Origin of the sequence: Hymenobacter wooponensis (genome assembly GCF_004745865.1) — a bacterium.
GTDB classification, from domain to species: Bacteria; Bacteroidota; Bacteroidia; order Cytophagales; family Hymenobacteraceae; genus Hymenobacter; species Hymenobacter wooponensis.
The window spans coordinates 288,358-346,028 of record NZ_SRKZ01000004.1; the positions used below are offsets into that span (position 1 = coordinate 288,358).

A 57,671-nucleotide genomic window follows, 5' to 3' on the forward strand; every position below is an offset into this window, starting at 1 on the left:
CTACAACAACACGGCTTATACCAAGAGCAACATTTACGAAAACGGCAGCCGCCTGCGCTACAACCCCGCGCACACGGCCAACCTAAGCCTGTTCTATAACTTCGGCAGCGCCTTTGGTGAGAACGGCTTCCTGCGCGGCTTGTCGGCCGGCGTGACGGGCTACTACGTGGGCGACAAGCTGGCAGGCCGCAACCCTCGCCTGTACGACCCCAACAAAGGCCCGGGCCAGCCTTTCACGGATACGTTCAAGCTCATCAGCATCCCGAACTACACGTTGTTTGATGCCTCCTTGGGCTATAGCTACGAGCGCCTATCGGTGCGCGTGAAGATGTCGAACATCCTTAACGAGCTGAGCTACAACCTCCACGACGACAATAGCGTGAACCCCATTGCGCCGCGCACGTTCTCCGCTACGCTTGGCTACAAGCTGTAAACACCTCCTGCCTGAAGGGGTAACTCCTTGAGTAAAACCCGGAAAGTACCAGCTACAACTGGCGCTTTCCGGGTTTCTGGTGAACTTGTCCTTCGCTTTCGATATTTGTTCTTTCTACAGCCATGAAGATCTTCTTTCGCAACATTCACCTTTACCTAAGCCTGGTTTCGGGGCTTATCATTGCCGTAGTCTGCCTCACGGGCGGCGTGCTGGTATTTGAAAAAGAGCTAGAGCAAGCTTGGCACCCTGAGCGCTACTTTGTAGCGCCCGCCACCTCGCCGCGCATGCCCCTGAAGCTGTTGGCCGGCTCGGTAGTGGCCTACAAGCCCACCGCCAAAATCACGGGCGTAAAGGTGTATGCTGACCCAGCGCGCACGGTAGAGTTTAGTCTGGCAGGAGCTCCTGGCGGCGAGAAAGGCGATAAGAAAGAAGGTGGCCGCGCTGGCAAGGGTGCGGAGGCCAATGTAGCGCCCGCCGCGGAAGCTGGCGCACCACGCGAAGGTGCCGGCCGCCGGGAAGGCGGAGCCGAGGGCAAAGGCGAGAAAGGTGGCAAGGGAGGAAAAGGCGGTGAAGGCGGCCCCGGAGGCCCTAAAGTATTTGTGAACCCCTACACCGGCGCCGTAACCGGCGAGCTGAACTACCGCGAAACCTTCTTCTTTACCATGATGGCCCTGCACCGCGGAATGGTGGGCGGCCCCATTGGCAAGCTCATCGTGGGCGTCAGCACGGTGATGTTCCTGTTCATTATTGCTACGGGCATTGTGCTATGGTGGCCTGCTACACGCAAGGCCCTGCAGCAGCGCCTCAAAGTGAAGTGGAGCGGTGGCTGGAAGCGCGTAAACCACGACCTGCATATTGTACTGGGCTTTTATTCTGCCTTGTTCCTGTTTGTGTTTGCCTTTACTGGCCTAGCGTGGTCGTTTGAATGGTTCAACAAGGGTATTTATGCCGTTACCAACTCGCCCATGCAGCGCCCTGAGCCCCCCGTTTCAACGGTGCCTACTGCTACTGACGTGGCAGCACCTCAGCAACCTGTTCAGGGCCCGCTGGTGGCTGGCAGCGCTCCGCTTACGCCTGATGCGGCGCTGCAACTGGTAGTACGCCAGGTGCCCGAGGCGGAATCTTATGCTCTGCAGCTGCCCAAAGACCCAACGGGTAGCATCCGGGTGGCCACCTTGCGCCGCGGAGCTGCCTATGAAAATGCCACCGATGAGCTATACCTCGATCAGTACTCGGGTAAGGTGTTAAGCCAGCAGACCTACGAGCAGCGGAGCCTCGGCCAGCGCGTGCGAGGCATGTTTAAGCCAGTGCACACTGGCGCCGTGTTTGGCTGGCCATCTAAAATCATTGCCCTGGTGGTTTGTCTGCTAGGATTTACCTTCCCCATTACGGGCACCATCTTGTGGCTGAACCGCCTGCGCAAAGCCAATAAAAAGCAGCGCAAGCAGGAGGCCGCCGTTGCTGCATTGTAAACCTCCTCAAGAGTGGCCTAGGCCACTCTAGGGGCACGTACCAATAACTCCTTTCGGCCATGAGCAAGCGTCAGCACGAATATCGTCTTACCCTGGAGCACCAAGCAGCCAGCAGCCCGGAGCAACCGCTGCACGAGCCGCTAGTGCTGGACTTCACTAACCACGATGACCTGTTTGCCATCGTGCAGCGAGTGCAAAATGCCAACTTCCTCTCGCCTAGTCAGGCCGCGGAAATGGCGCTGGGCGTAAAGCTGCTGGGCAACGTGCTGCTGACCAACCGGGAGCATCCGCTGTTCACGGAGCTTAGCCAAGCATTTGGTGAATTCGTGCGCAAGCTAAAAGCTCACGCTCAGCCCAAGGCTGAATAAGTCTTATGTTCTGTAGCTTCAAAAAGCGTTCTTCTTCGGAGGAGCGCTTTTTTTGTGTCCGCATTTCTGGCTGTAGTTCCGTGGCTCGGGGCCCTTGGCAGCAGCTACCTACTACGAAAAGTCGATGGCCATTCTTCCTCGAAAGAGACTTATCGCTCCTCACCAAGGAGGTAGAGAACACGCTACAAATGAAAAACGCAGAAGCTCGAGCGCCCTATAATAAGCTCCGGCATTTCCACTTGCAGCCCCCGCAGGGCACTTTGAAGCGGGTAAACTGGCCTTGCTGCGCAGTGAATTTCCACTGGCTATACAAAACTTATTCGCCGCTCATGGGCTATATGTAGAACAGAAACCACCCAATCTCCCCGATAGCAACCACATGCTAGGCCTGTTATATGGGGAGATGCAGAAAATGAATCAGCTCGTTTTGTTTCGTAGTACAGCCAAAGCATACACCCTGCCAATAGCTGAATAATCCGTACTTATGCCCCTGCCTACCCAGCCGTCAGTAGCTTCCTCTCCTCCACCATCTACTCCGTCGGGCAACCGGTTCGTGAACCTGCTCCGCCGTGCGGGGCTGCTCGACTGGTTTCTGCTTGGCCTGGCTGGGGTTGTGCTCCTGGCTTACCTGATTCCGGAGGTAGGCAGTAAGGCTAGCCCCATTCCCTGGAAGGTGATAACTACGGCGGGCGTAGCGCTCATATTTTTTTTCTATGGGCTACGCCTGAGTATGGAGAAACTTACGGCGGGCCTCCGGAACTGGCGCCTGCATGTAGTGGTGCAGCTTACTACGTTCGTGGTGTTTCCGGTGCTGGCGCTGGCCTTACGGCCGCTGTTTGTAGGCAAAGCGGCCGAGATGTGGCCTAGCATCTTCTTTCTGTGCACACTGCCCAGTACGGTTTCAACATCGGTGGTAATGGTGAGTATTGCACGCGGCAACTTACCGGCGGCTATCTTCAATGCCAGCATTTCCAGCCTGTTAGGCATCGTGCTTACTCCCCTCTGGACCAGCCTTTTCCTTGATACCTCCGCCGAGGGGGGCAACCTCTGGCATTTAGGTATCGACTTGCTGTGGCAAGTTGTGCTACCAGTGGTGGCGGGGGTGTTGCTCAATCGTCGTTTCGGGGCCTTCGCGGAGCAGCACAAAGGCAGCCTGCGCATCTCCGACCAAGTTGTGATTCTCCTGATTGTCTTTACGGCCTTCTGCGAGTCGTTTGCTGAGGGCATCTTCCGCAGTTACCAGCCCCTTGATATTGCGTTGCTCAGTCTGGGTATGGTGACCCTGTACTTCCTGATCTTTGGGGTAGTATGGGTGCTGGGTCGAGTGCTCGGGTTTTCCCGCCCCGACCGGACTGTGGCGCTGTTTTGTGGCTCCAAGAAGTCGCTGGTGCATGGCAGCGTGATGGCCAGCTTACTGTTTCCGGGCATGGCCGCCACGGGTTTGCTGCTGCTGCCCCTTATGCTCTACCATGCCTTGCAAATCATTCTGGCCAGCATGATGGCCCAGCACATGGGCCGGCTAGCAGAGGCTGAAGAAGCTGCCGGATAGCGCAATGCGCTGTAGGGTTATATAAATACTCTGCGCCGCAACAGTAGCTACTGCATTAGCCCCAACACCAATGCCCCGCTATACGGCGAGGCATTGGTGTTGAAATGGGGATACAATTAATACTGCTAGGCCAGTTGTGCCTGTTTCTTCTGCTTTTTGGGCTTGTTGCGGCGCCCCCACCAGATTACCGTTCCTGTGATGGGCAAACTTGCGGAGATGAGGCTACCTAAAAACGCCACTATTTTGCCGCCTAGGCCTAGTATCTGGCCGGTATGCAGGTCGTAGTTCATGTCGGAGAACTTGGTGCCATTGCTTTTCTTGGCGTGAAAACGTATTTCTAGTAGCTGGCCTGAAACCGGGTGAAAGGCGTATTCGTCGCGGTGGTAATAGTGGAGTGCCTTCCGGTAAGTCCAGCAATACGCGGGGTCTTTGCCCGCGCCCGCAGGCCCAATCAGAATCATCTCGTGCGTGGGCGAAAGACGACGTGCATTCAGGTACACAATGTCGGCTAAGGGCTGAGTAGCCGTCGGCACAGTTTGAAGGGTATCAAGCTTGGTGGTCATTATCTCCGCGGGAGCCGCCTTACCACCGTCAACCACGTACCTGATTGATTCGAGCATCCAGGGGTAAATCATGAACAGGCCTGAAAGGGCCAGCACCAACCCAATGCTGGCTGCGTAAAAGCCAAGCACGTTGTGCAAGTCGTAATTGACGCGGCGCCAACGAGCACCCCACTTAATCGTGAAACGCTGTTTACGCTCCTGCTTCCGCTTTGGCCACCACAGTACCAAGCCCGTGAGCAGCATCACCACGAAAATAGAAATGCTGATGCCTACCACCCATTTCGCTATTGCCTCGGGCAGCAACAGGTGCATGTGGATTTCCTGAATGATAGAAAAGAAGTGTGTCCGGAGGTTTTGCTTCCCCAACACCTGCCCGGTGTAAGGGTTCAGGTACACCTGAATGGGGTTGCCAGCTCTATCAGTGAAAAACACCGTAGCCGAGCGCTCAGGCCCAAAGTACGTCACCCAGGTGTCTTTGGCAGATATTCCCGGGTCTTGAGCTAGGGCCGCAGCTTGCAGGTGCGAGGGCAGCACGGGCGCCGCAGCCTGCGCCTCTACTTTGCGCCAGGGCTCAATGATATCCCGAATGTCATCTTGGAAAGTGAAAATAGCTCCGGTGATGCTCACAATGAACACCACCAGTCCCGAGGCTAGCCCGAGCCAGAGGTGCACTTTGCCAACGGCTTGCTTGACATTCATACCTATAAGTTAATCAACAATTGCTGGAGTACCGACGCTGCCCACTGGCTCCCCCTGAATTCAATAACGCGAGATCCCCTCTCTAACATTCACCTTTGTAGAGAGCTAGACCAAGAAACTACACAAGCGTCAGCAACTGCCCGTAGGCCTCTGCTGACGCTTGAATATGAAAAGCTGCCGTTAGAATTTGTAGGCCACACTGCCCACGATGCTGCGCAGCTTCTGGGCGTTAATGGTGGTGTAGCCAATCCAGTAGTGCTCGTTGGTCAGGTTGTCTACCTTCAGAGCCAGGCGGTACTTGGGCTGATCGTAGAAGGCGCTGGCGTTGAGCACGGTGTAGCTAGGCAGGATAAACACGCCCTGCGACTTGCTGTTGAGGATCTTGTTGTCGCTGGCATAATTGCCCCCGAAGCCCAGGCCTAGGCCTTTGAGCATGCCTTCGGGCTGGCGGTAGCTTACCCATAGGTTGGCCAGGTAAGGTGAGGAAGCTGTGTTGGGCCGGCGGCCGTTTACATTTTCGTTGGTGTTCACAAACTTCGAGAAGTTGTAGGCAAAACCACCCACCATATTTAGGCCTGGCAGCGGGTTGGCCGTCAAGCTCAGCTCAGCGCCGCGGCTCCACTGGGTACCATCTTGGGCGCTAATGGTCCGGAAAGAACCATCGGGGTTAGTCTGCGTGAACAGTGTGCGCAGGATGTTTTGCACCCGGATATCGTAGTAGCTAACCGTAGCGCTAACCCGGCCCTGTGCCGCGTCGAGCTTTACGCCGCCCTCAATCTGGTTGGCCCGTTCAGGCTTGGTCACGAACGACTGCCCCTCGGCGTTTAAATAGCTACTGTTTTGGTTATTGAAGCTATTCTGATAGTTCGCAAACAGGGCCACCCGGTCTTTTACGGGCTGGAACACCACACCAAACTTCGGCGACACGGCCGTTTGCTGGTAGGCCTCTACTGGCGAGTACAGAATGCCGCCTTTGTTATCGTAGCGGTCTACTCGCACGGCAGCCAGCACGCTTAGCTTGTCGGTTAGGTTCAGCACATCTGAGGCAAACGCGCTGTAGGTATTGATTTTGGTAGTAACGGGGTAACGACCTGGCGCATTAGCGGCATAGGCGGCATCAACGGCTGTTTTGTTGAAGGTGCGGTAATTAAAACCTGGTACGTTGAGCGGCACCGCATCAATCTGCCCTCCGAAGAATTCAATATTGGAATCTAAGCGCAGGAAGTCTAGGCCCACCACCACGCGGTTGCGCAGGTTACCAATGCGGAAGTCGCCGTTGAAGAGCTGCTGCACCTGGTAAGTCTGGCGGCGGCTATCCTGGGTCGACTGGTCGGCCCGCAGCAGAGTGCTAACACCGGGCGTGGTGATAACCGTATTGTTTCGCGCGGCGAGGGCTATATCCGAAATCAGGTAGAAATACGGCCCTTTGCCTTCTGAGAAGCTGCGGCTTGAGGACAGGTAGGTGGTGGAAGTAAAGCTGGGCGAAATGCGGTAGCGCACCTGCCCGAACAGGTTGGTGCTGCGCGAGTCCTGAATCAGGCCTGCCCCCTGGTACGACTGCCGGTAATCCAGCGGCGCCTGATCGGCCCGCGAAAAGCCGAAGTTCGCCACTTTGTCGTCGAAGGCCAGATAGATGAGCTGCTTCCCTACGTTGGAGCCACGGTATACTTCCGCGTCTAGGTTAATGGTCAGGCGGTCGTTGGGCTGGAACTGCAGGCTAGGCGCAATGGCCACGTTTTTCGTGAAGCCCGTATAGCCTACGTTCTGGAAGTTGTCCTCGTAATTATAAGCACCGTTTAAGCGGAAAGCCAGAGTTTTAGAGGCGTTAAGCGGCGTGTTCACATCCACGCTGGCCCGGTGGAACCCGTAACTACCCGCGGCCAGGGATACTTCCCCTCCGAACTGCTCGTAAGGCTTTTTGGTCACGCGGTTGAGCAGGCCTCCATAGGAGCTCAGGGCCGAGCCGTAGAGCGTAGCCGAGGGGCCTTTGATTACTTCTAGCTTTTCTAGGTTAATGGCATCAATGGCGCTGGTAACACCGCCGGCCACGCCGTTGCGCAATTGGCTCGATACTACAAAGCCCCGTGATGCATAGAAGGAACCTCCGTCGCCGCTACGGCCCGTCGGCTCCCACATTTGCTGAACCCCCGGCGCGTTGCGCGTGGCATCATCCACGGAAAAGACTAGTTGCTCGGTCAAGAGCTCTTTACCTACAGTGGCATACACTTGTGGGTTTTCGAGGTTGCTGAGCGGCATTTTGCTTACATCTACTGACTGCTTGCGGGCAAAACGGTTTACGCGGGCACCGTTCACAATCACCTCTTTCAACTCCTCGGCATTTTCGCTCAGCGTAAAGTCGAGCGTTACTCCCTGGCCGCTCACTGTTACCGACTTCTCTTCCGACTTCAGGCCTACGGCCGTCACCACTACCGTATACTCACCGTCGCGTACTCGCTCAATAGCATACTGACCTTGGCTGTTGGTGATAGCGCCTTGGCCGCGGCCTTTCAAACCGATAGTTACTGATTCAGCAGGCCGACCATCAGCAGTGGTAACTGTGCCGCGGATGGCGGCCGTTTGCTGCGCCATTGCGGAAAGTGAACATGCCGTCAGAGTAGAAATCAGGCCGAGGTGTTGCAGAGGTTTCATGTATGCTGTTCTATTTAGAATCATTCTAAAACGATGCAAATAAACGGCAGGAAATCTCCCCAATGAAATTTATTTATACATGATCTAAATAAACAAGACTAAGTAACTGCCATTGAATAGGAAAAAGTTGGCTCTGGTAGTAAGCTTACTCGCCAACTGAAGTGCTGCGCTAATCTTAAAAAACAGGTTGACATAGCAGCTCAGCAATAGTGATATTCCAGTACCACCGTATTATATTTGGAGTTGATGTCCCCTCTCAATTGTATTCTCCGAATGAAACAACTTCTTCTCGCTTTTGCCTTATTTCTGACTACCACAGTTGCCTTTGCTCAAACACCCACGCAGAAGGTGTACGCGGCAGTGGTAAAAAATAAGCCAGCCGATGTGGACGCCCTCCTAGCGGCTGGGGCCGATGCCAACGCCCCGGTAGAGATGATGCCTGGCTTCCCAACAACGTTTCTAATCATCGCGGCCGGCAATGGCAACTTAGATGTGGTGAAGGCGCTCGTGAAGAACAAGGCTCAGATTGACAAAACCGACAGCTTCAACGCTACTGCCCTTATGGCCGCTGCGGCCAATGGCAGCCTTGATGTAGTGGAGTTTCTGCTAGCCAGCGGCGCTAACCCTAAAGCCAAGGACAAGGACGGCAAGGACGTACTAGCTAATGCCAAGGAAGGCGGTAACGCTGAAGTAGTAAAACTCATACAGGCGAAAGCCAAGTAGTTTGTAAAACACTTATACATACAAAAGGGGCGGCCAATAGTGTCCGCCCCTTTTGTATGCTACTCGTCTAAGCCTACTCCCTCTGCAGCCCGCTACATAACGTGGGCCAGCAGTAGCGGAGCCTCAAAGAATTTGTACCAGGCGTAGCTTATAGGCCACCTCTTGCGCTGAACTCGCTGGCTTTATGACAGGCCTAGCGTAGCTTATCCTGGAAGAAAGCCAGTGTTAGGGCCCAGGCTTCGGCGGCAGCATCGGGGTGGTAGCTAGGACGCTCGTCGCAGTGGAAACCGTGGTCGGCGTAGGAAATGACGGTGTTGATGTAGGGCTTGCCGGCTGCTTCTACCGCTTCCGTTACCTGGGCAATATGGTCTTTGCTGATGTGCTGGTCTAGGCCACCCCAGAAGAACAAGTGAGGCGCGTGTAGGTCTTTGGCGCGGTCTTTCAGCAGGTGCGTTCCTCCACCATAATACGATACGCCCGCTGCTAACGGTAGTACGGCATTTGTCAGGAACGACACGCGGCCGCCCAGGCAGAAACCAATGCTACCAATCTTGTCGGTCACGTTTTGCTGGCTTCGAAGCCAGTCGTAGCAGGCTTGCACGTCGGCGGTTAGGCCTTCGGGCGTAATGGCGTTATAATGCGGCATGGCGCTGGGAAAATCCGAGTACGGAATCTCTAGGCCAGGCTCGGCGGTGCGGTGAAAAATTTCGGGAGCAATTACCACATAGCCCGCCTGCGCCAGCCGGTCGGCCACGTTCCGGATATGGCCATTTACGCCGAATGCCTCCTGCAGCAGAATTATGCCGGGGTGCGGGCCAGCTGCGGCCGGGAAAGCCGTGTAGGCATTAAGTTGGGTGTTGTCGGAGGCAGTGAGGGAAACTGCGTTGGGGTAGCTCATGGGTAGATGTACAGTATAGTGACTCGGCTATCATAAGCCGGAACAGCGAAGTTTGTTTTCCTGCTCTTCCCGCCTAGCTCAGTGGCCTAGCGTCGGATGTGCTCCTGGGCTTCAGCGGCAAGAGTGAAGCCAATGCGGCACACGGTTATTTCTTTTGCTCCCGCAGCTGCAGCAGCCGCACAATGAGGCCCGTCCAGCCGGTTTGGTGGTTGGCCCCGAGGCCTTGGCCGTTGTCGCCGTGGAAGTACTCGTGGAAGAGCAGATTCTCCCGAAAGTGCGGATCGGTCTGTAGCATCTCATTATCGCCGAGGGCTGGCCGATGGCCGTGCTCGTCCTTCAGCAGCAGCTTGGTGAGCCTGCTGGCCAATGCCTGAGCCACCTGGTGGAGGTTCAGCAGCACGCCCGAGCCCGTGGGGTATTCTACCTTAAACTTGTCGTCGTAGTAGAAGTGAAAGCGCTGCAACGACTCCACAATGAGGTAGTTGATGGGAAACCAGATAGGCCCGCGCCAGTTGCTGTTGCCACCAAACATGCTGCTTTCGGCCTCACCGGGCACATATTGCACCACAAAGTCGTCGTCCTCGGTGCTAAACACGTAGGGGTGCTCTAGGTGGTAGCGCGACATTGCCCGAATGCCAAACTCGGAGAGAAACTCTGTTTCATCGAGCATGCGCGTGAGTAGCTTCTTCAGGCGGGAACGGCGCAGCAGGCTCAGCAAGTGGCGGGCTCCCTTACCCGGCTCTTCCCAGCGCGAAACGAGCTGGGCCAAGTGGGGCCGATTTTCAATCAGCCAGCGGGCGCGCTCGGTAAACTCGGGCATAGCGTCCAGCATCTCTTGATCAATCACCTCCACCGCAAACAGCGGAATCAGGCCCACGATAGACCGAACCTTGAGCTTGATGCGCTCCTCGTCGGGGGTGTGTAGCACGTCGTAGTAGAAGCCGTCCTCCTCGTCCCAGAGGTTGAAGAGGCCGTCGCCGCCGCGGGTCATGGCATCGGCAATGTAGAGGAAGTGCTCAAAGAACTTGCCGGCCAGCTCCTGATATACAGGGTTGGTTTTGGCCAGCTCCAGCGCCATGCGCATCATGTTCAGGGCAAACATGGCCATCCAGCTCGTGCCATCCGACTGCTCAATAAAGCCCCCGGTTGGCAGCGGCGAGCTTCTATCAAATACGCCAATGTTGTCGAGTCCCAGGAAGCCCCCTTCAAAGATATTTCGCTCGCTCTTGTCCTTGCGGTTTACCCACCAGGCGAAGTTGAGCGCCAGCTTATGAAACACAGGCTCCAGGAAGCTAGTGTCGCCTTGGCCGTCGCGGAGCTTCTTATCCATCTGATACACGCGCCAGGTAGCCCAAGCGTGCACCGGCGGGTTCACGTCGGAGAAGTTCCACTCATAGGCCGGCAGCTGCCCATTGGGGTGCATGTACCAGTCGCGGGTGAGCAGGCGCAGTTGGTTTTTGGCAAACTCCGCGTCTACCATGGCCAGCGGAATGGCGTGGAAGGCCAGGTCCCAGGCGGCGTACCACGGGTACTCCCACTTATCGGGCATCGAGATGATGTCCTCGTTATGCAGATGGCCCCAGTGCCGGTTACGGCCCTTCCGACGCTCTACGGGAGGCGTGAGCACGGCCGGGTCGCCTTCCAACCACTGAGTTACATCATAATAGTAGAACTGCTTGCTCCAGAGCATCCCCGCAAAGGCCTGCCGCTGCACGTTGCGCGCATCGGGGTCAGTGAGGTTCTCATGGATGCAGTTGTAAAACTCGTCGGCGTCGTGGCGGCGGGCCGCAAAGATGTGGTCGAAATCCAGGAAAGGCTCCTCGCAGCCCGGCTGGCGCAAGCGCAGGCGCACCGCATGCGACTGGCCGGGCTGCAAGGTCAGGAAATACTGGGCGGCTACTTTGGTGCCTTGCTGGTCGGCGTTGATAGCCTCCGCATCGCCCTCCACCACGTAATCATTGATGCCGTCTTTAAAGTGGCGGCCTTCGGCGGGCAGGTTGTAGAGGCGGGCCCCGTTCGTATCGTTTTCGCAGAACAGCAGCGTCGGCTTCTCATCGCAGTACAGATGATACTGGCCTAGCTCAGGGTGTTCAGCTACCACCGTTCCGGTAGCCGATTCGCGCAGGACTGGGCGCGTAGAGCTGTATCCCCAGGCCCAGGTGTTCCGAAACCAGAGCTGGGGCAACACCTGCACTTTGGCCACTTTGGGCCCGCGGTTGTGCACCGTTATCTGGATCAGGATATCCTCCGGGTCGGCCTTGGCATACTCAATGTACACATCAAAGTAGCGGCTTTTGTCGAAAATGCCGGTATCCAGGAGTTCATACTCGGGCTCCTGGCGAGTGCGCTTCTTGTTCTCCTTCACGAGCTTCCGATACGGGAAGGATCGCTGCGGATACTTGTAGAGCATGCGCATGTAGGAGTGCGTGGGCGTGCTGTCGAGATAGTAGTACAGCTCCTTGACATCCTCGCCGTGGTTGCCCTGCCCGTTGGTGAGGCCAAACAGACGTTCCTTCAGAATCTCGTCTTTGCCATTCCAGAGGCCTACCCCAAAGCACAGTAGCTGCCGGTCGTCGCAGAGGCCGCCCAGGCCTTCTTCGCCCCAGCGGTAGGCCTTGCTGCGGGCCATGTCGTGGGTAATATATTCCCAAGCGTTTCCTTCCGGGCTGTAGTCTTCTCGCACGGTGCCCCACTGGCGCTCCGTGAGGTAAGGACCAAACTTCTTCCAGGGTGAAATATGTGCGTTACTTTCTGTCAGGCGTAGCTGTTCCTGCGTCATACTAAATATTGTGGCCCATGAATGTACACTTGGCTTCCCAAAGGCGCTGCCAAAGCGCGGGGCTTACCCGAGTGGCCTAGCCGGAGGCGGCTGCTCACTCGGTCCGGACGTGCCAATTGCTGACTGCCGTACTGCTTTTTAGGGCAAACGGTTGCTACAGTTCAGGTAAAAGGGCCTGTTGTTGCTGGGCTATTTAGCTAAAGCTTAGCGTAAGCCACGCTGGCACGTATAGCTTTGCATACCAGCAAACCCTCCGGCTGGTACCTCATTGCGCATGAAACTATTACTTGTTGAAGACGAGCCCAAGGTAGCCTCTTTTGTTAAAAAGGGGTTTGAAAACGAAGGATACGAAATTGAGGTGGCCTACGACGGCCGCGTAGGCCTGTCGCTGGCGCAAAAACAGCCCTATGACCTGGTTATTCTCGATGTTAACCTGCCCTACGTCAATGGCTTTGAGCTGTGCAAGATCATCAAGGAGCAGGCACCTCAGCAGCCGGTGCTTATGCTCACGGCCATGGACAGCCTCGACGATAAAGTAACTGGCTTTGAATCCGGCGCCGACGACTACCTCGTGAAACCATTTGAGTTCAAGGAGCTGCTGCTGCGGGCGCGCGTGCTCACCCGCCGCCACGCAGATGGTGCCGCCGTGAAGCAGGTGCTCCGCATTGCCGACCTAGAACTCAACCTCGACTCTAAAGCTGTGACCCGCGCCGGCCAGCGCGTTGAACTTACCACCAAGGAGTATGCCCTGCTAGAGTACCTGCTGCTCAACCGAGGCAAGATCATTTCGCGCGTTGACATTGCCGAAAAGGTATGGGAGCTAAATTTCGACACCAATACCAACGTCATCGACGTGTACGTGAGCTACCTGCGTAAGAAGCTCGACAAGGGCTATGCCGTTAAGCTGATTCATACGGTGGTGGGCATGGGCTACGTGCTGCGCGAGGGCTAGGCCACTCTCCTACTCTCCTACCTCCTTCACGTTTCATTCCCCACTTCCTTCCCACCTCATTAGTACCCTACATGCTTATCCGCAACAAGCTGATTCTGCGCTTCACGCTGCTGGTAGTAGGGATTCAGCTGTGCTTCTCCATCTTTATCTATTCCTTCCAGGCCAGCACCCGGGAGCAGCGGTTCGTGAACCGGCTAGCGGGCAAAGCCGTGATGACGGCCCGCGTGCTGGTGCGCCACGACAGCCTGAATACGCAGCTGCTGCGCACGCTACACCGCCGCGACCTATTTACCGTGCCCGGTGAGCAAATTAGTATTTATGGTTCTGGCCAACACCTGCTCTATACCAGCGCCGATGGCCTGAGCCAGAAGCTTAACTCCCGCTATCTGAACCGCATTAAGCCGGGGCGGCCAGTACAGTTCCACGATGGGCCGCTGGAGACTATTGGGATATATTATGCGCATCATGGGCAGCCCTACTGGATTTTTGCGGCGGGCCATGATGATTTCGGCCACCGCCAACAACAAAAGCTGAGGCTCATTTTGCTGGCAGCTAACCTAGGAGCACTGGTGCTGATTATTCTGGCAGGATGGTATTTCGCCGATGAGTCGCTGAAGCCTATTTCGCGCATTGTAACCCAGGTAGAGCGCATTACCGCCACCCGGCTCAACACCCGCGTAGATGAAGGCAACGGCACCGACGAAATTGCCCAGTTGGCCCGTACCTTCAACCACATGCTTACGGGGGTAGAACAAGCGTTTGAGTCGCAAAAGAGCTTTCTGAGCAACGCCTCCCATGAGCTCCGGACTCCGCTGGCATCGGTGCTGGGCACGCTAGAAACCTCTTATTCCTACGACACTGATCTGGCCGAAGCCAAGCACAGCATCGGCTCGGCCATGGAGGAAATCAAGAAGCTCATTGAGCTGACGAATGGACTGCTGAGCTTGGCCAAGGTTACGGATGCCTCGTTTCGCCGCGACTTGGTACGGCTGGATGAATGCCTGACCCAGGCCATAGCTTCTTGCGAACTGCGCCATCCGGCCCGGCCCGTGAAGCTGCAATTTGGTGAGCTCCCGCCCGAGGTGGAGGATATGTTTATGGTGCGGGGCAATGCGCAGCTCCTGACTACTGCCCTGCTGAACTTGCTAGACAATGCCTGCAAATACTCTCAAGATGGCGTGCAGGCCACGTTAAGCTACCCTTCCCCTGACACCGTGCAGGTGCAAGTAACGGATACCGGCATTGGGATGGAACCCCACGAGCTGGCCCGGATATACGAGCCCTTGTACCGTGCCGGTACTGACACCACGGCATCCGGGTACGGAATTGGCCTGCCCATGACGCGCAAAATTGTGCTGCTGCACGGCGGGCAAATCGAGTTGACGTCGGTAATTGGGCAAGGCACCACTGCTACCGTGCGGTTGCCCGCCGCAAGTACTGAGTAAAGAAGAGGCCTTAACATCTTCTAATTTCCCTCTCATACGGTTTTAATGCCGCGGGGCGTGTTTTGCGCCATGGCTGGCCTATCCACCTCTTCTTCCGCCTCTCGCAACAAGCTGTTAGTGTGGCTCTTGCTGGGCACCCTCCTTCTTTCTACGGGGCTCAACTTGTACTTGCTCTCCCAGGGGTCTGATTACCCGGAGGACTACGCGCCCATGCTCGAAACCATGGCCCAGGTAGAGCTACTACAAACCCGCCAGGCCCTTGCCGAGTGCCAGGCCGGACACACCTTTAGCCCGGACAGTTTGTCTCACGCGTCGGCCGTCAATGGGCCCTAGGCCACGCTAAGCGCATTTTAATATGTTTTAATGTGCTTCTAATGCCCTCCTAATGTGTGGGCCTCACTTTTGGTGCCTTTCATCAGCCGCCAAACCCAGGGCCCTCTCACATAGCCGGTTCTGTCCTTTCCGCTTTGCTCGGCGTGCTCATTGCCTCACCTGTTCTCTGGTTTCCTTATGCTCCCCCGCCAACAACACGTTTTAGATGCTCTTCATGCCTGCATCATTGCCTGCGAACAACTAGCTATTGCTGGTCTTGACTCCCCGGAGCTGCAACGGGGCGTGCGCCTCAGCCGCGACTGCGCAGACCTGTGCCGCCTGACGGCCAGCTTTGTGGTGCGCCAAGCCGAGCACACGGTACACATTCTGCGGGAGTGCGCCGAGCTGTGCCGCTCCTGCGCCGATGAGTGCACGCAGTTCTCAACTGAGGCCGCCCGCCACTGCACCGAAACCTGCCGACGCGCTGAAGATGCCTGCCGAACGGCCTTCGTGCTACCCACCTTTGCGCCCTAGTGCCAGGTCTGCATTTTAGAGCCGTATTTCGCGTGTATTTCGTGGTCAGAATTGTTGCTTCCTTCCTGACTTTCACGCAGAAACCCACGCCAGCTAGGCCACCCCGCTGCTACTCCGGCGCCGACCTGGGTGCAGATCGGCCAGCTTGCGCTGGCTGAGCCAATGCCTCTCGCAGAAAGCCCGTCTTCAGGTGCTCATAGAAGGAGTGCGGATCGATGAGTGAAGCCACGGCCTGGGCCATCATACCACTAAGCAGAAGCTGGAAGATGGCCGAGTGGCGGTCCGTCATTTCGAGCACTAGGATGGCAGCCGTGAAGGGGGAGCGTACCACCCCCGTCAGGAAACTCACCATGCTCACCAATATCAGCAGGTTGCGGTCTTCCAGTGGCACGCTTCCCAGCCGGCAGAGGCCATCGCCGAGCACGGCGCCCGCGCTGAGTGAGGTGGCGAAGATGCCGCCCGCGCCACCACCACTGTAGCTCAGGGCCATGCCGGCAAAGCGCACCGGAAACAGGTACCAGGGCGTCTGCCCATCGTTCTGAAACAGAAGGCGGTTGATAATGGGTTTGCCCGTACCTACCCCTTCCTGGCCTACTGCGTAGGCCAGTGCCGCCAGCAGCAGCCCACAGCCTACTACCCAGCCCGCCTGCTGCGCCAGGCTAGTGAAACGCCGCCGATACGCATTCAGCCACAATAAGCTTTTGGCAAATACTGCTCCCGCTAGGCCACACACAATAGCCACCAGAGCCACCGTGGCCAGAAACCAGCCCGCATGCGCCGTCACCTTCGGGAATCCTAGATACAGGTACGACCCCAGCAGCGACTGTGCCGTGAGCCCGGCCACAATAACGGCCGAAAACACTGCCATCCGGAAGCGAGCCATGTGCATCTGGGTCAGCTCTTCTACCACGAATACGATACCACCCAGCGGCGTATTGAAGGCGGCCGCCAACCCCGCTGCGCCTCCCGTAACAAGGGCAATTTGGCGGGAGAGCTGAGGCCACCCTGCGGGCTGCAGCCGATTGATGGCCCGAAAAATGGCCGCTGATATTTGAATAGTTGGTCCTTCGCGGCCTATCACCCCTCCTCCCAGCAGCAGCGCTACACTGCTCAGCACCTTAATGAAGGCTACGCGCAAACTCAGTAAGTAGCCCGTGCGGTGGTGCTGCCCCGGATTGGAAAGCTCAATGCCCGCCATGAGTTGCGGAATGCCACTGCCGCGGGCAGCCGGCGCCCAGCGCTGCACCAGCCCCCACGAAATTAGAAAGGCTAGTGGAGTGAGCCCAAATGCGAGCAGCGGCTGCCGCTGTAACCACCCAAAGCTTACGGCCTCCGCCCACACAAACAACTTCTCGTACCCAACTGCCACAATGCCGGTAACAATGGAGGCAAACCAGAACGGGAAACTCTGCAGAATAAGTCGGCGGACACGGTCGGTGTACAGGCGCTGAATGAGGTGTTGATCAAGCCATGATAGGGCTCTGGCATAGCGCGAACTAGCTCCGGACATGCAAGCAAGGATAAAAGTGAGGCGACTGGATGGCGAGTAAACTGCCGGTCGGTAGAATGAGTGTACGCAGCCGGAGCTATGGTATCTAGGTTAAGCTCGATAATACCACAAGAGCAGCGCTGGGCCTGCTGCTTTCTCCCGTGTTAGCTTTCCCATTAGCTTCTTATCCGAAGCTGCGCAAACGCACAATTTGTCGTTGGTTTGCTTGGGCCAGTTGTTCGGGGAGTGGCCTAGCACTGGTAGCAGATGCATTGGGGGCGCCCCCAATCAGCCTACTTCGGCCGAGATGCGTGAGTTAACAGGCCTACCACAGAACCTCTGCAACGCGCCCCTCCGGAAGAACGGGAGTAGTATGCCGGCCAGTTGTTTTCGCCTAAGAATGCCCCAACAAGTAGAAGAACAGCCTTTTTAATATCTTTTAATGTCGTTCTAATTTTACGCTAATGTCCGGGGAGGAGCTTTGGAACATGCTGCACGATTTCCGTGCGGGTTGTTCCTCCTCCTTATGCTACCTCTCGGTTCCTTCCGCTACAGTCTTCTTACTTGGTTTTTTCCGCCGCTGCTAGGCCTAGGCCTCTGTGGCTGCGGCACCAATTCTCAGGCCGACGTTGCGACGTCTAGCGCAGAAGCACCGCCCACCTTACCCGTAACTCAGCTCACAGCCCGCGACACGGTGCTGAGCCACGACTACGTAGCCGATATTCAGGCGGTGCGCAACGTAGAAATTCGGGCGCGTCTGGAAGGCTTCCTGGAGCAGATTTATGTGGATGAAGGCCAGCCGGTGCGCAAGGGCCAGCCCCTGTTCCGCATCAACGACACCGAGTACAAGAGCCGCCTGACCCAGGCACAGGCCGAGCTTAGCAGCGCCCAGTCGGCGGCCCGCGTGGCTAAGCTGGAAGTAGAGCGCGTGAAGCTGCTCACGGAGAAGAACATCATTTCCAAGACCGAGCTAGAGGTGGCTCAGGCCAAGTACCAAGCGGCGCTGTCGCAGATTCAACAGGCGCGCACTGCCGTGTCAAACGCCTCACTGTACGTTTCCTACACGCTGGTGCGGGCCCCGTTCGACGGGGTCATTAACCGCATTCCGCTCAAAATGGGTAGCGTAATTGAAGACGGCACCCTGCTCACTACGGTGTCGGATATCCGGGCTATGTATGCTTACTTCAACGTGTCGGAGGCGGAGTACCTGGACTATGTAAAGAAGAGCAGCAAAGACTCGGCCCGCAGCACCAACGTAGCCCACCTGCTACTCGCCGACGGCTCGACTTACCCCGTGAAAGGCAAAGTAGAAACCGTGGAAAGCCAGTTCCAGGCCACTACGGGCTCCATTGCCTTCCGGGCCCGGTTTGATAACCCCAATAAGCTGCTGCGCCACGGCGCTACGGGCCGCGTGCGCCTGAGCAGCACCGTAGAAGATGCCGTACTGGTGCCGCAGAAATCGGTGTTTGAGGTGCAGGATAAGAACTACGTGTATATGGTGGATGCCGCTGGCAAAGTAAAGCAGCACCCCTTCCAGCCCCAAACGCGCCTCTCTGACTTTTACGTGGTAAAAACCGGCCTCAAAAGCGGTGATAAAGTGGTGTACGAGGGCGTGCAGGACTTACGCGATGGGGCCACCATCACGCCCAAACCCGTGGAGATGGACGATCTAATTGACCAGGCACGGTAAGAATAGGCGCCCCCGACACCCTAAGACTAGCCCCCTCCTCAGTTGATTCCGCCTAGTAAAGCGGCGAGGGAGTGGATGTGGTTGAAGCCTGAGACTAGACGCGAGAGCTAGATATCGCCCTAGGCCAGTTCAATCATCCCACACCCTCCTCAGCTGAGGAGAGGGGCTAGCACTAGCCCCTCACAAGCCCCCCTTCCTGCCCTAGCATACCCCGCATTCCATGCTTGCACTCTTCATACGCCGGCCGGTTCTCTCGCTGGTCATTTCGCTGTTTATCACGTTTCTGGGTGGCCTAGCGCTGTTTTCGCTGCCCATCACCCAGTTCCCCGACATCGTACCGCCCTCGGTAACGGTTACGGCCCGCTACACGGGTGCTAACGCCGAGGTGTGCGCCAAGGCCGTGGCAACACCGCTAGAGCGCGCCATCAACGGGGTGCCGGGCATGACCTACATCTCGTCGGTGAGCAGCAACAGCGGTATCACGCTCATCACGGTATTCTTTCAGGTAGGCACCGACCCCGACCTGGCAGCCGTGAATGTGCAGAACCGCGTGCAGACCGTAATTGACGAGCTGCCGGAGGAAGTAATTAAGGCGGGGGTAAGCACCGAGAAAGAGGTAAACAGCATGCTGCTCTACCTCAACGTGATGAGCGAAGACCCCAAGGTGAATGAGAAGTTCATCTACAACTTCGCCGACATCAACGTGCTGCAGGAGCTTAAGCGCATTGATGGCGTAGGCTTCGCCGAAATCATGGGACAGCGCGAATACTCCATGCGCGTGTGGCTGCAGCCCGACCGCATGGTGGCCTACAACGTGTCGGCTGATGAGGTGGTAGAAGCCATCCGGGCCCAGAACGTGGAAGCCGCGCCGGGTAAGTCGGGGGAAAGCTCCGGCCAGGATGCCCAGATGCTACAGTACGTGCTGCGCTACACCGGCAAGATGTTCGAGCCCAAGCAGTACGAGAACATTGTGCTGCGCGCTAACCCCGATGGCTCAGTGCTGCGCCTCAAAGACGTGGCCCAAGTAAAGTTCGACGTGCTCAGCTACGGCATGGTCTCCAAGATTGATGGCAAGCCCTCGGCGGCCATCATGCTCAAGCAGCGCCCTGGCTCCAACGCCTCCGACGTAATTGAGAACGTGAAAAAGCGCATGGCTGAGCTGAAGGGCACGTCTTTCCCCCCTGGCATGACCTACAACGTGGCCTACGACGTGTCGCGCTTCCTGGATGCCTCCATTCACGAAGTACTCCGCACGCTGGTAGAGGCCTTTCTGCTGGTATTTGTGGTAGTGTACCTGTTTCTGCAAGACTGGCGCTCTACGCTCATTCCGGCCCTGGCCGTGCCGGTGGCGCTGGTGGGCACGCTGTTTTTCATGCAGCTACTGGGCTTCTCCATCAATTTGCTCACGCTGTTTGCGCTGGTGCTGGCCATTGGTATTGTCGTCGATAATGCCATTGTGGTGGTAGAAGCCGTGCACGCTAAAATGCACGAAAAGCGCCTTTCCGCTATGGATGCCACCCTGGAAGCCATGGGCGAAATTGGCGGCGCCATTGTGGCCATCACCTTGGTAATGTCGGCGGTATTCGTGCCGGTATCGTTCATGGATGGCCCGGTGGGCGTGTTCTACCGGCAGTTCTCCCTCACGCTGGCTATTGCCATTGTCATTTCCGGGGTGAATGCCCTCACCCTGACGCCCGCCCTGTGCGCTCTGATGCTGAAGCCAGCCCCACACGGGGAAGCGGCCAAGCACGGATTCATCAATAAGTTCTTTGCCGGCTTCAACCGCCGCTACGAGTCATTGGCTACAGGTTACCAACGCCTGGTGCGCACGGTGGCCAGCCGCCGGATGATTACGGTGGCCGTGCTGGTAGGCTTTTGCCTGGCCACCTGGGGCGTAAACTCCATTCTGCCTTCTGGCTTTATCCCAACGGAGGACCAGGGCATGATTTACGTGAACGTGACCACGCCGCCCGGCGCCACGGTGGAGCGCACCGAGAAAGTACTTGACCAGATACAGAAGGCTGCGGCCAAATTGCGGCCAGTAGAATCCGTATCGACGCTGGCGGGCTACAGCCTCATGAACGAGGTAGCCGGCGCTTCCTACGGCATGGGCATGATTAACCTCAAAGCCTGGGATGACCGCAAGGAATCAGTGAACGAGCTGATTGCGGTGCTTAATGAGCAAACCAAGCATATCACCGACGCCGACATTCAGTTCTTTGCCCCTCCCACGGTACCTGGCTTTGGTAACTCCGGTGGCTTCGAGCTACGTCTGCTTGACCGCACCGGCCGCGGCGACTTGCAGCAGACGGCCAAAGTGTCAAACCAGTTCATTACGGCCCTTACTAAAACGCCCGCCGTGGGCTCTGCCTTTACCGGCTTCGACGCCAGCTTCCCGCAATATCTGATTCATGTAGATCAGGACCAGGCGGCCAAAAAGGGCGTGACCGTAGATCAGGCCATGAGCACCCTGCAAACCCTGATGGGCTCGTACTACGCCTCCAACTTCATCCGCTTCGGGCAGATGTATAAGGTGATGGTGCAGGCGGCCCCCGGCTACCGCACCCAGCCCGAGGACGTGCTGAAAATGTACGTCAAGAACAACCGCGACGAGATGGTGCCTTACTCCTCGTTTGTGCGACTAGAGCGCGTGTATGGGCCTGAGCAGCTCACGCGCTACAACATGTACACCTCAGCCATGCTCAACGGCGACGCCGCCCCCGGCTTCTCCTCCGGCGACGTAATTAAGACCATTGAAGAAGTGGCCGCCAAAGAGCTGCCCCGCGGCTACACGTATGAGTGGAGCGGCATGACCCGGGAGCAAATCCTGAGCGGTAACCAGGCCATTTACGTGTTTGCGGTGGTGCTGCTGTTCGTGTACTTGCTACTAGCCGCCCAATACGAGAGTTTCCTGCTGCCGCTGCCGGTTCTGCTGAGCTTGCCCACCGGTATTTTCGGGGCCTTCCTATTCCTGAAGCTGCTAGGCCTAGAGAACAATATCTACGCTCAGGTTTCTTTGGTGATGTTGATTGGTTTGCTCGGCAAGAATGCCATTCTCATTATCGAGTTTGCCGTGCTTAAGCGCAAGGAAGGCCTTTCGGCCCTGGAAGCGGCCGTGCAAGGGGGCTACTCCCGCCTACGCCCCATCCTGATGACTTCCTTCGCCTTCATTGCTGGCCTGATTCCGCTCACCATTGCCAGCGGTGCTGGTGCCCTGGGTAACCGCTCCATCGGTACGGCGGCGGCAGGCGGCATGTTCATCGGCACTCTGTTCGGCGTCATCCTCATTCCAGGCCTGTATGTGCTCGTTTCGGGCCGTGGCAAAACCAAGAAGAAAAAGCAGCTGGCCGCACCCGCAAGCGCCCTCGAACCCGCCCACGCTACGGCGTAGGGCATTACCCCGCCCCTGCGGGAAACCATCTGAAGCTTTTACAGCTCTAGCCTCGCTAGTCCCATGACCTCACCCCTCTCAATACGCTCCTTCACCTCCCGCTTTCTGCCGGCCCTCACTGGCCTAGCGTTGGCCACCAGCTGCCGGGTAGCGGAACCCACGCTGCAGCCAGCGGCTGCTTCGATGCCGGCCCGCTTTCCTACGGCCGCTACTGCTGATTCGGCTTCCGTGGCTACCCAATCGTGGCGGGAGTTCTTCGGAGACAAAAACTTGGTAGGCCTCATTGACACGGCGTTGCAGGCCAACCCCGACCTACGGACGGCAATTCAGCGCATTGAAATTGCGCGGGCCAGCTTGCAAATCCAGCGCGGGGCGCTGCTACCCACCATCAATGGCGTGGCCAGTGCTGGCGTGGAGAAGTTCGGCGACTACACCCTGAACGGCATCGGTAACTACGACACCAATCTGTCGCCTAATATTGAGGGCCGGCAGCGCATCCCAAACCCCACCCCTGACTTCTTTCTGGGGCTGCGCAGTTCCTGGGAACTTGACCTCTGGGGCAAGTTACGGCAGCGGCGTCAGGCGGCGTATTTGCGGCTGCTGGCCACGGAAAAGGGCCGCCATTTGGTAGAAACCTCGCTGGTGGCCGAAGTGGCTCGTCTCTACTTCAACTTGCTGGGGCTAGATAACGAACTGGCGGTGCTGACTAAAAACCAGCTGCTGCAGGAACGGGCATTAGAAATTGTGAAGGTGCAAAAGCGGGCCGGCCGCGCCAATGAGCTGGCGGTGCAGCAGTTCACGGCTCAGTTGCTCCGCACCCGCAGTCTGGAAGCGGAAACTAAGCAGCGCATTGTAGCCTCCGAAAACGAGCTAAACCGATTGCTAGGCCGCTACCCTCAGCGCATTGCCCGAGGCTTACCCATCCTTCAGCAACCACTTCCGGCGCAAGTGCAGGCTGGGGTACCGGCAACCATGCTCCTGCGTCGCCCCGATGTACAGCAGGCGGAACTGGAAATGGTAGCGGCTCGCGCCGATGTGGCTGCGGCCCGCGCTGCTTTCCTGCCCTCACTCACACTTACGCCCTTTGTGGGAGTTAATGCTTACCGGGCTTCGGTGCTGTTTAACTCGCCGGGGTCCCTGGCCTACGGGCTGCTGGCGGGCCTGAGTGGCCCCATCATCAACCGCAATGGGCTCAAGGCCGATTACCGCCGCTCGGCAGCCGAGCAGCAGATTGCCTACAACGATTACCAGAAAGCGGTGCAAACTGGGTTTGAGGAAGTGACTACCAATCTCCGTGGCCTAGGCAACTACCAACGTGTATTTGACCTGCAGCAACAGGAAGTAGAAGCCCTCAACCAAGCAGTGAGTATCTCCGACGACCTGTACAAAGCCAACTACGCCACGTATTTGGAGGTGGTAACGGCTCAACGCAACGTGCTAGAAGCCGAATTGAACCTGACGAATACTCGCCGCCAGCAGTTCCTGCTCTTAATTGATCTGTACCGCGCCTTAGGCGGGGGCTGGACGGCTAATCCAGAGCCACTTCGTAAATAACCTCATCGCAGTAGCCCCTTTAAAGTACCTGTAGCCCATTAGCCTCTAGGCCTATCTACCAGTAATGGCAGCCGGTTTCCCTCTCTAGCAGAAGCGGAAACCGGCTGTCTGACTTTATAGGCCATCGGCACTTCGCTCTTCATACCCGTGCCTAAGCAACACGGTTTCCCGCTGACCAAAGGTCAACTCCCTATAGCTACAGTTTAGGTGCATGTAAGAGCAAGAGGCCCACCTAATACTATTCACAGAACTATAGTTCAGGTATCCAGCGGCTTACCTCAACAAAGAATATTAATATAGTGTGATTGAAGGAACGCACGTGATGACAAGCCGCTGATAATTAGATTCTATCAGCCCATTCACCACTTAATGAAGCACCCACCCAAAACATGTTTGTACTATACTAACTAGGCTAAGATAAAGCCAAGCTCAACAGTACACGTACGCAAGATCTTATCATACTATTTTCATTTAGCCCCCTCCCACGGCTAGTACCTTGACCCTTTGAAAACAAGCCTACCGCTCTCCCTCCCGCTCATTTGCTATGAGATATATAAAGCAGTTGGACGCTATGCGGGCCATAGCTATCCTTTTTGTGTTTTGTAATCATGCCAGCACCAAGGGCTCATTAGCCTACAAGGCATCTCTGCTGGTTTCCGCTCCCGATATATTTTTTACTATTAGCGGATTCTTAATAACCACCATTTTATTCAAAGATAAAATTGCGTATGACAACCAAAAAACTACAAAGTCAGTAGTTTTTAAAGCCTTCTTCATAAAAAGGATTTTGCGGATTTTTCCGGCATACTATTTAACTATACTCATCACTTACCTTATCAATAAAAATGGAGTCAGCCGCCTTACCCCATTTTTAAATTTCACTGCCAATTACGAAATATCCACAAACCAGGAATGGGGCCGGCTTGCGCATTTATGGTCAATGTCGGTAGAGCAACAGTTTTATCTGATTTGGCCATTTGCCATAATTTTTACTCCCCGGAAGTACCTGCCGTATACCATCGGTACCTTCGTAGCCATCGGCCTTGCAAGCCATATAATGCTGCCTGACAATCAGTTTACTGATATTTTACCACAAAATTGCTTCGATGCCCTAGGCTTAGGGGCCCTGCTTGCTTGGATCACCACTTATCGGCCTGATTTATTTCCTAGGGCTCACCGGGTATTAAGCTACCTGGCAGTAGCAAGCGTAGGTATTATCGCAGTCAAAGCTGTAATAGCCATACCTTTTCTGCCATTTGTTTTTCACCGTACTTTTATTTCTCTAATTACAGTATGGCTCATAAGCTATTTCATCTATAACAAAGAAATAGAAGGCGGCAGAATCGGATTTATCTTCAACAACAAGCAGTTGATATTATTTGGCAAATTCAGCTATGGCTTTTATCTCTTTCATATTCCGTGTTTGTATTACAGCTACAAACTACTTTACGCTGCCAACCAACTACTACCTTTCTACGGGTATATTGCCGAAAGCCATAAGCTTTATATAGCGGAAAACTTCATCATAATTACTGGCCTAGCGTGGCTTTCGTGGAGGTACTTCGAGCTCCCCATGTATGCCTTTCAAAAACAGTTCATATCAATGGCAAGAAAGGAGCGGCCGAACATTCCCGAGCTACTTGCCCAACGTGACAGTGCGGTAGCAGAAGTGCCACAGCTGACTACAGCAAAGTAGAAAGGTCCCACTTCAAACAGCTCCTATATCCGGCTTTGTTGGTATAGGAGCTGCTTTTTTGTGGATCAGTACTAGCAACTTGGGCCTGCTTATTTAGCTGCCTCAATCTCGACTACAGATTTCTCGATGAGGGCGGTAACTGGTGCCGCGTTGGGGCTGCTTGCCTCCTGTTGCTGCAGCTCACGGAGCAATCTTATCAGCCCCACATGAATACCTAAAGACTTGTAACGAATGGCTAACGCCTTGATTCGGTCAATTCCTTGGGACCAAGCCGTGGGCTGATCAATGCGTTTCAGCAGATCTGCTAGGCCAGAGAGCATGCTAAACTGGTCGTTGGGCTCGGCGGCATCAAACTTGGCCAGTACCAGCGGCCACTGCGCTGGCCCACCTGCTTTGCCATACACCTGTACCAGGGCCACGGTAAGCCCGCCTTTATTGTCGGCTTCAAAGGAAGTAGCGCGGCTTAAGGCGCTCTTGGTATCGAGGGGCAACAAGCCTAGTAATGCCGCACCTTGCACTTTGTAGGATTTGCTGGCCAGGGCTTTTGTAAATAATTTCTCGTACTGCTTGCTCTTGAGCGTACTGAGTGCGGTGAGAGCCGATGCCTGTACCTGCACTGAGGCATCGGAGGTGGCTAGCTTTACGAGCATGGGAGCGGCCGCTTTGCGTAAGGTCGGCTGCTGCAAATCCAGCCGTTCAATTGCCATTTGGCGGAGCGTCGCCGATTTATCATGTAGGCCTGCCACTAACGTTTTCTGAGCCAGCGGATCGGGAAGCTTGGCTTTCGCGGCGGCCAGCGCTTCGCGACGGTCAAGGTAGTGTGGGGCATGGTGGTACTGGTAGGCGAATTCCGACAGTGGCTTGTTATCGGTCTTTTGCCACACGAGCACTTTCTCGGCGTCTACGTTCACCAGGTCGGGCTTAACTGGGGCCGGAAAGTAAAGGGTGTCCACGGTATGGCGTAGAGTGGCCTGGTGGCACTGGGCCCGGCCATTGGTGTACACATCTACCGCCAAGGGCAGCACATAGGGAGCCCCCGCCTGGGTCTGGCGCACCACTACGGCCTGCTGCTTGCGGGCAGCGTCCCACTGATAGTCAATTGTAACAACGGGGTGGCCTGCGCGGTAGTACCACTGGTTGAAAAACCAGTTTAGATCTTGCCCAGAAACCTCTTCCAAGGCTAAGCGCAGCTGCTGTGCCTCACCGTTCCCGAACGCGTTCTGCTGCAAGTAGCGCTGTATCCCCTTAAAGAAGACGTCCTCGCCCAGGTAGCTCCGCAGCATGTTCAGGATGCTGCCGCCCTTTTGGTAGCTCACGTTGTCAAACAGCTCTTCCTTATCAGCATACTGAAAGCGTACCAGGGGCTTATCGTAACTACCAGTACTGCGGAGGTAGTTGTACAGGCTACGGTCGGCCTGTTCTTGGCCGGCGTCGCGCCCGTATTCGTGCTCGGCCCACAGTACCTCGCTAAAGTTGGCGAATGACTCGTTCACCGTGAGGTTGCTCCAGCTTTCGGCCGTCACCAGGTCGCCGAACCAATGATGAAACAGCTCGTGGGCAATTTCACGCTCCACCCCGGCATATTCCCAGTCCAGCAAATCTCGCGAAGTACCCTGGGCCTGCTCCCCAAACAAAGAAGCCGTGGTATTTTCCATAGCCCCCGCCGGGAACTCACGGACTACCACCTGGGCGTATTTGTTCCAAGGGTATTCCACTCCGAGGCGCTGGGTGAAAAACTCCAACATCCGGGGCGTTTTACCGAAAATCTGCTGAGCTTGGGCGGCGTACTTCGGCTCCAGATAGTAGCTTACTTCCTTGCCTCGCCACGTCTCCTTGGTCACTTTAAAGTCGCCGACGGCCAGCATGAACAGGTAGGGCGCGTGGGGCTGCTCCATTTTCCAGGTGTCGCGGCGTAGGCCAGGGCCAGCGGCTACTTGCTCGGTTAGGCGGCCATTGCTCAGCGTAACGTACTTGCTGGGTACCGTCAGGCTTATTTCGGAGGTAGTTTTCTGGTTGGTTTGGTCTATGGTCGGGAACCAGACGGAATTGGCATCGGTCTCGCCCTGGGTCCAGATCTGCACTGGCTTTCCGGCTACGGCGCTATCCGGATTGATGAAGTGCAACCCTCGGCCGTCGGAAATCATCGTGCTCCTACCCTTTTTTAATTCCTCGGGCTTGGCCGTGTACTCAATATACACCGTGTAGGCCTCTCCTACTGGCACCGTTTTCCCCAGGTGCACCAGCAATTGCTGCTGGTTATACTCATGCTTCAGGGGCTGCATCTGCTCACCCGCAACCAAGCTCACGGCCTTGATTTCCATGCCCTGAGCATCAAGCCGCAACGAATCGGTGGCGTAGCCGTGGGGCTTTAGCGTTACCCACTCCTTGCCGTAGAGGTAGCGCTTGGCATAGTCGAAGCGTACATCCAGCTTGGTGTGCACCAAGGCATTCACCTTACGCTCAGTGGCTCGATATACGGCAGCAACAGGGGGTTGAACAGGTGTGGGCTGGGCCAAGGCTGCCGGAGCAGCGCTTAGCCCAAGAAGTAACAAGGATAGGTTTCGCATTAGGCACAAGGTATAGTTCTTGGGCCGGTAGATGTGAGATTGATTGGAAAGGTTGCTTACGCTACGCCATCAAGCGCGATTAAGGCGTAGCAGGCACGCCATCTATTTCTTGGTAGCTGGTACTTTCCCCGTGAAGATCTTCTTGGAAATCATGCTATGCACACCCTTGGTACCGTCTACTAGCTGGGTGATTTCCATGTTGGCGGCCACACTCGCGAGCATGTAGGCATCATCATGGCTGAGGCCTTTTTCCTTCATCAGGAAGTCCAGCATTTCACGCAGAGCAATTTTGGTGGCCTGGGTCAGGTCCTCGTTGGTGCCCATGGTGATATAGTCGGTGGGTGTTTCGGCCCTAGGCCAGGCCAGGTGCATGTCTTTGCGCACAATGAACTCCAATGTACCCGTCAGGGAAGTTTCCAGGGCCGTAATGTCTACCTCGCCGTTGCCTTGCCCCGCGTGCCCATCTCCGACTTCGAACAGGGCCCCGGCCACGTGCACCGGGATAAATAAGGTGGTACCAGCCACTAGCTCCTTGTTATCGAGGTTGCCGGCGTGAATGCCGGGCGGCGCACTATTAACCCTGCCCGCGGCAGGCGGTGGCGCAACCCCCATACTCCCGAAAAACGGCCGCAGCGGCACCTCAATACCCGGCGCAAATTGCGCCACCATCCGCTTCTTATCCAGGGGAATAATGCGCATTTTGGCGTACCCAAAGTCTTCGGGCAGAAAGCCACTGGTGGGCCCAAAGGCGTTGTAGGCGTAGGGAATGGCCAGGTCAATCTTCCGAATGCGTACTTCCAGCACATCACCGGGCTCGGCGCCTTCCACATAAATGGGGCCCGTGAGAATATGACCGCCGGGACCTTTGTTGGTCACATCCTTATAGATGTCGCGCAACGACTGCTCTACTTGCGCGGGTGCCACGCCAGCCCCCTCCAAGCGGGTAGGGCTAGAGGTAATGAGCGTTTGCACTTCTACTTTGTCGCCGGACTTGATGCGCAGCACGGGCTTAGCAGCCGCATCATAGAAGCCCCAGGCCACTGTGGTAGGCGAAGGTTTTAGCTGGTGCGTGGTTGGCTTACCCGTTTTGCCCGTAGCCGCCACAGATTGGGCCTGCGTATGAGTAGCCAGCAACAGGCAAGCGCTGACGGTTACATACGCCGCGCGGTTGATTAGGTAGTGGAAAGGCATAAAGCGAGAGGAACAGCTGATAAGCCCCAAGCTACGCAACCAGCGCACAAAAGCCACATCCGCTGGTAGAGGGCCAGAGCAAAGAACCTTTAGCAACTCAAAAATCTACTTGAGGCTTTTTCAGTGTGCTAGTCGCAGATCAAGCAGGATTACCCACCTCCAGCCACGGTCTAAACCACCAGGTTGGCGGGGTAACCCTGCTTACGCGTAGTGGCCTACAGCTGCTTGGTAACTAGCAGCCCGCCATATGAATAGCCGTTGGCATTGAGTCCTTGAATGGGGGCAAATGAATAGCCATTGCGGCCCGCTGTTTTGTGAAGTTGCGGCACTACAATACCGGCCGTAGCGCCGACCACATAGCCGACTATATTGTCAGAAAGAAAGTGTTTGCCAGCTTCAATACGCGTGTACGCCACTGCCGCGGGCATAAGTGCAGCCGCGCCCCACACAAAGGGCTCTGCCCGAGAACCAGGATTAAAATCATGAAAGACTTTGGCCGCAAAGAAGGTGGCCGTAGCCGTGTGCGCCGTATGTCCGGCAAAAAAGGAGTTGGTAGAAATCTTACTGTTGCGGGAGCCCCCTCCTTCTGTGCCGTACAGGAAGGGCCGGTAGCGGGTTACGCTCCCTACAGTGGTAGTGAAAATAGCATCGGTGGCCAGCATGGTTTGCAGGTACAGCCCCAGCACCTGCCCGTAGTGGCCGCGCACATCCTCATTCAGTGCCAACAAACCGGGTGCCACTACCAATGAACCGTAGCAGAGAAAGTCGCCGGCAGTTTGAGCCGACTTGCTGTAGTTGCCGGCAGCAAACCGGTCAAACTTCGGCACATCGTTTTTACTCAAGCGGGCCAGTTCAGCATCACTCAAGCCATTTTTCTGCTGAACCAGATAAAGGCCTAGGCCACTCATTGCTCCTAGTCCTAGCGTGATGGGTGCATCAACGGCAAACCGAGTGTGATACGGAGAGGCGGCTGCTTGCTGGGCAGTGGCGGCCGGTACAGAAGTTAGCAACAGGGCTCCGGAGAGCAGCAGAGTAAGAGAGTGCTTCATGAAAATAAACCTTCGAATGGGAGGCTCCTGAAACGACAAACTCAACCGTAAGGTTGATGAGGTATTCTCCATCTCTGTAGGCCACTATGGCGCGGAAAACTGCTGCTTGAGTAAGCCTAGAACACACAAGCAACTCCCTGCTAACCAGAGCCCGTAGCTTTTGAAGCAAAGCTGAAAGCCGCCCCAACTACTCACGGTTACTTTCGTTACTGTGCTACGCTCCCTATTTTCGGACGCTAGGCCACCCACTGCCCTGTTACAGGGGCCGCTCATGGGTACCGGGTTGTACGTGCAGCCCAGTAGGCCAGTATTTCGTCCATAGGCGCTTGTTGTCGCCAGAATAAACTGCCTTACCCCTCATTTTATGAAGAATGCTTTACCTCGCTTCCTGTTATTACCTGCGGCCGTAGTAGGAAGCCTCTCCTTATTTGCCCTCAAAACGGAAACGGCCGTCGTTCCCGATGCCGACAACGCCGGCCTGAAGCTGCCCGCTGGCTTTGGGGCCCTCAAAGTAGCCGAAACCGGTGGCCGGGCCCGGCATATTACCGTTACGCCTCAGGGTACCATCTACGTGAAGCTAAACCGCCCTAACACGGCGGGAAAAGGCATTTTGGTCCTTCGCGAAACCAGCGCTGGCAAAGCCGAAGTAGTGAGTGGCTTCGGCAACTACGGCGGCACGGGCATCTTCAGCACCCACGAGTATCTGTACGCCTCCTCCGATCAGGAGGTGTTCCGCTACAAGCTTAACGGCAAGGGCGAAGTGGTTAGCCCAGAGCAGCCCGAGAAAATCATCACGGGCCTCGTCAATCGGAAGCAGCACGAAAGCAAATCCATTACGCTGGATAAGGCCGGTAACATTTACGTGAACGTAGGAGCCTACTCAAACTCCTGCCAAGTAAAAGACCGCCAGAAGGGCTCCTTGGGTATTCAGAACTGCCCGGTGCTAGACTCAGCGGGCGGCATTTGGCAGTTCAAGGCCGATAAGCTCAATCAAACCTATGGTAACGGTATTCGCTATGCCACTGGCCTACGCAACGTGGTAGGGCTTGATTGGAATGCCCAAACCAACCAGTTGTTTGTGATGCAGCACGGCCGCGACCAACTCTACGACAACTTCCCGAACCTGTACACCAGCAAGCAGTCGGCGGAGCTGCCCGCGGAGTGCATGTACGCCCTGAAGCAAGGCGACAACGCTGGCTGGCCCTACATCTATTACGACAACCAGCAGCACAAGAAAATGATGGCCCCGGAGTACGGCGGCGACGGTAAGAAGGAAGCCACGGGCAACTATCTGGAGCCGGCGGCGGCCTACCCTGCCCACACCGCCCCCGACGCGCTGCTCTTTTATACCGGCACTATGTTCCCGGAGAAATACCGCAATGGCGCTTTCATTGCCTTCCACGGCTCCTGGAACCGCGCCCCCGAGCCGCAGAAAGGCTACTATGTGGTGTTTCAACCCTTCAAAAACGGGAAGCCCTCCGGCGACTGGGAGGTGTTTGCGGATAACTTCGCGGGCTCAGAAGCCAATGCCGCCGCTGGCCGCCCTGAACACAAGCCCTGTGGCCTAGCCCAAGGCCCCGATGGCTCCCTCTACGTTACCGATGATCGGAAAGGAACCATCTACCGCATCGTTTACGCCAAGAAATAACCCATTGATGAAAGCACTTTTGATAGTAGTAGGCTTCCTGGCCTGGGGTAGCAGCCAGGCCGTAGCTCAAAAAAAACCGGCACCTAAACCTGCCGCGAAGCCCTCCGCTACGGCGGCTGTTTCGGGTGCTATGCTCACTGCGGGCAAGGCAGTGTACGTGCAGAACTGCCTTACCTGCCACCAAGCCGATGGTGGTGGGGTAGATGGCCTCAACCCGCCCCTTACCAAAACCAATTACGTGCTTGGCGACAAGGCGCGCTTGATAAAAGTGGTGCTCAACGGCTTGCAAGGCGAGGACATTGAAGGCGAGCCATACAACAACGTGATGCCCTCCTTCGACATTCTTACCGACCAACAAATAGCCGACGTTCTGACGTATGTGCGCAACAGCTTTGGCAACAAAGCCAGCGCTATCAAAGCGCCGGAGGTAAAGGCCACCCGGGCCACTAACAAGAAGTAGCACGCCCTTCATTCAGCTTGAAGCCGCCTCTACAGCCTGTAGGGGCGGCTTTTTGTTTAGGAACCCGTGTTGCCTGCACACTGCCTGCCGCTCCAAAACGGACAGTTTGAGTGAGAACTATATGAGCAAACACAGTTGATTTTACTATACTTTATTAATATTTTATATAACTAATTTGACAATAAAATCAGGTGTTATTATCTTCAACTATCCCGCAAGGCTAGTGATTAGCTAGCTCGCCTACTGAGCTAGGCGGGCCGTTGAGTGCGCGCTGCACATGTGCTAGAAGAATAATTCCTGAGCTTATTGGAGATTAGTAGTATGAGCCAGCACTATCTACTGCTGCTTGCATCTGGTGTTTTCCTGAGCCTACAGCCGGCGGCTCTTCGCCTGCAACGGCCGCTATCAGCAGCGCCTCCCCGCCATTCTGTAGCGCTTCCCATTGCCCAGCCCGCCAGAGAAACTATTAGTAGGCCAGGAGTAGTGGAACCCATTTGTACGCTACCACTGCTCACTACCACGCATGGTTGGGTGAGGCAGGTTTTCTTCGAGGAAGGCGACTTTGTACGGCGCCGCCAGATCCTGCTGAAGTTCATGTACAACACGGAGTACTCTAGCCAGTTTAACCGCAACTATGTACTTGCGCCCCGAGCTGGGTTTGTAGAGCACAAAAACGTGGCCGTTGGGGGGCACCTGAAGGCGGGTGCCCGCGTAGCCACCTTGCTGGATGTTTCGCAGGTAAAGGTGGTAGTAGCAGTACCCACCCAGACCGGGCGGGCCTTGAAGCTATGCGACCAGGTACCGGTGCGTATTGCAGAGTTGCCCACGCGCCGCTTTATGGGGGTGGTCGATTATATCCAGCACCCAACTTCGACCTTTCCGGCCTACCTCATAACCGTGACGGTGCGCAACCATCTCGCCCCGCTCATCCGCCCTCGCATGCACGCCCACGTGCAACTGCCCACCCGCCGGCTCCCGGCCCTGGTGGCTCAGCAGTAAGCCAGCTGCCTTACTGGCCTAGCTCCTCCTCAGCAGGAGATTAACTGCGTCTTATCCATACATCACTCTACCGCTTATACCCGATGCAGAGACTAGTACTTGCCATTATTTTTTCTGGTTTGACTTGCCAAGTGTTACAGGCGCAAACCTCCACGCCCCAAACGGCCACAGTAGCCAAACTACAGGAAACGGCTAGGCCTACTGCTCCACCCTTTTCAGAACAGGCCAATGTAGTGGTAAAAGCGAGCCGGCAATACAGCGCGGGTCCGTTGAAAACGTGGCTACTAGGGCAAAATTACCGCCGCGAGTGGGAGCAGCCAGTGAAGGTGCCGGTGCTAAACCTGAGCACGGCGCAGGGTGGCCTACGCCCTCTCAAACAAGGCGGCGGCAAGCAAACCAAATCCCTACGACTTCGGGCCGCCAATGGGCGCGAGTATGTGCTTCGCTCTATTGAGAAAAACACCGAGCAAGTACTCAGCGCCGAACTTCGTAACACACTGGCCGCCAAAGTGGTGCAAGACCAGGTATCGGCTGCCCATCCTTACGCGGCGCTAACCATTCCGCCACTGGCTGAGGCAGCAGGCGTGGGCCACACCAACCCCGAACTGGTGTACGTGCCCGATGATGAACGGCTGGGGGAATTCAAAGCGGAGTTTGCCAATACCCTCGCCATATTGGAGGAGCGCGACCCGCAGGTGCCCACCTCCTTCACGGGCAAGGTGCTGGAGAAGAACTACAGCACCGACCAAGCCCTGGCCCTACTGCGCGCCGACGCTCACAACCGCGTAGATGAGCGGGAACTGGTGCGGGCACGGCTGTTTGATGTGTTGATTGCTGACTTCGACCGCCATGAAGACCAGTGGCGCTGGATGGCCTACACGCAGCCTGAAGGTGGCCTACTGCTACGCGCCGTGCCCCGCGACCGAGACCAGGCGTTCTTTGTGAACCAGGGCGTGCTGCCTAACATTGCCAGCCGCAACTGGGCAGTGCCGGCGGTGCAAGGGTTTGATGGTACTATGCGTAACGTGAATACCTTCATGTTCAGTGCCCGCTACTTCGACCGGTCTTTCCTGACGAAAGCCACCCGCGAAGACTGGCTGACGGTAGCGCAAGAGATGCAGGCCCGCTTAACGGATGAGGTGCTGGCCTCGGCCATTCATCGTCTCCCCGACTCGGTGTACCAGCTATCGGGCCCCCTAATTATTGCCAAACTGCAATCTAACCGTGCGGCGCTGCCAGCTTATGCCGAGCAATACTACCGCTTTCTGGCCCGGCAAGTAGATATAACCGGTAGCGACCAAGCCGAATACTTTCAGGTTGAGCGCCTCGACGATGAGCACACCCGAGTACGGATGTATGCCCTGACCGCCAACGGCGCACCGGGTGGCGGCGCCCTTTATGACCGCACTTTTTTAACTGCTGAAACCAACGAGGTACGGCTCTACGGCTACGGCAGCAACGACCGTATGGAGGTAACGGGAGCCGTAAACCACGGCTTGACTGTGCGCCTGATTGGGGGCGAGGGCAACGATGTGCTGGTAGACCAGTCGAGCGTGGCGGGACCCCGTCGCTATACCATAGTGTACGATACGCCCACCGGCAATGAACTGACGCTTGGCCGGGAAAGCCGCAACCGCACCTCCCCCGATTCGCTGGTTAACGAGCACAACCGGCAGGCCTACCGGTACCCGTACGTGGGCCCGCTGCTGCCCCTGGCTTTTAACCCCGACGATGGCCTGTTCCTAGGCCTGGGCGTAGAAATCCGGACTCCTGGCTTCCGGCGGGTGCCGTGGGCTTCGGTGCATAGGCTGCAGGCCAACGTAGCGCTGGGCACCGCAGCGTATAGCTTCCGCTACACGGGTGAGCTAAACCACGTAATTGGCAACCTCGACCTGCTCCTGCGCGCCGATCTGCAGGCACCCAACTACGTGCGCAACTTCTTCGGGTACGGCAACGACACAGACTACGACAAAAGCCGGGGTATTGGCTACTACCGGGTCCGCTACAATAACGTGGTGCTTCAGACGCTGGTGCGCAGGCGCCTAGGCCTGCACCATCAGCTCTACGCCGGCCCTACTTACCAGCGAGTGCGCGTGAAACATTCTCCAGGCCGCTTTATTGATCAGGTAGACGAAGAACAGGAAGGAATGGCTCCTCTGTTTGAGCCCCGCCACTTTGCCGGCCTGCGCCTAGGCCACACCTTCGACTCGCGCAACAACGACTGGCGCCCCACCAAGGGCGTACTCTGGCGTACCGAGTACACCAACTTGCGTGCTGTAAATGAGCGCGCGCGCACCGTTTCTCAACTTACCACCGAAGCCTCGGGGTACTGGACGCCCTCCGCCACGCCCGGCCTGACGCTGGCGGGCCGAGTTGGCGGCACCTTTAACTTCAGCAACTATGAGTTTTATCAAGCCGCTACACTGGGCGGGCTTTCCAACCTGCGCGGTTACCGGCGCACGCGCTTCGCCGGCGAAAACAGCTTGTACAACAACCTGGAGTTTCGACTCTACCTAGGCACCCTCAATACGTTGCTAGTAAGCACCAAAGTAGGAGTTGTTGGGTTTCATGACATCGGCCGGGTGTGGCTTGACGAGGAACACTCCACCACCTGGCACACGGGCTACGGTGGCGGCTTGTGGCTAGAGCCGTTCCGCCGGGTAGTGCTCATGGCTACCTACAATCTGTCGCGCGAAGACAGGCTCCCGGTAGCGCGCTTAGGCTTTCTGTTTTAACGTCGCCGACCCGTTATCCGTCTCGAGGCTGCTATACCCGCCTGCCCTCCTGACCGCATGGAAAGGACCTTGTTGCGCTCGTACGGCTTGCTCTAGGCCAGTCGTTGTAACGTGACAAGATCCTTCCCCAAGCTCAGGAGGACAGGCGGGTATATGCCTCTATATAACTGGCTCATTTACCAGTACTCAGCTTTTACCCTACCACAAACGTGCGCATACTCATGCCACCAAAGCTTACTTCCTCGAAGGCATGACGAATGTTGTCGTCAGCTTCGGCTAGGGCCAGGCTATAGAGCATGGGGATGTAATGGTCGGGCGTTGGTACGGAGAGCGAACCACTGGCACCAGCTTGTTGGTAGTGAGCCAAGGCAAGCAAGTCGCGCTGGTTGATTTTGGCTTTGGCCCACTCATCGAATTCCACGGCCCAGGCGTGCGGGCGTGGATCATCGTGCATGAAATTGGGCATGCTCTGGCGCAGGTTGTGCACAATGTTGCCGCTGCCCAAAATCAATACCCCACGGCGGCGCAGAAACTGTAGCTGCCTGGCGAGTTCCGCGTGGTAGGTCATGGGCTTGTAGTAGTCGATGCTGAGCTGGAACACCGGAATATCGGCCTCCGGAAAGATATGGTGCAGTACCGTCCAGGTGCCGTGGTCGAGGCCCCATTCGTCGCTGGGATGAGCATCGGGCAGAGCAGCTAGTACTTCCTGCGCTACATCGGGGGCGCCGGGCGCAGGGTACTGCATGTCAAACAGCTCCTGCGGAAAGCCCCCAAAGTCGTGAATGGTTTCGGGCCGCTCATTCACGGCCACAAAAGTGCCACGCGTCAGCCAGTGCGCCGACACTACCAGAATTGCCCGTGGGGGTTGTAAATTCCGGATATCACGGCCCAACTGGTGCAAGGTTTGGGTGAAAGGGTTATCGGCCAGCGCATTCATCGGCGAGCCGTGGCCTACGAAGAGCACAGGCATCTTGGCGGTTTGCTGGAAGCCGCTGGCGGTTTTATGGAGGTCTTGCAGGGAGTTCATAATGGTAGCAAAAGGCAGCACCGCCAGGGCTTTCAGGAAGGCTTTGCGGTGCATCTCGTTATCTAATTTTTACAGAACAAAAATACCTTACCTAGAGTGGCGGGGCCTTGATGTAGGATAAGAAATGGAGAGCTACAGCTAGTGGCTATATTGCCTCCACAACGTGAATACACTTGCCTAATGATCCCATTTATAACCGCAGAATTATCGTCAGAAGAAGCCTTCTGGGCTATGTTTTACTTTGTGCAAGAGAACTATGAGCTTTCAAATGGCACCTTCGACGTAAGTGACATCCTAAGCGCCTCTCAACCCATGGAGTTTGCTACCAATGGGCATATTGATGGCCTAGCCTCAGGCAGCAGAACAATAGCCCCCGCAGACAATGGCATGGTCAGTTTCTAGAATGAGGCGATAGAAAAAGTAAGAAAACAAGGCCCTCCTCTTGCCATATCGCTGAAGTAGTAAGGCCACTTCAGAGCCATTCTCACTATGGCTAGTCTTTACACAAACTCCGCATGATGCTTTAGTCCTTCGTATCCTTTTACAACTACTTCAATTGACTTAAAACATCTGGTTATGCAACTTCAACTAGCCGACTTAGCTGACATTGACGGCGTCTTAAATCTTCACCAGAAGTACCAAATCGATACGATTCTAGAGGAAGATAAAAAGGACGGCTTCGTTACCACCTCCTTCACCAGAGAGCAGCTAACCAGGCTGATTCAGGAAGAGCAAGGGCTGTTCATTGCAAAACACGAGGACACAGTAGTGGCCTACGTGATGTCGGCGTCGTGGCAGTTTTGGGCGGCGTGGCCCATTTTCGCCCGCATGATTGAGGATCTGCCTACCCTGGAATTTGCAGGCCAGCGGTTAAGCGTGGAAAACTCCTACCAGTACGGCCCGGTGTGCGTGGACAAGGCCTACCGAGGCAGCGGCCTACTGGAAGCCATCTTTGACTTCGCCAGGGAGCAGATGGCGGCCCGATACCCAGTACTGGTCACCTTTATCAACCAGATTAATACCCGTTCCTACGCTGCTCATACCCAAAAGCTAGGGTTAGTGGTTATTGCAGAATTCGATTTCAACAACAACCACTACCTCGAACTGGCCTACGATACGTCGCAGCCTCTTAAACTACCCCAGCGCCCGGGCAAGCTGCGCTAAGTATTGCCAAGACTGGCCTAGCAGTACTTAGCGCCTCCTACTCTAACCTACCCAACAATAGGGCGTTGCGACGACTGCCGCACCTTAATAGTAGCATCCAACACTAAGTGGTGGTGCTCCAGGGGCTGCTCATCACGCAGTTGCTGAATCTCGCGCAGCAGTAGCTCACTGGCCCGGCGGCCGATATCGTAGCCGGGTTGGGCTACGGAGCTGATGCTGGGCTCTACCAGCTGACACACGGCCCAGTCGCTGAAGCCAATTACGGCCATATCCTGGGGTACCCGCCGGCCTTCTTCGCGCAGGGCCGTCATAGCCCCGATAGCCACGGAATCAGTCACGGCAAACAGGGCATCGGGTGGCTCTGGCAGGGCCATAAACTGCCGGGCAAAGGCGGCTCCTTCAGCATGCGAAACGGCGTGGCACTCGGCTACATACTCTGGCCGGAACGGCAGATCGTAGGCGGCCAAGGCGGCCCGATAGCCAGCAAACCGCTGGCGAGTATTCTCGGGGTGCGGTGGCCCTTTGATGTGGGCTACGCGGGTGTAGCCTTGGTCGAGCAGATGCGTCACGGCATCATAGGCGCCCTGGAAGTCATTGGTTACAACTGTACTGGCATCTAGTCCGGAGTTTATTTTATCGAATAGCACCACTGGCAGATCGTACTCCTGGAGGGCGCGCAGGTGGCCTACGTCTACGGTTTCATTAGACAAACAAACAAGCAGCCCATCGACGCCAGTTGCCAGGAGCATTTGCGTTACTCTGATTTCCTTTTCGTAGCTCTCATTGCTCTGGCTCAGCAGCACATGATAGCCCAAGGCCTCCACCACGTCAATAATTCCACTGATAACATCAGAGAAAAAGGGGTGCACGATGTCGGGCACCACTACTCCTACCACTTTGTACGCCTTCTGGCGCAGCTTTACGGCCAGCGGGTGTGGCGCGTAGTGCATGCGCTCGGCAGTGGCTAGTACCGTTTGCTTGGTCGTGGCACTGATATCGGGGTAGTTTTTCAGGGCGCGCGATACGGTAGCCACGGTTACGCCCAGGGTCTGGGCAATGTCGCGTAGGGTAGCTCTTTTCATGTGACGATTGTGGGAAGGGAAGTACTAGTTCGGAACGGATCAGTTAAGGACAACGACGCAGGCCTACACAGGCCTAGAAGGTCGCTTTAGGAGGGAGTCGGACAAAATTTCTACTGCATATAAAAAAAATTACACTGTTCCGAAATCGGTTACGGTACCGATTTCGGTTTAAAGTACAAACTTTTCCAAAGCTTACGCCCTGGTTTTGTTGATGTTAAAGCTGCACCTTTAATCAGACAGGCAGTTTTATTCCCACCAAACCCCACTCTATTATGTCATCATCTCTACAGATTAGGTCTGGCCTCCTAGTCGTGTTTCTGGCTTTAGCCGGTAACGCCTTGGGGCAAGGCATCATCCGAGGCACAGTAGCAGAGGCAAATGGCTCACCCGTTGTGGGCGCCACCGTCCTGATTAAGGGTACTACCACGGCATCTCCTACTGATGCAACCGGCCAGTTCCAATTGAGCATAGCTCCTGGCACCCACGAAGTGGTTGTTTCCTCGGTCGGTTACAAAGCCCAGACACGATCCGTCACCGTTGGCGCCACTCCGGTGACGTTGAACATTACGCTGGCCGAAGACTCCCAAGCCCTGAGTGAGGTAGTGGTAACCGGCTACGGCACAGCCCGCAAGCAGGATGTAACTGGTGCGGTGGCAGTAGTTGGCGAGAAAGAATTTAACCGGGGCACCTTCACCTCGCCCGACCAGCTTATTCAGGGTCGCGTATCGGGGGTGCAGGTTAGCAACAACAGCGGTCAGCCGGGCGGGCCAGCCACTATCCGGATTCGGGGCAACTCCGCCGTGACGGGCACCGGCCAGCCGCTTTACGTGGTGGATGGCGTGCCGCTCGACGGGCGCACCGCCCGACCTGGCCTAGTGGCCTCTGCTGATGTGGGCACCGGAGCCGACAGCAATCCGCTCAACTTTCTAAACCCCGACGATATTGAGTCTCTGACGGTACTGAAGGATGCTTCTGCTACGGCCATCTACGGCTCTCGGGCAGCCTATGGTGTGGTACTCATTACCACCAAAAAGGGCAAATCAGGGGCTCCAACCCTGAGTGTGGGTGTGTCGGGCGGTTTCTCCACCTTATTGCGCCGGCCCGAATTTCTTGATGCAGGCCAGTATCGGGAGGCCATCACCTACTACGGAGCGCCGGCCACCAACGACAAGGGGGGCGATGTGGATGCGCTCAAGGAAATTCTGCGGACCGGCTATTTGCAAAATTACAACGTGGCCATGAGCGGCGGCGGCGAAACCGGCCGCTACCGCCTCTCGCTGGGCTACCTCGACCAAGATGGTATAGTGCGTAAAACTGGTTTTAAGAAGTACAGCGCTAACCTCTCCACAAACCTGCAATTTCTGGAAAGCAGGAAGCTGGGTATGGACATCAATATTGCCACGAGCCAGTTCCGCGAAGAGTTAGCCAACATTACCACTGACGCCGGGTACCGCGGCAGCCTCATTGGGCAGGCTCTGCAATGGAACCCTACCCAGCCTCTGCGCAACCCCGATGGGTCGCTCTTCATCCAGTCGGGCGACGTGGTGAACCCACTGGCGGCCCAGGAGCTCTACAACGACAACTCCCGGGTGAATACAGTGCTAGCCAGTATTGCGCCTTCGTTTAAGTTTACTGACTGGCTCCAGTACCGGATGCAGTTGAGCGTAAACTATAACAGCGGCGAGCGGCGCACTTCCATCGACCAGCGCCTGATCAACTACCCCGGCATCGAAAACCAGGGCTTCGCCAGCATCAGCAACAATGAGCTGACAACCCAGCAAATTGCCCACACGCTCAGCCTCAATAAGAGCCTGACTACCAGTATAAACCTGAATGCAGTAGTTGGCTACGAGTATACCAAATTCTCGAACCTGGGCTCCAACGTGAATGCGTACGGCAACCCCGCTACGGGAGGCTTCGGAAACTTTGGCCTCGACTACACCGACTACATTCAGACGTCGGCTACCGGGTCCCGCAATGTCTCGTCGTTCAATGATCCAACGTCGGAGCTGCAATCGTTATTTGGGCGGGCCATTTTCAATATCAAGGACCGTTACATACTGACTGGCACCATACGACGTGATGCGAGCAGCAAGTTTGGCCGTAATAACCGGGCAGGCTATTTCCCCTCGTTTGCAGTGGCCTGGGATCTGAGCCAGGAGGCCTTTTTTCCGGCTGAGCAGCTCTCCCAACTCAAACTGCGGGCGGGCTACGGCCTCACCGGAAACCAGGAGTTTCCGGCAGGTGCAGCCCAGGACCGCTTTGAGGTGCGCGACAACGGAGCACAAATCCCGCTTAATAGCCGCAATGAGAATTTGAAGTGGCAGTCGGACCGCCAGTTTAACGTCGGCATCGACATTGGGGCCTTCAACAACCGCTTCACCTTTACGGCCGATTACTTCAATAAAACTACCACCGACATTCTGTTCCCTACCGTGCCAGGGCAGCCGGCGCCACAGGTACAAGCCATCTTCTGGGATAACCTCGACGGCAAAATTGTGAACAAAGGTGTAGAACTGGCGCTAGGCACTACCCTGGTGAGAAGTGATAAAGCGGAGGTAGGCTTCAATGCCAATGCCACCTTTATTCGCAACGAAGTAAAAGACTTAGTAGGGGCCGATATTATTACGGGAGCTATTAACGGGCAGGGCCTGTCGGGCTCCACTTCGCAGCTCATCCGTAACGGATACCCCATTAATGCTTTTTTCCTGCCTCAGTACAACGGCCTCAATGAGCAGGGATTATCCAATCCCTTGGACCTCGCAAACCCGGTGTATGCGGGCAGCCCAAACCCTCGCACGCTGCTGGGTTTAAGCGCCAATGCCCGCTATGGCAAACTATCACTGGTAGCCAACATGACCGGCGTTTTTGGCCAATACATCTACAACAACACGCTTAACGCGGTGGGCAACGTGGGACAAATCGGGGCAGGGAAAAATATCGCGCTGTCCACGTTTGAAAACTCGATCAAAGAATCAATCGGCAACCCAGCAGCGGCCACCACGCGCTACCTGGAAAAGGGAAACTACCTGAAGATGTCTAACCTCACCCTGGCCTACAGCTTTGGCGACGTGGGCAGTTTCGTGAAGGGGGCCCGGATTTATGCCACTGGGCAGAATCTGTTCGTGATTACCAAGTATGATGGGTTTGATCCAGAAATCAATACCGTAAAGCGAGGAGCCAATCAAGTGCCTTCCGTTGGAATTGACTATCTGCCTTATCCCAGTGCCCGCACCTTCACGTTCGGCGTCAACTTCTCTCTGTAGCCTCTAATTTATTCCCACCATGAACTACACTAAGATTGTTTGTGCGGCCGCCGTCCTGGCGTTGCTCCAGGTGGCTAGCAGCTGCGAGCTCAATGAAACTTTGCAAGGCCAGTTGTCGCTTAATCAGATTCCTAAAGGCGACCCAGCAGCGCTGCTGCAAGGTGTATATAATGCCCAACGCGACCCAATTCAAGGCCACGTAAGCGTGTTTGCTTTGCAGGAGGTGTCTACGGACTCCCGCATTATGCCCACCCGTGGGCCAGACTGGGATGATAATGGCAAGTGGCGCGCCCTCTACAACCACACCTGGGACCCCAACAACGAGCGGGTGCGTGATACCTTTAACCAGTTGGAAGGCATCATTTTCGCCTCCACCGACCTGCTGCGCTTCGACCCAACGGTGCAGCAGCAAGCTGAATCTCGGTTTTTGCGGGCTTGGGCTACCTTTCTGCTCCTAGACCTCTACGACCAAGTACTGTACCGTGAACCAGGCGGAGCTTTGAACGAATTGGCCAAGGTGCGCAAGGGAACTGAGGCCCTCGACTTTATTGTGAGTGAGCTTAATGCCATTCAGAAAGACCTGCCCGACGGACCGGCCGGCAAGGCTAACAAGGACGCCGCCCGGGTGCTGCTGATGAAGTGCTACCTCAACAAAGGGGTGTACGCCAACCGCCAGGCGCCCACCTTCGCCGCAGCCGACATGAACCAGGTGATTACGCTGGCCGACCAGATAATCACCAGCAACAAGTACTCCCTCACAAATAACTACTTCGATAATTTCGCGCCCAACAACACGGCTATAGGCCTAGAGAACATCTTCACGCAGCCGAACACTTTCGGCAATGCTGGGCCTACCCGCGACTTGTGGAAGTTTGTATCGCACTACAACATGCGGCCCGTGGATGGCTACAACGGCCCGGCCGTTCCGGCCTCCCTCTATGACTTGTTTGAGGCCACCGACAAGCGCCGCGGACAGGTCTACGATATCCCCGGTGGCCCCGCTAACCCCGGTCGGCGCATCAACGTGGGCTTCCTGATAGGGCAGCAATACAACCTCATCACTGATGCGCCTCTCACCACGCGGGGAGGAGCTCCGTTGGCGTTTACCAAGGACATTAACCTTTCTGAAACCGGCGCTGACTTGGAGGCCAAAGGCATTCGGCCTATCAAGTATCCCGTTGATTATGTAAGCGAAGCCAAGGGCGGCAACGGCTGCGAAAACGACCACGTAACCTTCCGCCTAGCCGACGTGCTGCTGATGAAGGCGGAGGCCATCCTGCGGGGTGGCACGGCAACCAGCGCTGGCAGCTACGGCTCCACTGCGCTGGCCATTGTTAACTCGTTACGTACTCACCCTTCGCGTGGGGCCAGCGCCCTGCCTTCGCTCACCCTCGACATCTTGCTGGATGAGCGGGGCCGGGAGCTCTACAGCGAGTCGTGGCGGCGGAATGATATGATCCGGTTTGGCAAGTTCTTGGCTGCCCGTAAAGACAAGCCCCAGAGCGACCCGAAATACCTGATTTATCCGATTCCTAAGGCCCAGGCCGACGTGAATTCTAATATCACGCAGAACCCCGGCTACTAGGTCACCTTGCTTCGGCAGCGCTTTAGCAGGCCGTTGGTTTCTGCCAACCGGCAGCAGCCAACGGCCTGTTTAGTGCAGCCCGCAGCCCCACAGCCTTCCTGATGAAGAGAACTGCTACGAACCTGCTCAAAACAGCGGCGCTGGTATTGGTGGGCCTGTCTGCGGCGTGCAACCAAACCGCCAAAACAGACCAGTCCGCTGCCACCTCGCCCACTGCCAGCGCAGCCGCCAATACCGCGGCGCTAGGCAAAAAACCGGGCTGGTGGAAGGAAACCGTGGTGTACCAGATTTACCCGCGCAGCTTTCAGGACAGCAATGGCGACGGTGAAGGAGACCTGAAGGGCATCATCTCCAGGCTTGATTACCTGAAAAGCTTGGGCGTGGGCACTGTGTGGCTCAACCCCATTTACGCCTCCCCCAACGACGACAGCGGCTACGACATCTCCGACTACCGCCGCATCCAGCCCGCTTTCGGCACGATGCAAGATTTTGATGACCTGCTGAAAGGCCTACACCAGCGGGGAATCAAGCTGGTGATGGATTTGGTGGTGAACCACAGCAGTGACGAGCACGAGTGGTTTAAGCAGGCACGCAGCTCCCGCACCAACCCCTACCGCAACTACTACCACTGGTGGCCCGCCGAGAAAGGTAAGCCCACGCCCCGCTGGAGCTTTTTCGATGTAAACAGCGACGCCTGGCGCTATGACTCACTCACCAACTCTTACTACCTGCATTACTTCTCGCGCAAGCAGCCTGACCTGAACTGGGAAAACCCCAAGCTGCGCCAGGAGGTGTACGCCCTGATGCGCTTTTGGCTGGATAAAGGCATTGATGGGTTTCGGTTGGACGCGTTTCAGTTTGCGTCCAAAGACACGCGCTTTCCACCCCTGCCAGCCGGCTACGAGAAGAACATCATAAAGTATTACGGCGGCGGGCCACACCTGCACGACTACCTGCAGGAAATGAACCGTGAAGTGCTCAGCAAGTACGATGTGATGACCGTGGCCGAAGGCGCCGGTACCGGACCCACCGACGCCATGCTATTCGTGGACCCATCCCGCAAGGAGCTAAACATGGCCTACCACTTTGAAGGCGTAGACCTCAGCACCGGCCCGGAGGGGTACAAGCTTACCGACTTCAAACGCGTATATACTCGCTGGGACAGCGCTTTTGCCCAAAAAGGCTGGCTATCCATCTTCCTGGCCAACCACGACCAGCCCCGGATGGTGAGCAAGTTCGGCGACGACCGGCCCGCGTTCCGGGCGGCCTCGGCCAAACTGCTCAATACCTTTCTCCTGACCATGCGCGGCACGCCCTACTGCTACAACGGCGACGAGCTGGGCATGAGCAACATTGGCTTCACTGATATTGCTGACTACCGGGATGTGGCCACCCGCAACGGGTACCAGCAGGTGAAAAACCAGGGCGGCGACCTGGCCGCTTTCCTGGCTACGGCTCGGCGCACCGCCCGCGACAATGGCCGCACGCCTTTTCAGTGGGATGCCACCGCCAATGCAGGCTTTACCACGAGCACGCCCTGGCTGAAAGTAAACCCCAACTACCGCGAGATTAACGCGGCGGCCGAGGATAAAGACCCGAACTCAGTGCTCAACTACTTCCGCAAAGCCATGGCCCTGCGCAAGGCGCACCAGGTGCTGCTGACTGGCAACTACCAGCTTCTGGACGAGCCCAATCCGCACATTTACGCTTACACTCGCTCCCTAGGCCAGGAGCAGGTGCTGGTCGTGCTCAATTTCACTTCGGTAAAACGCCGCTGGCCACTGCCCATTGGCACCGAAATTTCGGGGCAGCCCTGGCTAAATAATTACCCTACGTTTGCCGCGGCCACCACCCTCGCCCTGGAGCCCTGGCAGGCTCTGGTGCTGCCGTTGCGCTAGGCCACCCGCTACTTCCCACTTCCTACTTCCCCACCCTTTGAAATATCTGTTTCTAGCCACTGCGCTCTTCCTGACAGTTGCCCGATCTGCCGCTGCCCAAACGGCGCCCGACCCGTGGCGCCTGTCGGCCGGCCAGATTGACCCCAAGAACTACTACGGCGTGACGGTGGCCAATGGAATGCTAGGCATTGTGTCGTCGGCGGAGCCGTTTCAGGTAAAGAGTGTGGTGCTGGCCGGGGCCTACGACCAGTATGGGCGGGGCCGGGTGAGTAACTTTCTCAATAGCTTCAATCTGCTGAACATGTATCTGGAGGTAGATGGCCGCCGCCTTTCGGGCAAGGATGCCAGCAACTTCCGCCAGCAGCTAGACATGCAACGGGCCAGCTTCACCACCACGTTTGACTACCAGGACAAGGCAACCATCAGTTATACCTATTATACCCTGCGCCACCTGCCCTTTACGGCCCTGCTGGACGTTGCCATCACGGCAAAAAAGGACCTGAACCTGACGGCCGCCAGCGTGCTGGAAACGCCCGATGCCCTCCGCGACGCGCAGAACTATTACAACGAGATTGATCGGCCCCACGTCACGCTCAGCCTGCTTACGTCCTCGGCCCGGAGCCCCACGGGCAAGATGCAGCTGTGCGCTTCCAATACATTCTTGTTTGGGGAAGCGCACGGGCAGGAGCCCAACGTGATTCATGAAATGTGGGACAACAACATGCACTTGATGAAGTTTGGCAAGCAGCTGAAAGCGGGCCAAACCTACTCCTACGCCGTGGCCGGCTCGTCCATCACATCCAGCCACCACCCCGATCCGCTCAACGAGGCCGAGCGGCTCACCATTTTTGCCCGCCTCGAAGGTAAGGACCGGTTACTGGCCTACCACACCAAAGCGTGGCAGGAACTCTGGAAAAGCGACATTCAGATTGAGGGCGATGCCCAGGCCCAGCAAGACGTGCACAGCATGCTGTATCACCTCTACAGCTTCTCCAGGGCGGACACCGAGTTTTCTCCTTCGCCCATGGGCCTCTCGGGGTTGGGCTACAACGGGCACGTGTTCTGGGACACCGATGTGTGGATGTTTCCGGCCCTGCTGGTGCTGCACCCAGATATTGCCAAATCGTTGCTAGAGTACCGCTTCCAGCGGTTGGAGCCCGCCCGCCGCAACGCCTTCGCCCACGGCTACCAGGGTGCCCAGTACCCCTGGGAGAGTGCCGATACGGGCGTGGAGGAAACACCAGTGTGGGCCCTGAGCGGGCCCTTCGAGCACCATATTTCAGCTTGCGTGGCGCTGGCAGCCTGGCAGTACTACTGCGTGACCCAGGACAAGGAGTGGCTGCGCGAGAAGGGCTACCCCATTTTATCAGCCACCGCCGATTTTTGGGCTAGCCGGGTAGAGCGCAACGGCCTAGGCCACTACGATATCAAGAATGTGGTGGCGGCCGATGAGTGGGCCGAAAACGTAGATAACGATGCTTTCACCAATGCCGCGGCTCAAGTAAACCTGCGCAATGCGGCGGCCGCCGCCAAGCTGCTGGGCCTGAAAGCCAACCCCGACTGGCTGCACGTGGCCCAGAACATCCCAATTCTGAAGCTGCCCGACGGCACCACTCAGGAGCACGCCAGCTACAAGGGTGAGGGAATAAAGCAAGGCGACGTAAACCTCCTGGCCTACCCGCTGGGCGTCATCACCGACCCGGCCCAGATTCGGAAAGACCTGGCCTACTACGAAACCCGGGTACCTACCGAAGGCACGCCCGCCATGACTCAGGCCATTTTCGCGCTGCTCTACTCCCGCCTCGGCAACGCCGACAAGGCCCAGCACTTCTTCCAGGATGCTTACCTCCCCAATCTGCTGCCACCCTTCCGCGTCATTGCTGAAACCAAGGGTGGCACCAACCCCTACTTTGCTACTGGGGCGGGCGGGGTATTGCAAGCCGTCATGATGGGCTTTGGTGGCCTGGAAATAACACCTAGTGGCCTAGCCCAACGCAAAACCACCCTGCCCACCGGCTGGAAATCAGTGCGCATCACGGGGGCCGGGCCGCAACGCAAAACCTACTCTGTGACGCGGTAAGTAAGCCTGAACAAAATGCATCAGCGCCAGCCCATGCCGGCAGCTGATGGTGGGGTGGCAGAACGCCTCGTGGGAAGGGCTGCCTGCCCGTCGCTCGCTGCAAGGCGGGCGGCGCTTCCTTCCATTCTCCTGCTCCTCCCACGCTACCTGTCCCCACCCAATTTGTATGGCCCTTACTTCTACTACCGCTTCCTCCGGGTTGATAACGGGGCTGGCTTCGCTGCCTAAGCCCCGGCTGGCGTTCTGGCAAGTTCTGAACATGAACCTGGGCTTCTTCGGCATCCAATACAGCTTTGGACTGCAGCAGACCAACATGAGCCCCATCTACTCCTACCTGGGTGCTAACCCCGACATGCTGCCCTTTCTGTGGCTGGCGGGCCCCATGACGGGACTTTTGGTGCAGCCGGTGGTGGGCGCACTCAGCGACAAAACCCTGAGCCGCTGGGGCCGCCGCACGCCCTATTTCTTGGTGGGCGCGGTGTTGTGCAGCATCTGTCTGCTGGCTATGCCGTTCAGCCGAGCGCTCTGGATGGCGGCTGGCTTACTCTGGATTCTGGATGCCGCTAACAACATCACCATGGAGCCTTACCGCGCTTTTGTGAGCGATAAACTGCCGGCACCTCAGCATAGTATCGGCTTCCTGACGCAGAGTTTTTTCACGGGTTTGGGCATCACGCTGGCCAACTTCACGCCCTCGGTGCTGGTGTACTTGGGGCTGGTCAGTGGTACGGACCGCAGCGCGAACAACATTCCGCACACTACCTACGCGGCCTTTCTCATTGGAGCCGGTGTGAGCATCGGGGCCATTCTGTATTCGGTTTTCACCACCAAAGAGCACCCGCTGAGTGAGCAGGAAGTAGCCGCCATTCGGGCGCAACCCCAGGGCCTAGGCCACACCCTACGTGAAATTGGCAGCGCTATTCAGCAAATGCCCCTTACCATGCGCCGCATGGCCCCCATGATGCTGTGCACCTGGTACGCTATGTTTTGCTATTGGCAATACATCACCCTGAGCCTGGCCAGTACCGTGTACCACACCCAGGACCAACAATCAGGCGGCTTTAGCGCGGCGCAGCTGCTCACCGGGCGCATCAATGGCACCTACAACGTGGTCACGTTTTGCGCGGCATTTGGGCTGGCGTGGCTGGCCCGGCGGTGGGGGACTCGGGCCGTGCACATGCTCAGCCTGAGTCTGGCCGGACTAGGCCTACTGGCACTGCCCCTTCTAGACGAGCCTTCTCTGCTGCTGGCCCCCATGATTGGGCTGGGCATTGGCTGGGCCAGTATGATGGGCACCACCTACGTAATGCTGGCCGGTGCCATCCCGAAGGAGCGCACCGGCGTGTATATGGGCATTTTCAACATGTTCATTGTGCTGCCGATGCTCCTGCAAACGGTTACATTTTCCTGGATTTATAGCCACCTGCTTGGGGCACATCCCGAAAACGTAATTCACCTGGCCGGGGCCCTGCTGCTAGCCGGGGCAGTGTGCGTGCTGTTTATTCCGCGAACCAGTTCTGAGCTTCAAACAGTAGAGCTTACCACGTCATAAGTAGGCCGTTTGTACTGATGGTTCTCTTATTGGGCCGCTAACGCCCCAGAAAGCTTGGCTTGCATTTCCTCCCGCCCCGTCTATGTCAGCACTTGAACCCAGCATCCACCTCCTGCGCCGCGCAGCCACGCCGCATGGCTTTGTGGCCAGCGTGCAGAACGTGAGCAACTACCAGCGGATATGGACGCGAGATGGAGTAATAACTGGCCTAGCCGCCTTACTTACCGATGACTCTGGCCTAGCGGACACCCTGGATGCCACCCTGCAAACCGTATTTGAGGCCCAGCATACGGCAGGCTTTTTCCCTTCAAACGTTGACCCCCAAACCAGGCAGGCCAGCTACGGCGGCAACTGCGGGCGCGTGGACAATGTGAGCTGGGCCATTATTGGGTTGCTCCAGCATGCGCATATTACGGGCAGTACAACCCTGGCGCAGGCCTGCTGGCCTCAGGTGCAACGAGGTTTGGCTGTGCTGGAAGCCTGGGAGTTCAATGGTAAGCACTTGGTATACGTGCCTCAAAGCGGCGACTGGGCCGATGAGTACGTGCAGCACGGCTACGTTCTTTACGACCAGTTGCTGCGAGTGTGGGCCCTGGAATTGGCCGGCCACTACTACCAACGCCCTCAGTGGCTCCAGAAAGCCGCTACCATTCGGCAAGTGCTGGTACGCAACTACTGGAACGATGATTCTGCTGATGCAGCTCCGCTGTACGCGCCCAACCTGGAGCACCAGCGGCGGCAGGCCCCACGCACCTTCTGGCTGATGGGCTTCAACCCGGCCCGCGTGTACCAGCAGTTCGATTTGGCTGCTAATGCGTTGGCACTGTTGCTAGACCTGGGTACGGCCGCTCAGCAGGCTACTCTGGTGGCCTACCTGCGGGAACAACTGCACCACCAACCGTTTCTGCTGCCCGCCTTTGCCCCTGCCCTTTCCCCCACCGATGGCCTGATGGCTGAGCTGACTGATAACTACGCCTACGAGTTTCGTAACCGGCCTCATGAGTTTCACAATGGCGGGCTTTGGCCCGTCTGGAACGGCTGGCTGGCGGCCGCTCTGCATCAAGTCGGTGAACCTGGCCTAGCCAACCAACTGACGGGCCATTTGCACGCCGCCAACCAGCAGAACCCCACCGGTACTGACTGGGGCTTCTACGAAAACTTCCATGGCCTTACCCATGCCCCCATTGGGGTGGCCTACTGTACCTGGAGCGCCGCCGGCCAGCTCCTGGCCGAGGCCTACGCCCAAGGCCGGCGGCTGTGGGTCCCGGCTGTTTAATACCCACTTGCTGCCCAGATCTTCCTCTTTTTCTCGTTAGCCGATGCGTCCGCCTCTCCCTTCCGCCGCTGCCTCGCCCCTGAGCCCTGCCCCTACTATGGTCGGGCTGCTGGCCATTGGGGAAGCCCTGATTGATATTTTAACCACCGATTTCGTGGGCGACCTTTCGCAAGTGACAACCCTGCAAGCCGTGGCCGGGGGGAGCCCAGCCAACCTGTGCCGCTTTGTGCAGCAATGCGGCGGCACCGCACGGCTGGTAGCGGCTGTGGGGCAAGATGGCCTCGGCGAGATTCTGGTGCGCAGCTTGGCCGCCGCGGGGCTCAGCACGGAGTATGTGCATCAGCTGCCCGACCGGGCCACCAGCATCATTGTGGTGGGGCGCAGCCGTGCCACGCCTACTTTCATTCCGTATCGCAGCGCCGACCGGTATTTGCCGCCTATTGATCCGGACCTTATCTCGCAAGCTGCCTTGGTGCATACCACCGCTTTCGCACTTAGCCGGCAGCCTGCTCAAGATCATATTCTCGAAGCTCTGGCCACTGCTTACGACCAGGGCCGCCCCGTATCCATCGACTGGAACTACGCGGCACCCATCTGGCGGCGCTCCGATAACGCCCCGGATGTATGGCAGCGCGTCTTGGCCTACGAGCCCCTGCTCAAAGTTAGCCTCGACGACGTGGCTCGCTTCGGACGGGTACCTGCTACCGCTGAAGCGGCCAAAGAGTTCCTGCTCAACGTGCGGACCCGCGTACTTTGCCTTACCTGCGGTGCAGAGGGGGTTTGGTACCGTACGTATGCCGATGCATGGCAGCACCAACCCGCGCCCCCCGTGGAAGTACTTGATGCCACAGGAGCCGGCGACGCTTTCTGGGCGGGCTTTCTTACTAATTGGATGCTGCAGGCATCCATTGACGACTGCGTGCAGAGGGGTATCAGCACGGCCGCCCGCCGTTTGCAGGGCCAACTGGCCTAGGGCCCTAAGGTTGCAATTATGCGGCAGCAGCTACGGCCCCGGCAGATTTAGGTACTTTGCCGGCCCCATCGCTCTAGCCTATCCCACCCTCTTTCATGCGTCGAATTTTACCCACCATTGTGCTGGCGCAGTTCTTCTGCACTTCACTCTGGTTTGCCGGCAATGCTATTGCGCCAGATATAGCGCAGCAGTTTCACCTGGCATCCAGCTTTGTAGCCTACCTGACCAGCGCCGTGCAACTGGGCTTTATCACTGGCACCCTCACATTTGCCTTGCTCGCCATTGCCGACCGATTTTCGCCTTCGCGGGTGTTCTTCGTGAGTGCATTGCTGGCGGCGCTGTGTAACCTGGGCGTCAACCTCGGCGGCATCGGGCCCGGTCAGCTGCTGGCGCTGCGGTTCCTGACAGGCTTTTTCCTGGCGGGCATCTACCCGGTAGGCATGAAGATAGCCTCCGACTACTACCAGACTGGCCTAGGCAAGTCGCTGGGGTTTCTGGTGGGGGCGCTGGTGCTGGGCACTGCATTTCCGCACCTGCTGAAAGCGCTGGCAGCGCAGTTGCCCTGGCAGTACGTTATGCTGGCTACATCTGGCTTGGCAGTAGCAGGTGGCCTAGCCTTAGTGGTACTGGTTCCCGATGGCCCTTATCGCCGCGCGGGGCAACGGGTGCAGATTACAGCGTTCTGGGAGGGGTTTCGGCGGCCAGAGTTTCGAGCCGCAGCATTGGGGTACTTCGGACACATGTGGGAGCTTTACACGTTCTGGGCCTTTGTGCCGGTGCTGCTGGGTTCCTATAATGCCACGCACCGAGGCCCAGGGCTGCCGGTATCGTTCCTTTCCTTTCTCATTATTGGCGCGGGTGGCCTAGCGTGCGTCGGGAGCGGCTTGCTTTCGCAGCGGCTCGGGGCGCGGCCAGTAGCTACGGGGGCCTTGGCGCTGTCGGGGCTTTGTTGCCTGGTTTCGCCCCTGTTTTTGCGAGGTAGCTCTCCGGTTCTGCTGCTGGCTTTCCTGTTTTTCTGGGGCCTAGTAGTCGTAGCCGATTCGCCGTTGTTTTCGACGCTGGTGGCCCAAAACGCCCCGGCTGCTACGCGTGGCACGGCACTTACTATCGTCAATTGCCTTGGCTTTGCCCTTACTATCATCAGCATTCAGGTTACCAACCTGCTAGGCCACCTCGTGGAGCCGCAATACCTGTACATAACCCTGGCCTTAGGCCCAGCGCTGGGGTTGCTGGGGATGCAACAAGACAGGCGTACTACTAGGGCATAATATTTCCAGCCAATCTGTAACTATCAGCTAAAAGGCTAGTTTCCCACTCCATCCGGAAAAACACGCTTGCAGACTAGCTTCTGCTTAGCCCACTCATTAGTCAATTCCTCCCAATCTATCCTGTATGAAGCGATACTTATTGGCCTTTCTCACCTGCCTGATGCAGCTGCTCTCCCAGCACGGACACGCTCAGACTCTTGACACCCTCGTGGATGTGGGCGGCTACCAGTTGCACTTCCACATCATAAAGGGCAAGGGAGTACCAATTCTTTTTGAAGCTGGCGGCGGCGATGATGCACAGGTGTGGCAACCACTGCTAAAGCCTCTGGCCGAAGTAACCGGCGCTACTCTAATTACATATGACCGCGCCGGCTTCGGGAAAAGCGAGCTTTCCAAGGAGCCGGAAGACGCCCAGCATGGCATTTTGAGTGGTATGAGAGGCCTAGAGAATGGCTTAAAAAAGCTGGGCTACTCCAAGGAAATTATGCTGGTGGCCCACTCCTACGGCGGACTTTACGCATCGTTGTATGCTGCTCAGCACCCCAAGGCTGTAAAAGCGGTGGTGCTACTTGATGCTATGCTTCCTGGCTTTGCTACTCCTGAATTCCTAGCGGGCATGATGCAGGATATGCAGGCAGATATGGCCAAAAACAAAACCGAGCATCGCGGCCGATACTACCAAACGACTAACTACTCTGCTACCGTGCAAGCGGTGCGTAATGCCCCATTTCCAGCCAATGTGCCCGTTATTGACTTGGTAGCAGAGGAGTTTTTCTTACCCAACCCTGAAGAAGCCACCCGTTGGAAAAATTGCCATCGGGAGTTTACCGCGGCCCAGCCTAACCGGGAGTTCCTCACAGCCTACGGGTGTAGGCACTACATCTTTCAAGATAACCCAGACCTCGTTATCAGCGCCATCACCAAGGAGTTTGGCAACACCCGCGGCCAAGAAAAGAACTCTGCCCTCCTAAAGCGCAGTCTCAACTACACCGTTTCATCAACCAACGGAATGAAACAGCGCGAAACAGAGTACCGCCACTCCGAAAGCGACCTGAATGCTTGGGGGTACACCCTACTGCGCCAAGGTGATAAGCTAAAGGCGCTGGAAGTATTCAAGCTCAATACGATTCTGCACCCACAAAGCGGCAACGCCTTCGATAGCCTCGCTGAGGCTTACCTGAATTCAGGAAACAAAGAGCTAGCCAAGGCCAATTACAAGAAGTCGTTAGAGCTGAATCCGAAGAACACAAATGCAGTGGAGGTCTTGAAAACACTGTAATACCATAGTTTGAACTACTACCAACAATATAAATCGAGTACACTATTAACATTGCAAAAACTATATTTCTACAGCTAAGGAAAGTCTTGTTATCAATGAATCTGCTGCTTACAGCAGTATATTTTAATTCCCGGCCGCTTACTTGCCCACGTAGCAAATTTCTGATAGATGTAGCTGGTTGTACACTTAAGGTCTACCTACCATCTATCCTATATTTACATCTACAAAACAACTTGAGTGTTATAGTTAAATGATACGGGCCTACAGAAACCTTACAGCCTTGCTTGTTTTTATTCACGCTTAACTATTACTATTCGGTAAGTTTGTAGTTAATATACCGTAGCAATTTTCATTCGAAAAGCTGCTTGTTCATTACGTTACGATGCCTATCGGCCCTGCTTTAGCAGATGACTTTAGTTGAATTTTTACAAGATCTATTTAGCACTGGCCAACTCAACGTAGCTGGCCGGCTAACACCTTTTGCAGACGATGACTTGCAGCAGGCTGCCGCTATACTCCTGCGCATATACACTGAAGACCGCCTACACCTACCCAACGCGGCCCCTGCGTTTTCAGCCGAAGCAGCTCTATGGAGTGCTCAACTCCTCTACCACAGCGTCCAGCTGACGTTGCTGCGCGACCTAGACGAAACGGTAGTCCACACTTACCTCACCGACTTTCGGGGCCCGGTATCCCCAGCTATTATTTACTCCGCTGACCTCACACTTCGCTACCTTCCCGACCTGCTGCAATTAGCTAAAGGCCTAGCTCCTGCCGATATATTGGTGGTACGCCTGCAGCAGTTGGGGCAGCAATGGCCTTTTTCCTTTGTGGGAGTTGAGTTGGAGGGGCCGCTGGCTCTAGCCTCATTACTGGCGCATCCGGCACTACGAGCAGGCTACACCGACCGTGTCATTAGAACGGGAGACTTGTCCCGAGCCAGGCAACCGGAGGTGACTATTTTAGTTCAGGAAGCACTAGGCCACTACGCCGCCGAGCTGTGGCCCGAGTTTAGCCAAGCTACTGCACCCAGCATTTGATACCTTATTCTCTGTAAGCCTCGCGCATTATTTTCCTTCATTCATGATTACCCCGCTTCTGAACGACTGGTCGCTGGTCGATAAGCTTCACCACGTAGCTCGCCACCTCAAGGGCACGTTTGTGGGCAAAGGCGATATTATTGACCTGATGACCATTTGCCTGGTAGGGCGCGAGAATCTGTTTCTGCTGGGGCCACCCGGCACGGCCAAGAGTGCGCTGGTACGGGCGCTGGCACGGCAGCTGCAGGGAAATACCTTCGAGTATCTGCTCACGCGCTTTACTGAGCCTAACGAACTGTTTGGGCCCTTCGATATCCGTAAGTTGCGTGAGGGCGACCTAGTAACCAACACTGAAGGCATGTTGCCGGAGGCCAACTTCATCTTTCTAGATGAGCTACTAAACGCCAACAGTGCCATTCTCAACAGCCTGTTGATGGTGCTGAACGAGAAGGTGTTTCGTAGGGGCCGTGAAACCCGTCCGCTTCCAGCTCTCATGATTGTAGGTGCCAGCAACCACCTTCCCGAAGACGAGGCCCTACAGGCACTCTTTGACCGATTTTTGGTACGGGCTCACTGCGACTATGTGGCGCCCGATCAGCTCACGCAGGTGTTGGAGGCTGGTTGGCAGCTGGAACGCCCTACTCCAGCCGATCAGCCCGAAATTACCGCAGAAGAAGTGTTTCAGCTACAGGCGGCTCTTTCTACTGTAGACCTCCGCTCTGTGCGCCCCGCTTATGCTAGTCTCATCGGGAAATTGCGTCAGGCGGGCGTGCCCGTCTCCGACCGGCGCGCGGTGAAGTTGCAGCGCTTGTTGGCGGCCAGCGCTTTGCTTTGTAAGCGTACCGAAGCTATTCCGTCGGATATGTGGGTGCTCCGTTATATCTGGGATACCGACGAGCAGCGGGAAGTACTAGCGGGCATTGTCAACTCCGTAGTGGAAACTGATGAGCACCCCGACCGCCATCCGCGGGCTTCGCACAGCGCTATGCCCAATGCCGACGACATTTTACGCGAGGTGACATCCTTGACTGAGCAATGGAACCACCCCGACACGTCTCTGGCCGACCGCACCGTTATCAAAGACCAACTACGCTACTTGCAAGGCCGCTGCCATTGGATCAGCAACGCTGTGCAGCGCGACTACGTGCAGCAGCCACTCGATAGTCTCTGGCAGAAAGTACTGCAGGCATGAAATTGACGGAACGAGTAGTAGTGCTGGCTGAGCAGGAAGCACATGCGTTAGGAACAGTACGCACCCAGCCGGGCTTGCGCGTAGCCCAAGCCGCCGGACAACTCTGGCTCAGAGGCCTTCCTGCCACTGGCGAGTTGGCGCTACCATTGCGGCAACTGCCAGCCCTAGCCAGCTACGCCCTGAATGCTGAAGGGCAGCTATTCCCAAGTGGCAGCCTCACACCTACCAGCCGGCTACCTGATTTGGTATGGCAACCCATTCGAGAGTTTGTACCACTCGAAATCCCGGTGGCAGCTCTGCCCGGTCAGCTAGCCTCGCAACACTCACTGCAACTGGTGCCCGCTACGCATGCCCCAGCTGGAGCAGCCCTGCTCACTACGCTAGCGGCGTGGCAGGCCTATGCCGATGGGGCTCCTGAAATACGGCTGCAACGGCTGCGGTTTGCAGTATCGGCTACCAACCAGGTGCTGGTGCTGGGTATTCCCTTGCCCCCTATTCAGGGCCAGGAGCTGTGGCTGCACGAAGGGTTATTACTGCCCGCCGGCCTTGCCTTTGAAACGCCTTTGATTGCCTCTCTGCTAGCCCGCAAGCTCAACCCACAACAGGATTCTTTTCTGTTGTTCGCAGCCAACGGTGAGTGGGAGCGAATAGAACAACACTTTTTACAGCCGGCCTCTCGCAGCGCAGTTCGCCTCACCCTCGGTAACCCAGCCCATGACTGATACATCGCCGCAGAAGATTGCGAAGCTGGCTTTGTCGTATTTCCAGGCTCCGCAGCCGTACTTCTGGCAGTGGGCAGAAAATGGTGAAATCATTGAATGGACCAATGGCACCACCATTTGCTACCGGGAAGAGCTAGCCCTTTTGCTCAAGGACATGGCCCCCAATGGGTTGCCTTCCCTGAGCACTCTCTTGCTGGTTTTAGCCGCTTGTACCGATGCTTGGGTGGAGTCTACGGACGGTTTGCAATGCCTACGCAGGCTTTTGTCTACCGAAAGCACCGCCCCGCAGCAAACTGAAAGCCTAGATGCCATTATTTCAGAGGCTTGCAAATTTCTGAGCGTGGTAGCCGCCTTGCCCGTCGAGTTGCGGAAAGGGCCTAAGAAATTACAGCTACTGCAGGAGATTTTTGCTCAAGAATACC

At 56.6% G+C, this 57,671-nt stretch carries 42 protein-coding genes (2 of these 42 only partly in view); 32 read left to right on the forward strand and 10 right to left on the reverse strand.

Going from position 1 to position 57,671, the window contains the following annotated elements; all coding sequences use genetic code 11:
• From EU557_RS14880 to EU557_RS14895, 4 genes are all read left to right on the forward strand, one after another.
• Positions 1–433, forward strand: partial view of a TonB-dependent receptor gene (locus tag EU557_RS14880; protein ID WP_245326285.1) — the 3' portion only. 2,126 nt of this gene lie to the left of the window's left edge; 433 of the gene's 2,559 nt are visible here — the last part of the coding sequence; its start codon lies off the left edge, out of view; the stop codon is at positions 431–433.
• Positions 434–555: 122 nt separating this feature from the next.
• The gene (locus tag EU557_RS14885; RefSeq protein ID WP_135531255.1) at positions 556–1,905 is read left to right on the forward strand and encodes a PepSY-associated TM helix domain-containing protein; all 1,350 of its coding nucleotides are present in this window, start codon (positions 556–558) and stop codon (positions 1,903–1,905) included.
• Between the two features lie 59 nt (positions 1,906–1,964).
• A complete protein-coding gene (locus EU557_RS14890) occupies positions 1,965–2,273 on the forward strand; it encodes a DUF3861 domain-containing protein (protein ID WP_135531256.1) in 309 nt (102 codons plus the stop codon).
• Positions 2,274–2,757: 484 nt separating this feature from the next.
• The gene (locus EU557_RS14895) at positions 2,758–3,822 is read left to right on the forward strand and encodes a bile acid:sodium symporter family protein (RefSeq protein WP_135531257.1); all 1,065 of its coding nucleotides are present in this window, start codon (positions 2,758–2,760) and stop codon (positions 3,820–3,822) included.
• A 125-nt stretch (positions 3,823–3,947) separates the two neighbouring features.
• On the opposite strand, the gene EU557_RS14900 is transcribed toward EU557_RS14895, so the two are convergent.
• Both EU557_RS14900 and EU557_RS14905 read right to left on the reverse strand, forming a co-directional pair.
• Positions 3,948–5,084, reverse strand: a complete 1,137-nt coding sequence (locus tag EU557_RS14900; protein WP_135531258.1) for a PepSY-associated TM helix domain-containing protein — start codon at positions 5,082–5,084, stop codon at positions 3,948–3,950.
• A 180-nt stretch (positions 5,085–5,264) separates the two neighbouring features.
• Positions 5,265–7,733: a TonB-dependent receptor gene (locus EU557_RS14905; RefSeq protein ID WP_135531259.1), complete on the reverse strand. Its 2,469-nt coding sequence runs from the start codon at positions 7,731–7,733 to the stop codon at positions 5,265–5,267.
• Positions 7,734–8,006: 273 nt separating this feature from the next.
• Between EU557_RS14905 and EU557_RS14910 the strand changes: the two genes are divergently transcribed.
• Positions 8,007–8,456 carry an ankyrin repeat domain-containing protein gene (locus tag EU557_RS14910; RefSeq protein ID WP_167855223.1) on the forward strand — a complete coding sequence of 150 codons (450 nt, stop codon included), beginning with the start codon at positions 8,007–8,009 and terminating at the stop codon, positions 8,454–8,456.
• Positions 8,457–8,649: 193 nt separating this feature from the next.
• Here EU557_RS14910 and EU557_RS14915 read toward each other — a convergent pair whose 3' ends face one another.
• Together EU557_RS14915 and EU557_RS14920 are read right to left on the reverse strand one after the other, a co-directional pair.
• The gene (locus tag EU557_RS14915) at positions 8,650–9,354 is read right to left on the reverse strand and encodes a dienelactone hydrolase family protein (protein ID WP_135531261.1); all 705 of its coding nucleotides are present in this window, start codon (positions 9,352–9,354) and stop codon (positions 8,650–8,652) included.
• Positions 9,355–9,499: 145 nt separating this feature from the next.
• Positions 9,500–12,133, reverse strand: a complete 2,634-nt coding sequence (locus EU557_RS14920) for an MGH1-like glycoside hydrolase domain-containing protein (RefSeq protein ID WP_135531262.1) — start codon at positions 12,131–12,133, stop codon at positions 9,500–9,502.
• Between the two features lie 274 nt (positions 12,134–12,407).
• On the opposite strand from EU557_RS14920, the gene EU557_RS14925 reads away from it, so the two are divergent.
• The 4 genes from EU557_RS14925 to EU557_RS14940 all read left to right on the forward strand — a co-directional run bounded on the left by EU557_RS14925 (position 12,408) and on the right by EU557_RS14940 (position 15,376).
• Positions 12,408–13,085, forward strand: a complete 678-nt coding sequence (locus EU557_RS14925) for a response regulator (protein ID WP_135531263.1) — start codon at positions 12,408–12,410, stop codon at positions 13,083–13,085.
• 71 nt (positions 13,086–13,156) lie between these two features.
• The gene (locus tag EU557_RS14930; protein ID WP_135531264.1) at positions 13,157–14,530 is read left to right on the forward strand and encodes a sensor histidine kinase; all 1,374 of its coding nucleotides are present in this window, start codon (positions 13,157–13,159) and stop codon (positions 14,528–14,530) included.
• Positions 14,531–14,599: 69 nt separating this feature from the next.
• Complete coding sequence (locus tag EU557_RS14935) at positions 14,600–14,863, forward strand: hypothetical protein (RefSeq protein WP_135531265.1); 264 nt, start codon at positions 14,600–14,602, stop codon at positions 14,861–14,863.
• Positions 14,864–15,040: 177 nt separating this feature from the next.
• Entirely contained in the window at positions 15,041–15,376 is a 336-nt protein-coding gene (locus EU557_RS14940; protein ID WP_135531266.1) for a four-helix bundle copper-binding protein, read from the forward strand.
• A gap of 109 nt (positions 15,377–15,485) precedes the next feature.
• Here EU557_RS14940 and EU557_RS14945 read toward each other — a convergent pair whose 3' ends face one another.
• A complete protein-coding gene (locus EU557_RS14945; protein WP_135531267.1) occupies positions 15,486–16,886 on the reverse strand; it encodes a chloride channel protein in 1,401 nt (466 codons plus the stop codon).
• A gap of 505 nt (positions 16,887–17,391) precedes the next feature.
• On the opposite strand from EU557_RS14945, the gene EU557_RS14950 reads away from it, so the two are divergent.
• The 4 genes from EU557_RS14950 to EU557_RS14965 all read left to right on the forward strand — a co-directional run bounded on the left by EU557_RS14950 (position 17,392) and on the right by EU557_RS14965 (position 25,196).
• Positions 17,392–18,555 carry an efflux RND transporter periplasmic adaptor subunit gene (locus EU557_RS14950; protein WP_135531268.1) on the forward strand — a complete coding sequence of 388 codons (1,164 nt, stop codon included), beginning with the start codon at positions 17,392–17,394 and terminating at the stop codon, positions 18,553–18,555.
• Between the two features lie 220 nt (positions 18,556–18,775).
• Positions 18,776–21,946, forward strand: a complete 3,171-nt coding sequence (locus EU557_RS14955; protein ID WP_135531269.1) for an efflux RND transporter permease subunit — start codon at positions 18,776–18,778, stop codon at positions 21,944–21,946.
• 63 nt (positions 21,947–22,009) lie between these two features.
• Positions 22,010–23,500 (forward strand): efflux transporter outer membrane subunit, encoded by a 1,491-nt coding sequence (locus EU557_RS14960; RefSeq protein WP_135531270.1) that lies wholly within the window; start codon positions 22,010–22,012, stop codon positions 23,498–23,500.
• Positions 23,501–24,044: 544 nt separating this feature from the next.
• A complete protein-coding gene (locus EU557_RS14965; RefSeq protein ID WP_135531271.1) occupies positions 24,045–25,196 on the forward strand; it encodes an acyltransferase family protein in 1,152 nt (383 codons plus the stop codon).
• Between the two features lie 89 nt (positions 25,197–25,285).
• Here EU557_RS14965 and EU557_RS14970 read toward each other — a convergent pair whose 3' ends face one another.
• From EU557_RS14970 to EU557_RS14980, 3 genes are all read right to left on the reverse strand, one after another.
• On the reverse strand, positions 25,286–27,763 hold the full coding sequence (locus EU557_RS14970) for a M1 family metallopeptidase (RefSeq protein ID WP_135531272.1): 2,478 nt from the start codon (positions 27,761–27,763) through the stop codon (positions 25,286–25,288).
• A gap of 102 nt (positions 27,764–27,865) precedes the next feature.
• Positions 27,866–28,954, reverse strand: coding sequence for an acetamidase/formamidase family protein (locus EU557_RS14975; protein WP_135531273.1), 1,089 nt, complete (start codon positions 28,952–28,954; stop codon positions 27,866–27,868).
• A 215-nt stretch (positions 28,955–29,169) separates the two neighbouring features.
• Positions 29,170–30,003: a phosphatase PAP2 family protein gene (locus tag EU557_RS14980; RefSeq protein ID WP_167855224.1), complete on the reverse strand. Its 834-nt coding sequence runs from the start codon at positions 30,001–30,003 to the stop codon at positions 29,170–29,172.
• A gap of 364 nt (positions 30,004–30,367) precedes the next feature.
• Between EU557_RS14980 and EU557_RS14985 the strand changes: the two genes are divergently transcribed.
• The 4 genes from EU557_RS14985 to EU557_RS15000 all read left to right on the forward strand — a co-directional run bounded on the left by EU557_RS14985 (position 30,368) and on the right by EU557_RS15000 (position 35,845).
• On the forward strand, positions 30,368–31,651 hold the full coding sequence (locus EU557_RS14985; protein WP_135531275.1) for a PQQ-dependent sugar dehydrogenase: 1,284 nt from the start codon (positions 30,368–30,370) through the stop codon (positions 31,649–31,651).
• 7 nt (positions 31,652–31,658) lie between these two features.
• Positions 31,659–32,111, forward strand: coding sequence for a c-type cytochrome (locus EU557_RS14990; RefSeq protein ID WP_135531276.1), 453 nt, complete (start codon positions 31,659–31,661; stop codon positions 32,109–32,111).
• A 321-nt stretch (positions 32,112–32,432) separates the two neighbouring features.
• A complete protein-coding gene (locus EU557_RS14995) occupies positions 32,433–33,110 on the forward strand; it encodes an efflux RND transporter periplasmic adaptor subunit (RefSeq protein ID WP_135531277.1) in 678 nt (225 codons plus the stop codon).
• Positions 33,111–33,193: 83 nt separating this feature from the next.
• Positions 33,194–35,845 (forward strand): BamA/TamA family outer membrane protein, encoded by a 2,652-nt coding sequence (locus EU557_RS15000; RefSeq protein ID WP_135531278.1) that lies wholly within the window; start codon positions 33,194–33,196, stop codon positions 35,843–35,845.
• 193 nt (positions 35,846–36,038) lie between these two features.
• Here the strand turns inward: EU557_RS15000 and ygiD are convergent, their stop codons facing one another.
• Entirely contained in the window at positions 36,039–36,926 is an 888-nt protein-coding gene (ygiD, locus tag EU557_RS15005) for a 4,5-DOPA-extradiol-dioxygenase (protein ID WP_210116061.1), read from the reverse strand.
• A gap of 126 nt (positions 36,927–37,052) precedes the next feature.
• Here ygiD and EU557_RS15010 point away from each other — a divergent pair, with 126 nt between their 5' ends.
• On the forward strand, positions 37,053–37,274 hold the full coding sequence (locus EU557_RS15010) for a hypothetical protein (RefSeq protein ID WP_135531279.1): 222 nt from the start codon (positions 37,053–37,055) through the stop codon (positions 37,272–37,274).
• 174 nt (positions 37,275–37,448) lie between these two features.
• Positions 37,449–38,036: a GNAT family N-acetyltransferase gene (locus EU557_RS15015; protein WP_135531280.1), complete on the forward strand. Its 588-nt coding sequence runs from the start codon at positions 37,449–37,451 to the stop codon at positions 38,034–38,036.
• Between the two features lie 47 nt (positions 38,037–38,083).
• On the opposite strand, the gene EU557_RS15020 is transcribed toward EU557_RS15015, so the two are convergent.
• Positions 38,084–39,118 (reverse strand): LacI family DNA-binding transcriptional regulator, encoded by a 1,035-nt coding sequence (locus EU557_RS15020; protein ID WP_135531281.1) that lies wholly within the window; start codon positions 39,116–39,118, stop codon positions 38,084–38,086.
• Between the two features lie 272 nt (positions 39,119–39,390).
• Between EU557_RS15020 and EU557_RS15025 the strand changes: the two genes are divergently transcribed.
• The 13 genes from EU557_RS15025 to EU557_RS15085 all read left to right on the forward strand — a co-directional run.
• Positions 39,391–42,384, forward strand: a complete 2,994-nt coding sequence (locus EU557_RS15025; RefSeq protein ID WP_135531282.1) for a SusC/RagA family TonB-linked outer membrane protein — start codon at positions 39,391–39,393, stop codon at positions 42,382–42,384.
• A gap of 19 nt (positions 42,385–42,403) precedes the next feature.
• Positions 42,404–43,969, forward strand: a complete 1,566-nt coding sequence (locus EU557_RS15030) for a RagB/SusD family nutrient uptake outer membrane protein (protein WP_135531283.1) — start codon at positions 42,404–42,406, stop codon at positions 43,967–43,969.
• A gap of 101 nt (positions 43,970–44,070) precedes the next feature.
• Entirely contained in the window at positions 44,071–45,867 is a 1,797-nt protein-coding gene (locus EU557_RS15035; RefSeq protein ID WP_135531284.1) for a glycoside hydrolase family 13 protein, read from the forward strand.
• 37 nt (positions 45,868–45,904) lie between these two features.
• On the forward strand, positions 45,905–47,947 hold the full coding sequence (locus EU557_RS15040) for a kojibiose hydrolase (RefSeq protein WP_245326286.1): 2,043 nt from the start codon (positions 45,905–45,907) through the stop codon (positions 47,945–47,947).
• Between the two features lie 166 nt (positions 47,948–48,113).
• Positions 48,114–49,499 carry an MFS transporter gene (locus tag EU557_RS15045; RefSeq protein ID WP_135531285.1) on the forward strand — a complete coding sequence of 462 codons (1,386 nt, stop codon included), beginning with the start codon at positions 48,114–48,116 and terminating at the stop codon, positions 49,497–49,499.
• 82 nt (positions 49,500–49,581) lie between these two features.
• Positions 49,582–50,775 carry a glycoside hydrolase 100 family protein gene (locus tag EU557_RS15050; RefSeq protein ID WP_135531286.1) on the forward strand — a complete coding sequence of 398 codons (1,194 nt, stop codon included), beginning with the start codon at positions 49,582–49,584 and terminating at the stop codon, positions 50,773–50,775.
• A 43-nt stretch (positions 50,776–50,818) separates the two neighbouring features.
• Positions 50,819–51,748, forward strand: a complete 930-nt coding sequence (locus EU557_RS15055; RefSeq protein ID WP_135531287.1) for a carbohydrate kinase family protein — start codon at positions 50,819–50,821, stop codon at positions 51,746–51,748.
• 95 nt (positions 51,749–51,843) lie between these two features.
• Positions 51,844–53,016: an MFS transporter gene (locus EU557_RS15060; RefSeq protein ID WP_135531288.1), complete on the forward strand. Its 1,173-nt coding sequence runs from the start codon at positions 51,844–51,846 to the stop codon at positions 53,014–53,016.
• A gap of 124 nt (positions 53,017–53,140) precedes the next feature.
• A complete protein-coding gene (locus tag EU557_RS25875; RefSeq protein WP_135531289.1) occupies positions 53,141–54,295 on the forward strand; it encodes an alpha/beta fold hydrolase in 1,155 nt (384 codons plus the stop codon).
• Between the two features lie 407 nt (positions 54,296–54,702).
• On the forward strand, positions 54,703–55,335 hold the full coding sequence (locus EU557_RS15070; protein ID WP_135531290.1) for a hypothetical protein: 633 nt from the start codon (positions 54,703–54,705) through the stop codon (positions 55,333–55,335).
• A gap of 43 nt (positions 55,336–55,378) precedes the next feature.
• Positions 55,379–56,527, forward strand: coding sequence for an AAA family ATPase (locus EU557_RS15075; RefSeq protein WP_135531291.1), 1,149 nt, complete (start codon positions 55,379–55,381; stop codon positions 56,525–56,527).
• Entirely contained in the window at positions 56,524–57,249 is a 726-nt protein-coding gene (locus EU557_RS15080; RefSeq protein WP_135531292.1) for a hypothetical protein, read from the forward strand. The genes EU557_RS15075 and EU557_RS15080 overlap by 4 nt, the downstream gene beginning before the upstream one ends.
• Positions 57,242–57,671, forward strand: the 5' portion of a protein-coding gene (locus EU557_RS15085) for a hypothetical protein (RefSeq protein ID WP_135531293.1). 1,988 nt of this gene lie beyond the right edge of the window; 430 of the gene's 2,418 nt are visible here — the first part of the coding sequence; it begins with the start codon at positions 57,242–57,244; its stop codon lies off the right edge, out of view. The genes EU557_RS15080 and EU557_RS15085 overlap by 8 nt, the downstream gene beginning before the upstream one ends.

Bases quoted from the DNA above. Each gene is read 5' to 3' on its own strand.
- EU557_RS15010 (WP_135531279.1), top strand. From the start codon at position 37,053: ATGATCCCATTTATAACCGCAGAATTATCGTCAGAAGAAGCCTTCTGG.
- EU557_RS15055 (WP_135531287.1), top strand. From the start codon at position 50,819: ATGCGTCCGCCTCTCCCTTCCGCCGCTGCCTCGCCCCTGAGCCCTGCC.
- EU557_RS14935 (WP_135531265.1), top strand. From the start codon at position 14,600: ATGGCTGGCCTATCCACCTCTTCTTCCGCCTCTCGCAACAAGCTGTTA.
- EU557_RS14980 (WP_167855224.1), bottom strand. From the start codon at position 30,003: ATGAAGCACTCTCTTACTCTGCTGCTCTCCGGAGCCCTGTTGCTAACT.
- EU557_RS15015 (WP_135531280.1), top strand. From the start codon at position 37,449: ATGCAACTTCAACTAGCCGACTTAGCTGACATTGACGGCGTCTTAAAT.
- EU557_RS15050 (WP_135531286.1), top strand. From the start codon at position 49,582: ATGTCAGCACTTGAACCCAGCATCCACCTCCTGCGCCGCGCAGCCACG.
- EU557_RS14965 (WP_135531271.1), top strand. From the start codon at position 24,045: ATGAGATATATAAAGCAGTTGGACGCTATGCGGGCCATAGCTATCCTT.
- EU557_RS14975 (WP_135531273.1), bottom strand. From the start codon at position 28,954: ATGCCTTTCCACTACCTAATCAACCGCGCGGCGTATGTAACCGTCAGC.
- EU557_RS14950 (WP_135531268.1), top strand. From the start codon at position 17,392: ATGCTACCTCTCGGTTCCTTCCGCTACAGTCTTCTTACTTGGTTTTTT.
- EU557_RS14990 (WP_135531276.1), top strand. From the start codon at position 31,659: ATGAAAGCACTTTTGATAGTAGTAGGCTTCCTGGCCTGGGGTAGCAGC.
- EU557_RS15070 (WP_135531290.1), top strand. From the start codon at position 54,703: ATGACTTTAGTTGAATTTTTACAAGATCTATTTAGCACTGGCCAACTC.
- EU557_RS15020 (WP_135531281.1), bottom strand. From the start codon at position 39,118: ATGAAAAGAGCTACCCTACGCGACATTGCCCAGACCCTGGGCGTAACC.
- ygiD (WP_210116061.1), bottom strand. From the start codon at position 36,926: ATGCACCGCAAAGCCTTCCTGAAAGCCCTGGCGGTGCTGCCTTTTGCT.
- EU557_RS14940 (WP_135531266.1), top strand. From the start codon at position 15,041: ATGCTCCCCCGCCAACAACACGTTTTAGATGCTCTTCATGCCTGCATC.
- EU557_RS15080 (WP_135531292.1), top strand. From the start codon at position 56,524: ATGAAATTGACGGAACGAGTAGTAGTGCTGGCTGAGCAGGAAGCACAT.
- EU557_RS25875 (WP_135531289.1), top strand. From the start codon at position 53,141: ATGAAGCGATACTTATTGGCCTTTCTCACCTGCCTGATGCAGCTGCTC.
- EU557_RS15045 (WP_135531285.1), top strand. From the start codon at position 48,114: ATGGCCCTTACTTCTACTACCGCTTCCTCCGGGTTGATAACGGGGCTG.
- EU557_RS14960 (WP_135531270.1), top strand. From the start codon at position 22,010: ATGACCTCACCCCTCTCAATACGCTCCTTCACCTCCCGCTTTCTGCCG.
- EU557_RS14910 (WP_167855223.1), top strand. From the start codon at position 8,007: ATGAAACAACTTCTTCTCGCTTTTGCCTTATTTCTGACTACCACAGTT.
- EU557_RS14985 (WP_135531275.1), top strand. From the start codon at position 30,368: ATGAAGAATGCTTTACCTCGCTTCCTGTTATTACCTGCGGCCGTAGTA.
- EU557_RS14970 (WP_135531272.1), bottom strand. From the start codon at position 27,763: ATGCGAAACCTATCCTTGTTACTTCTTGGGCTAAGCGCTGCTCCGGCA.
- EU557_RS14905 (WP_135531259.1), bottom strand. From the start codon at position 7,733: ATGAAACCTCTGCAACACCTCGGCCTGATTTCTACTCTGACGGCATGT.
- EU557_RS14995 (WP_135531277.1), top strand. From the start codon at position 32,433: ATGAGCCAGCACTATCTACTGCTGCTTGCATCTGGTGTTTTCCTGAGC.
- EU557_RS14900 (WP_135531258.1), bottom strand. From the start codon at position 5,084: ATGAATGTCAAGCAAGCCGTTGGCAAAGTGCACCTCTGGCTCGGGCTA.
- EU557_RS15075 (WP_135531291.1), top strand. From the start codon at position 55,379: ATGATTACCCCGCTTCTGAACGACTGGTCGCTGGTCGATAAGCTTCAC.
- EU557_RS14915 (WP_135531261.1), bottom strand. From the start codon at position 9,354: ATGAGCTACCCCAACGCAGTTTCCCTCACTGCCTCCGACAACACCCAA.
- EU557_RS14890 (WP_135531256.1), top strand. From the start codon at position 1,965: ATGAGCAAGCGTCAGCACGAATATCGTCTTACCCTGGAGCACCAAGCA.
- EU557_RS14945 (WP_135531267.1), bottom strand. From the start codon at position 16,886: ATGTCCGGAGCTAGTTCGCGCTATGCCAGAGCCCTATCATGGCTTGAT.
- EU557_RS14925 (WP_135531263.1), top strand. From the start codon at position 12,408: ATGAAACTATTACTTGTTGAAGACGAGCCCAAGGTAGCCTCTTTTGTT.
- EU557_RS14885 (WP_135531255.1), top strand. From the start codon at position 556: ATGAAGATCTTCTTTCGCAACATTCACCTTTACCTAAGCCTGGTTTCG.
- EU557_RS14920 (WP_135531262.1), bottom strand. From the start codon at position 12,133: ATGACGCAGGAACAGCTACGCCTGACAGAAAGTAACGCACATATTTCA.
- EU557_RS14895 (WP_135531257.1), top strand. From the start codon at position 2,758: ATGCCCCTGCCTACCCAGCCGTCAGTAGCTTCCTCTCCTCCACCATCT.
- EU557_RS15060 (WP_135531288.1), top strand. From the start codon at position 51,844: ATGCGTCGAATTTTACCCACCATTGTGCTGGCGCAGTTCTTCTGCACT.
- EU557_RS15025 (WP_135531282.1), top strand. From the start codon at position 39,391: ATGTCATCATCTCTACAGATTAGGTCTGGCCTCCTAGTCGTGTTTCTG.
- EU557_RS14930 (WP_135531264.1), top strand. From the start codon at position 13,157: ATGCTTATCCGCAACAAGCTGATTCTGCGCTTCACGCTGCTGGTAGTA.
- EU557_RS14955 (WP_135531269.1), top strand. From the start codon at position 18,776: ATGCTTGCACTCTTCATACGCCGGCCGGTTCTCTCGCTGGTCATTTCG.
- EU557_RS15035 (WP_135531284.1), top strand. From the start codon at position 44,071: ATGAAGAGAACTGCTACGAACCTGCTCAAAACAGCGGCGCTGGTATTG.
- EU557_RS15030 (WP_135531283.1), top strand. From the start codon at position 42,404: ATGAACTACACTAAGATTGTTTGTGCGGCCGCCGTCCTGGCGTTGCTC.
- EU557_RS15000 (WP_135531278.1), top strand. From the start codon at position 33,194: ATGCAGAGACTAGTACTTGCCATTATTTTTTCTGGTTTGACTTGCCAA.